Source organism: Amphiplicatus metriothermophilus (genome assembly GCF_900199215.1).
Taxonomy (GTDB): domain Bacteria; phylum Pseudomonadota; class Alphaproteobacteria; order Caulobacterales; family Parvularculaceae; genus Amphiplicatus; species Amphiplicatus metriothermophilus.
Window position 1 is genome coordinate 56,155 of record NZ_FZQA01000008.1, and the last position, 52,359, is coordinate 108,513.

The 52,359-nt window shown below is 65.8% G+C and carries 67 protein-coding genes (1 of these 67 only partly in view); 50 read left to right on the forward strand and 17 right to left on the reverse strand.

The window, feature by feature from the left end:
* Nucleotides 1-14: 14 nt before the first annotated feature.
* The 6 genes from CHB64_RS13435 (at nt 15) to CHB64_RS13460 (ending at nt 7,888) form a co-directional block, all read left to right on the forward strand.
* Nucleotides 15-1,454: a DnaA ATPase domain-containing protein gene (locus CHB64_RS13435; protein ID WP_089413139.1), complete on the forward strand. Its 1,440-nt coding sequence runs from the start codon at nt 15-17 to the stop codon at nt 1,452-1,454.
* Between the two features lie 298 nt (nt 1,455-1,752).
* Entirely contained in the window at nt 1,753-2,871 is a 1,119-nt protein-coding gene (dnaN, locus tag CHB64_RS13440) for a DNA polymerase III subunit beta (RefSeq protein WP_089413140.1), read from the forward strand.
* Between the two features lie 92 nt (nt 2,872-2,963).
* On the forward strand, nt 2,964-4,145 hold the full coding sequence (gene recF / locus CHB64_RS13445) for a DNA replication/repair protein RecF (RefSeq protein ID WP_200815392.1): 1,182 nt from the start codon (nt 2,964-2,966) through the stop codon (nt 4,143-4,145).
* Nucleotides 4,146-4,158: 13 nt separating this feature from the next.
* Nucleotides 4,159-6,567: a DNA topoisomerase (ATP-hydrolyzing) subunit B gene (gene gyrB / locus CHB64_RS13450; protein ID WP_089413141.1), complete on the forward strand. Its 2,409-nt coding sequence runs from the start codon at nt 4,159-4,161 to the stop codon at nt 6,565-6,567.
* Nucleotides 6,568-6,703: 136 nt separating this feature from the next.
* On the forward strand, nt 6,704-7,222 hold the full coding sequence (locus CHB64_RS13455; protein WP_089413142.1) for an MbcA/ParS/Xre antitoxin family protein: 519 nt from the start codon (nt 6,704-6,706) through the stop codon (nt 7,220-7,222).
* Between the two features lie 6 nt (nt 7,223-7,228).
* The gene (locus tag CHB64_RS13460; RefSeq protein WP_089413143.1) at nt 7,229-7,888 is read left to right on the forward strand and encodes an RES family NAD+ phosphorylase; all 660 of its coding nucleotides are present in this window, start codon (nt 7,229-7,231) and stop codon (nt 7,886-7,888) included.
* A 10-nt stretch (nt 7,889-7,898) separates the two neighbouring features.
* Here CHB64_RS13460 and upp read toward each other — a convergent pair whose 3' ends face one another.
* Nucleotides 7,899-8,528 (reverse strand): uracil phosphoribosyltransferase, encoded by a 630-nt coding sequence (upp, locus tag CHB64_RS13465; protein ID WP_089413144.1) that lies wholly within the window; start codon nt 8,526-8,528, stop codon nt 7,899-7,901.
* A gap of 180 nt (nt 8,529-8,708) precedes the next feature.
* On the opposite strand from upp, the gene CHB64_RS13470 reads away from it, so the two are divergent.
* Nucleotides 8,709-9,161, forward strand: a complete 453-nt coding sequence (locus CHB64_RS13470) for a nucleoside deaminase (protein ID WP_089413145.1) — start codon at nt 8,709-8,711, stop codon at nt 9,159-9,161.
* An 8-nt stretch (nt 9,162-9,169) separates the two neighbouring features.
* Here the strand turns inward: CHB64_RS13470 and CHB64_RS13475 are convergent, their stop codons facing one another.
* Both CHB64_RS13475 and CHB64_RS13480 read right to left on the reverse strand, forming a co-directional pair.
* Nucleotides 9,170-9,541: a response regulator gene (locus CHB64_RS13475; protein WP_089413146.1), complete on the reverse strand. Its 372-nt coding sequence runs from the start codon at nt 9,539-9,541 to the stop codon at nt 9,170-9,172.
* A 206-nt stretch (nt 9,542-9,747) separates the two neighbouring features.
* Entirely contained in the window at nt 9,748-10,686 is a 939-nt protein-coding gene (locus CHB64_RS13480) for an AEC family transporter (protein ID WP_089413147.1), read from the reverse strand.
* A gap of 183 nt (nt 10,687-10,869) precedes the next feature.
* Between CHB64_RS13480 and CHB64_RS13485 the strand changes: the two genes are divergently transcribed.
* The 10 genes from CHB64_RS13485 (at nt 10,870) to CHB64_RS13535 (ending at nt 16,541) form a co-directional block, all read left to right on the forward strand.
* Nucleotides 10,870-11,220 (forward strand): ArsR/SmtB family transcription factor, encoded by a 351-nt coding sequence (locus CHB64_RS13485; RefSeq protein ID WP_089413148.1) that lies wholly within the window; start codon nt 10,870-10,872, stop codon nt 11,218-11,220.
* A 54-nt stretch (nt 11,221-11,274) separates the two neighbouring features.
* Nucleotides 11,275-11,640 (forward strand): VOC family protein, encoded by a 366-nt coding sequence (locus tag CHB64_RS13490; RefSeq protein WP_089413149.1) that lies wholly within the window; start codon nt 11,275-11,277, stop codon nt 11,638-11,640.
* Between the two features lie 85 nt (nt 11,641-11,725).
* A complete protein-coding gene (locus CHB64_RS13495) occupies nt 11,726-12,157 on the forward strand; it encodes a VOC family protein (RefSeq protein WP_089413150.1) in 432 nt (143 codons plus the stop codon).
* Between the two features lie 45 nt (nt 12,158-12,202).
* Nucleotides 12,203-12,694, forward strand: coding sequence for an SRPBCC family protein (locus tag CHB64_RS13500; RefSeq protein WP_089413151.1), 492 nt, complete (start codon nt 12,203-12,205; stop codon nt 12,692-12,694).
* Nucleotides 12,695-12,708: 14 nt separating this feature from the next.
* Entirely contained in the window at nt 12,709-13,206 is a 498-nt protein-coding gene (locus CHB64_RS13505) for a VOC family protein (RefSeq protein WP_089413152.1), read from the forward strand.
* A gap of 31 nt (nt 13,207-13,237) precedes the next feature.
* Nucleotides 13,238-13,933, forward strand: coding sequence for a YceI family protein (locus CHB64_RS13510; RefSeq protein WP_089413249.1), 696 nt, complete (start codon nt 13,238-13,240; stop codon nt 13,931-13,933).
* A 32-nt stretch (nt 13,934-13,965) separates the two neighbouring features.
* Nucleotides 13,966-14,406, forward strand: coding sequence for an SRPBCC family protein (locus CHB64_RS13515; RefSeq protein WP_089413153.1), 441 nt, complete (start codon nt 13,966-13,968; stop codon nt 14,404-14,406).
* 48 nt (nt 14,407-14,454) lie between these two features.
* Nucleotides 14,455-14,940 carry a GyrI-like domain-containing protein gene (locus tag CHB64_RS13520; protein ID WP_089413154.1) on the forward strand — a complete coding sequence of 162 codons (486 nt, stop codon included), beginning with the start codon at nt 14,455-14,457 and terminating at the stop codon, nt 14,938-14,940.
* A 24-nt stretch (nt 14,941-14,964) separates the two neighbouring features.
* On the forward strand, nt 14,965-15,738 hold the full coding sequence (locus CHB64_RS13525; RefSeq protein WP_089413155.1) for a DUF899 domain-containing protein: 774 nt from the start codon (nt 14,965-14,967) through the stop codon (nt 15,736-15,738).
* Between the two features lie 449 nt (nt 15,739-16,187).
* On the forward strand, nt 16,188-16,541 hold the full coding sequence (locus tag CHB64_RS13535) for a DUF1428 domain-containing protein (RefSeq protein ID WP_089413157.1): 354 nt from the start codon (nt 16,188-16,190) through the stop codon (nt 16,539-16,541).
* A 227-nt stretch (nt 16,542-16,768) separates the two neighbouring features.
* Here the strand turns inward: CHB64_RS13535 and CHB64_RS13545 are convergent, their stop codons facing one another.
* The gene (locus CHB64_RS13545; RefSeq protein WP_089413159.1) at nt 16,769-17,263 is read right to left on the reverse strand and encodes a winged helix-turn-helix transcriptional regulator; all 495 of its coding nucleotides are present in this window, start codon (nt 17,261-17,263) and stop codon (nt 16,769-16,771) included.
* 107 nt (nt 17,264-17,370) lie between these two features.
* Here CHB64_RS13545 and CHB64_RS13550 point away from each other — a divergent pair, with 107 nt between their 5' ends.
* The 5 genes from CHB64_RS13550 (at nt 17,371) to CHB64_RS13565 (ending at nt 19,711) form a co-directional block, all read left to right on the forward strand.
* Nucleotides 17,371-17,916, forward strand: coding sequence for a dihydrofolate reductase family protein (locus CHB64_RS13550; protein ID WP_089413160.1), 546 nt, complete (start codon nt 17,371-17,373; stop codon nt 17,914-17,916).
* A 16-nt stretch (nt 17,917-17,932) separates the two neighbouring features.
* The gene (locus tag CHB64_RS15140) at nt 17,933-18,067 is read left to right on the forward strand and encodes a glutathione S-transferase N-terminal domain-containing protein (RefSeq protein WP_183233974.1); all 135 of its coding nucleotides are present in this window, start codon (nt 17,933-17,935) and stop codon (nt 18,065-18,067) included.
* A gap of 53 nt (nt 18,068-18,120) precedes the next feature.
* Complete coding sequence (locus tag CHB64_RS13555; protein ID WP_089413161.1) at nt 18,121-18,651, forward strand: dihydrofolate reductase family protein; 531 nt, start codon at nt 18,121-18,123, stop codon at nt 18,649-18,651.
* A gap of 136 nt (nt 18,652-18,787) precedes the next feature.
* Nucleotides 18,788-19,216, forward strand: a complete 429-nt coding sequence (locus CHB64_RS13560; protein ID WP_159462509.1) for a GFA family protein — start codon at nt 18,788-18,790, stop codon at nt 19,214-19,216.
* Nucleotides 19,217-19,291: 75 nt separating this feature from the next.
* Nucleotides 19,292-19,711: an MAPEG family protein gene (locus CHB64_RS13565; RefSeq protein WP_089413163.1), complete on the forward strand. Its 420-nt coding sequence runs from the start codon at nt 19,292-19,294 to the stop codon at nt 19,709-19,711.
* Here the strand turns inward: CHB64_RS13565 and CHB64_RS13570 are convergent.
* A complete protein-coding gene (locus CHB64_RS13570) occupies nt 19,689-20,012 on the reverse strand; it encodes an ArsR/SmtB family transcription factor (protein WP_089413164.1) in 324 nt (107 codons plus the stop codon). The two genes, CHB64_RS13565 and CHB64_RS13570, sit on opposite strands and share 23 nt — an antisense overlap.
* Nucleotides 20,013-20,143: 131 nt before the next feature.
* Here CHB64_RS13570 and CHB64_RS13575 point away from each other — a divergent pair, with 131 nt between their 5' ends.
* From CHB64_RS13575 to CHB64_RS13595, 5 genes are all read left to right on the forward strand, one after another.
* Entirely contained in the window at nt 20,144-21,241 is a 1,098-nt protein-coding gene (locus tag CHB64_RS13575) for an NADH:flavin oxidoreductase/NADH oxidase (protein ID WP_089413165.1), read from the forward strand.
* 332 nt (nt 21,242-21,573) lie between these two features.
* Nucleotides 21,574-21,762 carry a hypothetical protein gene (locus CHB64_RS15145; protein ID WP_143266026.1) on the forward strand — a complete coding sequence of 63 codons (189 nt, stop codon included), beginning with the start codon at nt 21,574-21,576 and terminating at the stop codon, nt 21,760-21,762.
* Nucleotides 21,763-22,009: 247 nt separating this feature from the next.
* Complete coding sequence (locus CHB64_RS13585) at nt 22,010-22,273, forward strand: 2OG-Fe(II) oxygenase family protein (protein ID WP_089413167.1); 264 nt, start codon at nt 22,010-22,012, stop codon at nt 22,271-22,273.
* A 46-nt stretch (nt 22,274-22,319) separates the two neighbouring features.
* On the forward strand, nt 22,320-22,673 hold the full coding sequence (locus tag CHB64_RS13590) for a DUF2794 domain-containing protein (protein WP_089413168.1): 354 nt from the start codon (nt 22,320-22,322) through the stop codon (nt 22,671-22,673).
* 64 nt (nt 22,674-22,737) lie between these two features.
* Entirely contained in the window at nt 22,738-23,202 is a 465-nt protein-coding gene (locus CHB64_RS13595) for a DUF4396 domain-containing protein (RefSeq protein ID WP_089413169.1), read from the forward strand.
* 33 nt (nt 23,203-23,235) lie between these two features.
* Here the strand turns inward: CHB64_RS13595 and CHB64_RS13600 are convergent, their stop codons facing one another.
* On the reverse strand, nt 23,236-23,538 hold the full coding sequence (locus CHB64_RS13600) for a hypothetical protein (protein ID WP_089413170.1): 303 nt from the start codon (nt 23,536-23,538) through the stop codon (nt 23,236-23,238).
* Between the two features lie 192 nt (nt 23,539-23,730).
* Here CHB64_RS13600 and CHB64_RS13605 point away from each other — a divergent pair, with 192 nt between their 5' ends.
* From CHB64_RS13605 to CHB64_RS13675, 14 genes are all read left to right on the forward strand, one after another.
* On the forward strand, nt 23,731-24,975 hold the full coding sequence (locus CHB64_RS13605) for a DUF2336 domain-containing protein (RefSeq protein WP_089413171.1): 1,245 nt from the start codon (nt 23,731-23,733) through the stop codon (nt 24,973-24,975).
* A 398-nt stretch (nt 24,976-25,373) separates the two neighbouring features.
* On the forward strand, nt 25,374-26,084 hold the full coding sequence (locus CHB64_RS13610; protein ID WP_089413250.1) for a ParA family protein: 711 nt from the start codon (nt 25,374-25,376) through the stop codon (nt 26,082-26,084).
* Complete coding sequence (locus CHB64_RS13615; protein WP_089413172.1) at nt 26,081-26,695, forward strand: hypothetical protein; 615 nt, start codon at nt 26,081-26,083, stop codon at nt 26,693-26,695. Before CHB64_RS13610 ends, CHB64_RS13615 begins: the two co-directional genes overlap by 4 nt.
* 439 nt (nt 26,696-27,134) lie before the next feature.
* Complete coding sequence (locus CHB64_RS13625; protein ID WP_089413174.1) at nt 27,135-27,644, forward strand: Na+/H+ antiporter subunit E; 510 nt, start codon at nt 27,135-27,137, stop codon at nt 27,642-27,644.
* Nucleotides 27,645-27,646: 2 nt separating this feature from the next.
* Complete coding sequence (locus CHB64_RS13630) at nt 27,647-27,973, forward strand: monovalent cation/H+ antiporter complex subunit F (RefSeq protein WP_089413175.1); 327 nt, start codon at nt 27,647-27,649, stop codon at nt 27,971-27,973.
* The gene (gene mnhG, locus CHB64_RS13635) at nt 27,970-28,317 is read left to right on the forward strand and encodes a monovalent cation/H(+) antiporter subunit G (RefSeq protein ID WP_089413176.1); all 348 of its coding nucleotides are present in this window, start codon (nt 27,970-27,972) and stop codon (nt 28,315-28,317) included. Before CHB64_RS13630 ends, mnhG begins: the two co-directional genes overlap by 4 nt.
* A complete protein-coding gene (locus CHB64_RS13640) occupies nt 28,314-28,913 on the forward strand; it encodes a DUF4040 domain-containing protein (protein ID WP_234993367.1) in 600 nt (199 codons plus the stop codon). Before mnhG ends, CHB64_RS13640 begins: the two co-directional genes overlap by 4 nt.
* Nucleotide 28,914: 1 nt before the next feature.
* Entirely contained in the window at nt 28,915-29,355 is a 441-nt protein-coding gene (locus tag CHB64_RS13645; RefSeq protein WP_089413177.1) for a Na(+)/H(+) antiporter subunit B, read from the forward strand.
* An 8-nt stretch (nt 29,356-29,363) separates the two neighbouring features.
* Nucleotides 29,364-30,071, forward strand: a complete 708-nt coding sequence (locus tag CHB64_RS13650; RefSeq protein WP_183233976.1) for a sodium:proton antiporter — start codon at nt 29,364-29,366, stop codon at nt 30,069-30,071.
* Entirely contained in the window at nt 30,068-31,570 is a 1,503-nt protein-coding gene (locus CHB64_RS13655) for a monovalent cation/H+ antiporter subunit D family protein (RefSeq protein ID WP_089413178.1), read from the forward strand. The genes CHB64_RS13650 and CHB64_RS13655 overlap by 4 nt, the downstream gene beginning before the upstream one ends.
* 1 nt (nt 31,571) lies before the next feature.
* Nucleotides 31,572-33,107 carry a proton-conducting transporter transmembrane domain-containing protein gene (locus CHB64_RS13660; protein ID WP_183233985.1) on the forward strand — a complete coding sequence of 512 codons (1,536 nt, stop codon included), beginning with the start codon at nt 31,572-31,574 and terminating at the stop codon, nt 33,105-33,107.
* Nucleotides 33,104-33,448, forward strand: coding sequence for a hypothetical protein (locus tag CHB64_RS13665; protein ID WP_183233987.1), 345 nt, complete (start codon nt 33,104-33,106; stop codon nt 33,446-33,448). The genes CHB64_RS13660 and CHB64_RS13665 overlap by 4 nt, the downstream gene beginning before the upstream one ends.
* Nucleotides 33,448-35,199, forward strand: coding sequence for a Na(+)/H(+) antiporter subunit D (locus CHB64_RS13670; protein ID WP_089413179.1), 1,752 nt, complete (start codon nt 33,448-33,450; stop codon nt 35,197-35,199). The genes CHB64_RS13665 and CHB64_RS13670 overlap by 1 nt, the downstream gene beginning before the upstream one ends.
* A 151-nt stretch (nt 35,200-35,350) precedes the next feature.
* On the forward strand, nt 35,351-35,827 hold the full coding sequence (locus CHB64_RS13675; protein WP_089413180.1) for a helix-turn-helix domain-containing protein: 477 nt from the start codon (nt 35,351-35,353) through the stop codon (nt 35,825-35,827).
* Here the strand turns inward: CHB64_RS13675 and CHB64_RS13680 are convergent.
* Genes CHB64_RS13680 through CHB64_RS13690 form a run of 3 tightly spaced genes read right to left on the reverse strand, consistent with a single transcriptional unit; the run spans nt 35,799 to nt 38,681 of the window.
* Complete coding sequence (locus tag CHB64_RS13680; RefSeq protein WP_089413181.1) at nt 35,799-36,215, reverse strand: SufE family protein; 417 nt, start codon at nt 36,213-36,215, stop codon at nt 35,799-35,801. The genes CHB64_RS13675 and CHB64_RS13680 overlap by 29 nt on opposite strands.
* A 50-nt stretch (nt 36,216-36,265) precedes the next feature.
* Nucleotides 36,266-36,445: a hypothetical protein gene (locus CHB64_RS13685; protein ID WP_089413182.1), complete on the reverse strand. Its 180-nt coding sequence runs from the start codon at nt 36,443-36,445 to the stop codon at nt 36,266-36,268.
* Nucleotides 36,446-36,485: 40 nt separating this feature from the next.
* Nucleotides 36,486-38,681 (reverse strand): TonB-dependent receptor domain-containing protein, encoded by a 2,196-nt coding sequence (locus CHB64_RS13690; RefSeq protein WP_159462510.1) that lies wholly within the window; start codon nt 38,679-38,681, stop codon nt 36,486-36,488.
* 177 nt (nt 38,682-38,858) lie between these two features.
* Between CHB64_RS13690 and CHB64_RS13695 the strand changes: the two genes are divergently transcribed.
* On the forward strand, nt 38,859-39,911 hold the full coding sequence (locus CHB64_RS13695; RefSeq protein ID WP_200815394.1) for a DUF6607 family protein: 1,053 nt from the start codon (nt 38,859-38,861) through the stop codon (nt 39,909-39,911).
* A 121-nt stretch (nt 39,912-40,032) separates the two neighbouring features.
* On the opposite strand, the gene CHB64_RS13700 is transcribed toward CHB64_RS13695, so the two are convergent.
* On the reverse strand, nt 40,033-40,992 hold the full coding sequence (locus CHB64_RS13700; RefSeq protein ID WP_143266028.1) for a hypothetical protein: 960 nt from the start codon (nt 40,990-40,992) through the stop codon (nt 40,033-40,035).
* A gap of 358 nt (nt 40,993-41,350) precedes the next feature.
* On the opposite strand from CHB64_RS13700, the gene CHB64_RS13705 reads away from it, so the two are divergent.
* Nucleotides 41,351-42,610 carry a sensor histidine kinase gene (locus CHB64_RS13705; protein WP_089413185.1) on the forward strand — a complete coding sequence of 420 codons (1,260 nt, stop codon included), beginning with the start codon at nt 41,351-41,353 and terminating at the stop codon, nt 42,608-42,610.
* Between the two features lie 92 nt (nt 42,611-42,702).
* On the forward strand, nt 42,703-43,041 hold the full coding sequence (locus CHB64_RS13710) for a DUF1491 family protein (RefSeq protein ID WP_089413186.1): 339 nt from the start codon (nt 42,703-42,705) through the stop codon (nt 43,039-43,041).
* A 102-nt stretch (nt 43,042-43,143) separates the two neighbouring features.
* On the opposite strand, the gene CHB64_RS13715 is transcribed toward CHB64_RS13710, so the two are convergent.
* The gene (locus CHB64_RS13715) at nt 43,144-43,533 is read right to left on the reverse strand and encodes an HU family DNA-binding protein (RefSeq protein ID WP_089413187.1); all 390 of its coding nucleotides are present in this window, start codon (nt 43,531-43,533) and stop codon (nt 43,144-43,146) included.
* A 591-nt stretch (nt 43,534-44,124) separates the two neighbouring features.
* Between CHB64_RS13715 and CHB64_RS13725 the strand changes: the two genes are divergently transcribed.
* The gene (locus tag CHB64_RS13725) at nt 44,125-44,625 is read left to right on the forward strand and encodes a hypothetical protein (protein WP_089413189.1); all 501 of its coding nucleotides are present in this window, start codon (nt 44,125-44,127) and stop codon (nt 44,623-44,625) included.
* A gap of 73 nt (nt 44,626-44,698) precedes the next feature.
* Here CHB64_RS13725 and CHB64_RS13730 read toward each other — a convergent pair whose 3' ends face one another.
* Entirely contained in the window at nt 44,699-45,838 is a 1,140-nt protein-coding gene (locus tag CHB64_RS13730) for a DUF2336 domain-containing protein (RefSeq protein WP_089413190.1), read from the reverse strand.
* Between the two features lie 134 nt (nt 45,839-45,972).
* On the opposite strand from CHB64_RS13730, the gene CHB64_RS13735 reads away from it, so the two are divergent.
* The 5 genes from CHB64_RS13735 (at nt 45,973) to CHB64_RS13755 (ending at nt 49,325) form a co-directional block, all read left to right on the forward strand.
* The gene (locus tag CHB64_RS13735; RefSeq protein WP_089413191.1) at nt 45,973-46,698 is read left to right on the forward strand and encodes an SH3 domain-containing protein; all 726 of its coding nucleotides are present in this window, start codon (nt 45,973-45,975) and stop codon (nt 46,696-46,698) included.
* A gap of 173 nt (nt 46,699-46,871) precedes the next feature.
* A complete protein-coding gene (locus CHB64_RS13740) occupies nt 46,872-47,180 on the forward strand; it encodes a BufA1 family periplasmic bufferin-type metallophore (protein WP_089413192.1) in 309 nt (102 codons plus the stop codon).
* Nucleotides 47,177-48,046 carry an MNIO family bufferin maturase gene (bufB, locus tag CHB64_RS13745; RefSeq protein ID WP_089413193.1) on the forward strand — a complete coding sequence of 290 codons (870 nt, stop codon included), beginning with the start codon at nt 47,177-47,179 and terminating at the stop codon, nt 48,044-48,046. Before CHB64_RS13740 ends, bufB begins: the two co-directional genes overlap by 4 nt.
* Nucleotides 48,036-48,815: an HvfC/BufC N-terminal domain-containing protein gene (locus CHB64_RS13750; RefSeq protein WP_089413194.1), complete on the forward strand. Its 780-nt coding sequence runs from the start codon at nt 48,036-48,038 to the stop codon at nt 48,813-48,815. The genes bufB and CHB64_RS13750 overlap by 11 nt, the downstream gene beginning before the upstream one ends.
* Nucleotides 48,816-48,830: 15 nt before the next feature.
* The gene (locus CHB64_RS13755; RefSeq protein ID WP_089413195.1) at nt 48,831-49,325 is read left to right on the forward strand and encodes a DoxX family protein; all 495 of its coding nucleotides are present in this window, start codon (nt 48,831-48,833) and stop codon (nt 49,323-49,325) included.
* On the opposite strand, the gene CHB64_RS13760 is transcribed toward CHB64_RS13755, so the two are convergent.
* The 5 genes from CHB64_RS13760 to CHB64_RS13780 all read right to left on the reverse strand — a co-directional run.
* Nucleotides 49,307-50,452: an iron-containing alcohol dehydrogenase gene (locus tag CHB64_RS13760; protein ID WP_089413196.1), complete on the reverse strand. Its 1,146-nt coding sequence runs from the start codon at nt 50,450-50,452 to the stop codon at nt 49,307-49,309. The two genes, CHB64_RS13755 and CHB64_RS13760, sit on opposite strands and share 19 nt — an antisense overlap.
* An 84-nt stretch (nt 50,453-50,536) precedes the next feature.
* Nucleotides 50,537-50,944, reverse strand: a complete 408-nt coding sequence (locus tag CHB64_RS13765; protein WP_143266029.1) for a hypothetical protein — start codon at nt 50,942-50,944, stop codon at nt 50,537-50,539.
* 24 nt (nt 50,945-50,968) lie between these two features.
* On the reverse strand, nt 50,969-51,451 hold the full coding sequence (locus tag CHB64_RS13770) for a DUF3429 domain-containing protein (protein ID WP_089413198.1): 483 nt from the start codon (nt 51,449-51,451) through the stop codon (nt 50,969-50,971).
* 37 nt (nt 51,452-51,488) lie between these two features.
* Entirely contained in the window at nt 51,489-52,277 is a 789-nt protein-coding gene (locus CHB64_RS13775; protein ID WP_159462511.1) for a TIGR02186 family protein, read from the reverse strand.
* Nucleotides 52,274-52,359, reverse strand: the 3' end of a protein-coding gene (locus CHB64_RS13780) for a sulfite exporter TauE/SafE family protein (protein WP_089413199.1). 826 nt of this gene lie beyond the right edge of the window; only the last 86 of its 912 coding nucleotides appear in the window; its start codon lies beyond the right edge, outside the window — the gene reads right to left on this strand; the stop codon is at nt 52,274-52,276. Before CHB64_RS13780 ends, CHB64_RS13775 begins: the two co-directional genes overlap by 4 nt.

Sequence of the window (52,359 nt, forward strand, 5' to 3'; positions counted from 1 at the left end):
TGGGCAGGATCACGATGAACGAGATGGGCGGCGGAGAAGAATTCTCGGCTTTCATGAAGCGATTGCAGTTGCGCGTGGGCGGCAATGCGTTTCAGGCTTGGATGTCGGATCTGCGGCTTGAATCGCGCACGCCGGACGCGGTGACTTTTTCCACGGCGTCGAAAGCGAAATGCGACGTTCTGGTGCAACGCTTCATTCAGCAACTTCAGGACGCCTGGCGGGACGCGGTCGCGCCCGTGCGCCGCATCGACGTCGTCACGCGCGAAATGCTTAGCGCCAGCGCGGCGCGCGTCGACGCGCTCGGCCCCGCGGCGGCGGCGGGCGGATCGGCTCGGGCCTACGCCTCGGCGCCGGCGGCCTCTCGCCGCGCATATTCGACGGCTCCGGCGACCAATGCGCGCCGCGGCGCGGCGGCGCTCGCCGAACTCGTCTCGCCGCTGGATGCGCGTTGCACTTTCGAACGCTTCGCCGTCGATCCGTCGAACGAACTCGCCTATGCGGCGGCGCGCCAGCTCGTGAATCCCAACGGCGTGCGCGAGATCGTCTATATTTACGGACCGAGCGGCGTCGGCAAAACGCACCTGCTGCATGCGATCGGCAACGAATGGGCCGCGACCCGCAATGCGGAAGGCTGCGCTTACCTGACCTACAGCAACCTGAAAAACGGCTGCGTCAACGCCATCTTCTCCAATGCGATGCTGGCGCTGCAACAGGCGCTGCTGGCGCAGGGGGTCGTGCTCATCGACGACGTGCATCTTCTGGCCAGCTCCGTCCGTACGCAGATGGAAATTCTCAACCTCGTCAACGCTTCCCTCGCCGCCGGGCGGCGTCTGGTGCTGGCGGGCGAGCTCGCGCCCGCCCGGCTCGTCGAGCGCGGCATCAGCCCGCGCCTCGCCGACAGGCTGAAAGGCGGGCTGTGCGTCGCCATGAGTCCGGGCGGCGAGGCGCTGCGGTTCGACGTTCTGAAGAAGCGGCTCGACGGCGCGCCCGAGAGATGCGCCATCAGCGACGAGGCGCTCGCCTTCATTGCGCGGCATTTCCCGCAAAGCATGCGCGAGGCGATCGGCGCGCTCAACCAGCTCCTGCTTGTCTTCGGCCGGCAAGAGGTCACGGTCGACGCGGCGATGGCGGCCGAGGCGCTGCGGGCGCATCTGCGAGACTGCCGGCGGGAATATACGCTTGACGACGCGGCGGAAGCGTCGGCGAAGGCTTTCGGGATCACGCTCGCCGATCTGAAGGGGCGCGCCCAGCACCAGAAATATGTGCGCGCGCGCCACGCCTTCGTCTTCGTCGGGCGGGAAGTGCTGAAAGAATCGTTTCCCCGGATCGCCGCCGTGCTCGGCCGCGACCATTCGACCGCAATGAACGGCTATCAGCGCGCTCTGGCGCTGATCGTGCGGGACAAGAAGTTTCAGGACGGGGTCGAAGCGGTCAAGGCCGCCCTCGGGGCCTGACGGCGCGTCGGGGCTGCGCCCGGCCCTGCGCCGCGCCGGCGCCAAAGGGCCCGACGCAGGCGCTAAGCCCGCGAATTTTCGGACGGTTTTTGCGCGTCCGGGAGCGCCGAATCGCTGGCGTCGGCGGCGCAGTTTCGGCTATATTCAGCGCTGATTTTCCCATGGCGATTCCCGGCGGCGCGGCGCGCGTCCTACGCCGGCGGATCGCCGAATTTTCACGCGGTCGTTTCGGCGGGCCGGCGCTCCCCAGGCGGGCGCCGTCAGCAGGAGCGCCGCCGACGGAAGAGAGCGGATTTCAATGAAGGTCACCATCGAGCGGTCGGCGCTGGTTCGCGCCTTGGGGCATGTGCAAAGCGTGGTCGAGCGGCGCAATACGATCCCGATCCTGTCGAACGTGCTATTGCAGGCCGACGGCGGGGCGCTGACGCTGACGGCGACCGACCTCGACATCGAGATCTCGGAATCGGCGCCGGCCGACGTCGCGGTCAAGGGCGCGGCGACGGCGTCGGCGGTGATGCTCCACGACATCGTGCGCAAGCTGCCGGAAGGCGCGCAGGTGCGCCTGACGCTCGTCGACGACGAGGCGCGGCTGCAGATCACGGCCGGCCGGTATGAGGGCTCGCTGGCGGTCCTGCCGGACGAGGACTTCCCGACGCTCGCCTCCGACGACATGGACGTGCGGTTTTCCATGCCGGCGGCGGACCTCGCCCGGCTGTTCGCCAAGGCGCGCTTCGCCATGTCGCAGGAGGAAACTCGCTATTATCTCAACGGCGTCTATCTCCATCCCTACGCGGATGGCGACGTGAAGCTGTTGCGCGCGGCGGCGACCGACGGCCATCGCCTGGCGCGCCTCGACGCGCCGCTGCCCGCCGGCGCGGAAAAAGCGCCCGGCGTCATCGTGCCGCGCAAGGCGGTGAGCGAGCTCGCCCGGCTTCTCGACGATGCGGAGGAAACGGTGGAAGTCGCAGTGTCGTCGTCGAAAATCCGGTTCGGCTTCGGCGCGGGCTATCTCACGTCGAAGCTCATCGACGGAACTTTCCCCGATTACGAGCGCGTCATTCCGAAAACCAATCCCAATGCCCTGCGCGTCGACAACAAGGATTTCGCCGCCGCCGTCGACCGGGTCTCGACCGTTTCGGCGGACCGCACGCGCTCGATCAAGCTCGCGCTCGCCGCGGATCGGCTGCGGCTCACGGTCAACAATCCGGAAGCCGGCAGCGCGCTGGAAGAGCTTTCCGTCGATTACGACGGCGAGCCGCTCGAGATCGGGTTCAACGCCCGCTATCTGCTCGACGTCGCCGCGCAGATCGACGGCGAGACGGCGACATTCCGGCTCGCGGATCCTTCCTCGCCTACCATCATCTGCGACGAGGAAGACGAACGGGCCCTTTACGTGCTGATGCCGTTGCGCGTGTAAAGACGCGCGGCGTCGCGCGGCCGGCCGCGCGCGCGAGCGAACTAGAGAGACCTGTTTTGTCCGAAGCGGCGAGGAAGACCGGAGAATTCGCATTGGCGACGCCAGCGCGCGCGGCGGGCCGCGCGCCCGTACGGTTCCGCCGGCTCGCCCTGATGGATTTCCGCTCTTACGCGCGCGCCGAGGTGGCCCTCGATGGCAGGCCCGTCGCCCTGTTCGGCCCGAACGGCGCGGGCAAGACCAATCTGCTCGAGGCGCTTTCCCTGCTTGGGCCGGGGCGCGGATTGCGCTCGGCGCGCCTCGACGAACTGCCGCGCGTCGGCGGCGCAGGCGGCTGGGCGGTTTCGGCCCGGCTCGACGTCGCGGGCGAGGAGCGTCGCCTGGGCGTGGGCGCGGCCGCCTCGGCGCCGGACCGGCGCATCTGCCGCATCGACGAGACGGCCGCGGCCGGCCCCGCCGCGCTTGCCGAGCATGTGCGGTTTCTCTGGCTGACGCCGGCGCAGGATCGTCTGTTCACGGACAGCCCCGGCGAGCGGCGCCGATTCCTCGACCGCATGGCGCTCGCCCGCAATCCGGCCCAGGCGCGCGCGGCCGCCGATTACGAACTCGCCATGCGCCAGCGCCAGCGCCTGCTCGACGAGCGCAGCCGCGACGAGGCGTGGCTCGCCGCGCTCGAGACGCGCATGGCCGAAGCCGGCGTCGCGCTCGCCGCCGCGCGTCGCGAAACGGCGAGCGCGCTGGCCGCGGCGGAGATCGCCGCCGGCGACGAAGACGCGGGCTTTCCCGCCGCCGACATTGCGCTCGAAGGCGAGCTCGAGGCTGCGCTCGACGCCGCGCCCGCCGCCGAGGTCGAAGAGGCGTTCGCCGAGCGGCTGCGCCGCAACCGCGCCGCCGACGCTGCGGCGGGGCGCGCGCTCATCGGGCCGCATCGCTCCGACCTTCTCGTGACGCACCGTCAGAAGGGAACGCCGGCGCGGGCGTGCTCCACGGGCGAGCAGAAGGCGCTCCTGATCGGGCTCGTGCTCGCGAATGCGCGCGCGCTCGCGCTGTCCGCGCGGTTTCGCGCGGGCGCGTCTGCGCCGCTCGTCCTGCTTCTCGACGAAATCGCCGCCCATCTCGACAAGGACCGCCGCGCCGCGCTTTTCGACATTCTCGACGGGCTCGACTTTCAGGTCTTCATGACGGGTACGGACAAGTCTCTTTTCGCCGCCTGGGGCGCGCGCGCTCAAGGCTTCGCCGTCGAGGACGGCGGACTCACAGAAACAACACTAACGTAAGCGAGTACGGACAATGGCGAACAACGCCGCGCCGAAAGACGAATACGGCGCAAGCTCCATCAAGGTGCTCAAAGGCCTCGACGCGGTGCGCAAGCGGCCGGGCATGTATATCGGCGACACCGACGACGGTTCGGGCCTGCACCACATGGTCTACGAAGTGGTCGACAACGCCGTCGATGAGGCGCTGGCCGGTTTCGCCTCCGTGGTTGAAGTGACTCTCAACGAGGACGGCTCCGTCACCGTGCGCGACGACGGGCGCGGCATACCGACCGACATCCATCCCAGCGAGGGCGTGTCGGCGGCCGAGGTCATCATGACCCAACTTCATGCGGGCGGGAAGTTCGATCAGAACTCCTACAAGGTCTCGGGCGGGCTGCACGGCGTCGGGGTCTCCGTGGTGAACGCGCTTTCCGAATGGCTCGATCTGCGCATCTGGCGCGGCGGCAAGGAGCACTTCATGCGCTTCCGCATGGGCGTTCCCGACGCGCCGCTCGCCGTCGTGGGGCCGGCGGATCGGACGGGCACGGAAGTTTCATTCCTGCCGTCGGACAAGATCTTCACGAACGTCCAGTTCGATTTCGCCACGCTTGAACATCGCCTGCGCGAGCTGGCCTTCCTCAATTCAGGAGTCACCATCACGCTGCGCGACGCGCGCCATGTGGAGGTGCGCGAGGAGGTGATGCACTACGAGGGTGGGCTTGAGGCGTTCATCCGCTTTCTCGACGCCTCCAAGACGCCGCTCGTCTCCCAGCCGATCGCCTTCCGTTCCGAGCGCGACGGCGTGACGGTCGACATCGCCATGTGGTGGAACGACGGCTATCACGAAAAGGTGCTTTGTTTCACCAACAACATTCCGCAGAAAGACGGCGGGACGCACCTCGCCGGCTTTCGCGCGGCCCTCACGCGGATCGTCAACAATTACGCCGAGGGCTCTGGCATCGCCAAGAAGGAGAAGGTGACGCTCACCGGCGACGACGCCCGCGAGGGACTGACCGCCATCGTCTCGGTAAAGGTTCCCGATCCGAAATTCAGCTCACAGACGAAAGACAAGCTCGTCTCCTCCGAGGTCCGCCCCGTGGTCGAGGGCGTCGTGGCGGACAAGCTGGGCGCCTGGTTCGAGGAGAATCCGTCCGAGGCGCGCCGTATCGTGCATAAAATCGTCGAGGCGGCGGCCGCCCGCGAGGCCGCCCGCAAGGCGCGCGAGCTCACGCGGCGCAAGTCTGCGCTCGACGTCGCCTCGCTGCCGGGCAAGCTCGCCGACTGTCAGGAGAAAGACCCGGCGAAAGCGGAGCTTTTCATCGTCGAAGGGGATTCGGCCGGCGGCTCGGCCAAGCAGGCGCGCAACCGCGAAAACCAGGCCGTGCTGCCCCTGCGCGGCAAGATTCTGAATGTCGAGCGCGCGCGCTTCGACAAGATGCTGTCGAGTCAGGAAATCGGCACGCTCATCACCGCCCTCGGGGCGGGCGTCGGGCGCGACGACTTCAATCCCGACAAGCTGCGCTATCACAAGATCATCATCATGACCGACGCCGACGTCGACGGCGCCCATATCCGCACGCTGCTGCTGACTTTCTTCTTTCGCCAGATGCCAGAGCTCATCCGCCGCGGGCATCTCTACATCGCCCAGCCGCCTCTCTATAAGATCAGTCGCGGCAAGTCGGAACAGTATCTGCTGAATGACAGGGCGCTCGAAGATTATCTTTATGCAGAGGGCATCGTCGACGCAGCCCTGGTGCTCGACGGCGGCGAGACGATCGTCGGCGCCGATCTCGCCGATATCGTCGCCAAGGCGCGCAAGGCGCTTGACGCCGTCAACGAATTCCCGGCGCGCTTCTCGCGCGACGTCATCATTCAGACCGCGCTCGCCGGCGCTCTTGCGGAGGCGCCGGCCGAGGGAGCCGAAACGATCGCGAATGACATCGCCGCGCGCCTCGACATGATCGCGGAGGAGTACGAGCGCGGCTGGAAAGGCGCGCCCGACGGGGAGGGCGGCTATGTCTTTGAGCGCGAATTGCGCGGCGTCGCCGAGCGCCATCACCTGCCGCGCGAGCTGCTCGTCTCGGCAGACGCTCGCCGCGCCCAGCAACAGATGGAGCCGCTCAGGGAGATCTTCGCCCGCCCGGCGAGCTGGACGCGCAAGGACCAGCGGGAGATTCTGACGGGCCCGGAAGGTCTTCTCAGAGCCGTCCGCGCGGCCGGCGAGAAAGGCATCTCCGTGCAGCGCTACAAGGGTCTCGGCGAGATGAATCCCGACCAGCTCTGGGAGACGACGCTCGACGAGCACGCGCGCGTTCTCCTGCAGGTGAAGATCAAGGAGGCCGACGAGGCCGACGACATCTTCACGCGCCTGATGGGCGACGTCGTCGAGCCGCGCCGGGAATTTATCCAGGAGAACGCGCTCTCGGCGGCGCTGGATGTCTGATCGCGGCGTCGGGAAAGGCGTCTTTAATATATCAAGGCCTTGACTCTCGCCGTGGGCGTCCTGGTCAGGATTTACAGTCCATATATAGACTTTCGCCTTGGCGCGGCCTATATTCCCTTCGAAAGGAGGGTCCTTCATGGCCCGGCCCAGGACGAGGACAGCGGCGGCCCCGCCCGCGCCGCTCGACCCAGCAGGGGCGGATGCGCAGACCCGCCGGCGGCTCAGCGGGCCGGCCTTCCGCACATTTCTCAACATCGCTGAGGAATGGGGACTCGACGAGGCCCAGCGCCTGCGCGTGCTGGGAATGCCGGGCCGGTCCACCTATTACGCCTGGCGGGAAAAAGCGGCGCGCGGCGCAGGCTTTTCGCTCGGTCTGGATGCGCTGTTGCGCCTTTCGGCGGTGTTCGGCGTCTACAAGGCGCTCGCGATCCTGTTTCCTGATCGTGCGACGGCGAAAAAATGGCTGTACGCGGAAAACGCCGGCCCGCTTTTCGGCGGGCAACGGCCGCTCGACCTGCTTGCGAACGGCACGCAGGAGGGAATCCTGTTGTTGCGCCGCTTCCTCGACGGCTGGCGCGGGGGAACGGGAAGCCCGTCGGCAGGCGGCGCGTTCGAGCTCTCGTCGCTCGACGAAGACGATATCGTGATCGTCTGAACGAAGATGGCGCGCATCGATCCTGTTGTCCGGCCTGTCAGACTCATTCCCACGCGCTACCCGCCCGTTCAGACCTTCGAACATGTTGCGTCTACGGACGATCTCGAAGCGGTGATGGCGCTCGAAGGCTGGACCAACGACCGGCTGGTGCGCGAAAGGCTGATGCGCCTGCCGCGCGAGCGCTGGGTGTATGGCCGTGCGAACGCCAGCGTCGTAATGGCGAGCTTCCTGCATGCTCCGCCAGGCGGAGGGCGGTTCACATCGGGCGATCTGCACGCTTGGTACTGCTCCTTCGACGAGCGCACGGCCATTGCGGAGGTCGCGAGCGGCCTGCGCCGGGAAGCCGTCAACGCCGGCTGGGCGGAAATGCGCGCGCATTTTCGCGCATACGCCGCGCGCCTTGAAGGCGATTATGAAGACCTGCGCGGCAAGGCGCGCGCGCGCGCCGACGTGCTCGACCCGGCGAATTGGACGGCGAGCCAGGCCTATGGCGAGAAAAGGCGCGCGCAAGGCGTCGCGGGCTTGATCTATCCCAGCGTGCGGCTCAAGGGCGGGACGAACGCCGTCGCGTTCGATCCGCGCAACGTTCTCGACGTGGCGGTCGCCTCGACTTTCGACATCATCGCGCCTGTGGCGGGCAAGGTCGTCGCGCGTCGTCTTTCATGAGCGGCGGCGATTACAACGTCCCGTAGGTCCGGTCGCCGGCGTCGCCGAGGCCGGGCAGGATATACCCTTTGTCGTTGAGCCCGCGGTCGAGCGCGGCGGCGATGACGGGAACGTCCGGATGGGTCTCGGCGAGGCGACGCGCGCCTTCCGGCGCGGCGAGGACGCAGACGAAGCTGATCCGCCGCGCGCCGGCCTGTTTGAGGCGCGACAGCGCCGCCGCCGCTGAATGGCCGGTGGCGAGCATCGGATCGGCGACAAGGACGGGGCGGCGGGCGATGTCATCGGGAATCCGGAAATAATACTCGATCGCCTCGAGCGTCTCATGGTCGCGGTAAAGGCCGATATGGCCGACAGAGGCGTCCGGAAGCATGTCGAGCATGCCGTCGATCAGCCCGTTGCCCGCGCGCAGGATCGACACGAAACAGGGAACTTCGGCGAGCGTCGGAAACCGTCCGCGCTCGAGCGGCGTTTCGATGTCGGTTTCGGCGAGAGGCAGCGGGCGCGTCGCTTCATAGAGCAAGAGCGCGCCCAGTTCGCGCATGGTCCGGCGAAACGTCGCAGGCGCCGCCGCCCGATCCCGCAGAAGCGCGACCTTGTGGCGGACCAGCGGATGATCGACGACCGTAAGAGAAGCTGACATGGCGTTCCGTGATAGTTAAGCGGGACGGGCCCGCTTCGCATGAGGCCGATTGCGCCGCAGGAATTGGCGCGGCATTCTCGGTCGCGCCGGCCCCGCGCGTCAAGAACGCAGGCTCTTCCGGACTCTGAGCGTTCCCGCGCGCCGGTCCCGTCCGCAGCAGCCGACAAGGGGAGATCTTCGATGCCGACTTGCGAAGAACTTGACAGGCGTTTCGCCGCGCTCGCCTTCGAGCAGGCGAAGAAAAGCTACGCTGAAGGAGGCCTGCCCATCGGAGCCGTGCTCGCGCGGGGGGAGAAAGTCCTCGCCTGCGGTCATAACCAGCGCGTCCAGCTCGGCGATCCGATCGCCCACGGCGAGATGGACGCGCTCAGAAAAGCGGGCCGCCAGCGGAGTTATCGCGCCACGACGCTCTACACGACGCTTTCGCCCTGCATGATGTGCGCCGGTGCGATCGTTCAGTTCAAGATCCCGCGCGTCGTCGTCAACGATACGAAGAATTTCGGCGGCAACGAACAGTTCCTGCGTGATAACGGCGTGGAAGTGATCGACCTTCCGCATCCGGAGTCGATCGCCCTGATGGCGCGATTCATCGCCGACAATCCGGCGCTGTGGAACGAAGACATCATGGAATGAGGCGCGCGTCAGGCGGCCGCCTGCGTCAGCTCCTCGATTTGACGGAAGAGAACCTTGTCGTTGACCGGCTTGGTGACATAGCCGTCGGCGCCGGCGCGCAGCCCCGCCTCGCGATCGGCCTCGCCGTCAAGCGCGGTGACCATCACGACCGGGATGCCGGACGTTTCCGGCGTATCCTTCAGGATCTTGCACGCCTGATAGCCGTCCATGCCCGGCATCATCACGTCGAGAAGGATTATGTCGGGGTGTTCTGTGCGCGCCGTTTCGATCGCGCGCGCGCCCGATTCGGCGCAGAGCACGCTGTAGTTCGCCGCCGAAAGCTTCGCTTTCAGCAGAAGAACGTTCACTTCAAGATCATCGACGACAAGCACCCGGGTCATGGGTCTGGCCCTCAGCAAACTGACGCGGCTCAAATTAACCCTAAGTGGTTGTCAAATCGTCAACCTGCGGATGACTTTTTATTTAGCCGATTTAACGGGCGTTCACGCGAGGCGGTGCAAAGCGCGCGTCGTCCGAAATCTTTCTTTCAGAAATTCGAACGCCGCGTAAACGCATGCGCGGCGGATTCTCCTCCCGGAACGGCCGCTCATGCGAACAGCACGAGCACGCTTGAAATCGTCAGCACGGACAGCGCCGTGGTGACCGCGATCGCGGCGACGGTCTGCGCCGTGTAGCGGCCGAATTGACTGGCCATCACATAGGCGCCGACGGCGGTGGGCGTGACGGCGAACAGCGCGAGAGAAGCGACATAACGCGGATCGACGACGCCGAGGGCGCGCGCCGCGGCGAAAACGGCGAGCGGCAGGAGGCCCATCTTGAAGACGGCGACGGCCGCGACATTCGCAGCCGCCTTCCTAAAGGAGGCGAGCGGATGAACCCCGAGAAAGAGGCCGAGCGAGAAAAGCGCCGTCGGCCCCGCCGCGCGTCCGAGAATGTCAAAGAACGACTGCGCCGGCCCCGGCAGGCTGAAGCCTGCGGTAGAGAAGACGAATCCGGCGAGTGCGGCGGCGACGATGGGCGTTTTCAGGGGGCGGAGCAAAAAGCTGCGAAAAGCCGCAAGGCCGCGCGCGCCCTGGCCGTCCTCCGGCGCGGTCATCAACGCGGCGCCGACCCCGATGACGAGAATGCCCTCGACCAGCATGAGGATCACGAAGGGCCGCGCCCAGCCCTCGATGGCGAGAGCGATGGGCAAACCGAGAAAAACGGCGTTGCCGACCGTCGAAGCGAAGGCGTGCGCGCCGGCCTCCGCTCTGGTCAGCGAGAACATCCGCTTGCCGACGACATAGGCGCCGGCCATGACGGCGAGCGCCGGTCCGCCATAAGCGATCGCTAGCAGGGCGTCCTCGCGCCGAAGGCCGCTCGCGCCGGCCATCAGCCCGAACAGCGCCGCTGGCATGGCGAAGCGGAAGACGAAACGGTTGAGCGCAGCCGCGTCGTCGGCGTCGGCGACTTTCAGCCGGCCGGCGAGCAGGCCGGCCGCGATCACGGCGAAAACGGGCAGGGCGATGGTCAGTACGGCCGGCATGGGATCAGGCGTCGGGAAAAGAACGGCGGCGGGCGGCTGGCGCTCTCTTGCGGGGGCGGAGGCGCGCGGTCAAGCGCGCGGCGCCAGCCGGCGCGATCGAAAAATTTCGCCGGCGGCGGTTGACTGCGGCTGTCTCCGGCGATATTTAACCAAAAAGTTATTTAACGAATTGGTTCATCGGTTATGCCGAACGACCGTCTTTCGACCACCTTCGCCGCCCTGGCCGACCCGACCCGGCGCGCCATCCTGGCGCGCCTGACGGCGGGCGAGGCGACAGTGTCGGAGCTCGCCGAGCCGTTCGAGATGTCGATGCCCGCGGTCTCGAAGCATCTGAAGGTGCTGGAGCGCGCCGGCCTCATCGAACGCGGCCGTCAGGCGCAATGGCGCCCATGCCGGCTGGAGACGGCCCCGCTCAGGGAAATCGACGACTGGCTCGAGCGCTACCGCCGCTTCTGGGAAGCGAGCTTCGACCGCCTCGACGCCTATCTCAAAAACCTCCAGCGGGAGGAAAATAGCTCTGTACGGAAGAAATGACAGGGCGGAAACGCAAGCCGCCGCCGCTCGCGCGGGCTGGAAAGGGAGAGCGCCATGTTTGAGAAAGCGGCTTTCACCATGCGCCCTGTCAAGGACGTCGTTCGCGCGCGCGCGTTTTATGAGAAGATTTTCGGACTTGCGCCAGGGTCGAGCGGCAATCAGCGCGACAACTGGCGGGCGGGATACGACCTTCCGGGCGGGGGATGCTTCGCCGTCACCAGTTTCATCGACGACGCGCCGGGCGCCGGCGGCGCCATCGCCTTCGAGGTCGAGGGTCTCGACCGGCCGATGGAGGATCTCAAGAACAGGAGCGTCGAGTTCAAATCCGACGTCATCCACAGTCCCGTGTGCAGAATGGCCGTGTGCGTGAATTCGGAAGGAAACTCCATTCTGCTGCATCAGCTCAAGATCAAGAAGTAGAGCGTATACGGATAAACAACGAATGACGGCGTCGCTGCGGGGCGGGCGCGCCGGATGAGACAGGTCCGTCCCGAAGGAGAATGACATGAAGCTCGCCGCCTATCTTTTTTTCGACGGAAACTGCGCCGAGGCGATGCGCTATTACGCGAAGCATCTCGGCGGGAAGCTGGAGATCATGACCTACGCCGACGCGCCTGAAGGAGCCGGCGAAGGCTGCCCGGATACGCCGTTGCCGCCGGAATGGCGCGGCAAGGTGATGCACGCATGCCTTACGATCGGGGATGAGCTCCTCATGGCCTCTGACGCGCCGCCGCCGCACTTCCTAAAGCCCCAAGGTTTCAGCGTCGCGATCACGCTTGACGATGAAGATCAGACCGAGCGCGTGTTCAACGCGCTCGCGGACGGCGGAACGACCACCATGCCGCTCGGCGAGACTTTCTGGGCGAAGCGTTTCGGCATGTGCGTCGATCGCTTCGGAATCGCCTGGATGGCGAGCTGCCAGAAAGAAGGCGCGTAAGGCTTTCGGATCACGCTCTGGGACTTTCAGAAAAGGAAACATGGAATGACAGCCGAAGCCTCATATCAAAGCGCGCGCGAGCTCGTGCTCGAACGCATCATCGACGCGCCGCGCGAAGCGTTGTTCCGGGCGTGGACTGAGGCGGACCTTCTAAAGCAATGGTTCGCGCCAAAGCCCTGGACCGTCGCGAAGGCGGAACTCGACGCGCGCCCTGGCGGCGCGAGCCTTATCGTGATGAAGAGCCCGGACGGCGGCGAGCATCCCTGCCGCGGCGTCTATCTCGAAATCGTCCCAAATGAGCGGATCGTTTTCACCGACGCTTATACCGAAAAATGGACGCCTGCGGAAAAACCTTTCTTCACCGGCATCGTCGCTTTCGAAGATATCGGCGGGAGCAAGACGAGATATGTCGCGCGCGCCCGCCACTGGACGGCGGAGGATTGCGAAGCGCATGAGAAAATGGGCTTTCACGAAGGCTGGGGCCAATGCGCCGACCAGCTCGCGGCGCTCGCCAAAACCATCGTAGCAACAAAGTGACGAAAGGAAACGCCATGCCGCTCGGGAAGCAGAAGATCGCGCCGTGCCTGTGGTTTGATACGCAGGCGGAAGACGCGGCGCGATTCTACGTCTCCGTCTTCGACAACTCGAAAATCTTGGCCGTCACACGTTACGGAGCGGAAGGCTTCGAAATTCACGGCAAGAAGGCCGGCGAGGTGATGACCGTGGAGTTTGAACTCGAAGGTCAGAAATTCGTGGCGCTCAACGGCGGGCCGCAATTCAAGTTCGACGAAGCGATCTCGTTCCAGATTTTCTGCGAAAGCCAGGAGGAGGTCGACGCCTTCTGGCGCAAGCTCTCCGACGGCGGCGAGGAAGGCCCCTGCGGTTGGTTGAAGGACAGGTTCGGCCTTTCCTGGCAGGTCGTGCCGGTCGTTCTGTTGAAGATGCTGTCCGATTCCGATGCGCAAAAGGTCGCCCGCGTGACCAAAGCGTTCATGCAAATGAAGAAATTCGACATCGCCGGGCTGGAGCGAGCGTTCGAAGGACGGTGAGCGTTCCGTGCAGGCCGACAAGGAGAGAATGATGACGCGATCGCCCTTTCTGTGTTTGGTCGGCCTGCTGGCCGCCTGCGCGGCTCTTGCGCCGGCCGCCGGCGAGGAGGCCGCGAGCGTTCCTGCGGCCTCGGCCGACCCGCTACCGGCCGGGACCTATCGTCTCGACAAATATCACGCGAGCCTGATCTTTCGCGTCGACCATCTCGGCTTCTCGTACTATGTCGGCCGGTTCTCCGACTTCGACGCAGTCTTGTCGCTCGATCCGGCCGAACCGTCCCGGGCGCGGCTCGACGCCGTCGTGCGAACCGACTCGCTCGGGCTCGAAAACCCGCCGGAAGGGTTTCGCGATACGTTGCTCGGGCCGGAATGGCTCGACGCCGCAGGGCATCCCGAGATGCGCTTCCAGTCGAAACGCGTGGTCGTCTCCGGTCCCGATACGGCGCGCATCGAAGGCGATTTTACGTTTCGGGGCGTCACGCGGCCTCTGACGCTCGAAGCGCGCTTCAACGGCGGTTATGCAGGCCACCCTTATGACCCCAACGCTCGCATCGGCTTTTCGGCGCGCGCGGTTCTGAAACGCTCCGAGTACGGCATGACTATCGGTCTTCCCGAGCCGCCGTTCAATATGGGCGTCGGCGATGCGGTCGAAGTGCTGATCGAAGCCGAGTTTACCGGACCGGCCTGGAAGGGCGCGCCTGCGCCGCAGCGGAATAACAATCGATAATAGTCGTCATTGGAAGTGCGGAAGGAGACGCCATGACCGTCGACAAGGACGCCCGCCCCAGCCTCACCCTTCAGCGCCGCTTCGATGCTCCCGTGCGGCTCGTCTACGCCGCTTGGACGCAGCCGGAGCATATGATGCGCTGGTGGGGGACGAAAGACGCCGTGACCTTGCGCGCAGAGGCGGACGTGCGCATCGGCGGGCGCTATCGGGTGGCGTTTCGCACGCCGGACGGCGAGACTCATGACGTCAGCGGAACTTATCTCGACGTCATCCCGGAGGAAAAGCTCGTCTTCACCTGGGCGTGGATCACCATGCCCGAGCGCGAATCGCAGGTCACGCTTTTGTTCCGCGCCGAGGGCGAAAGGACGCTGTTGACGCTTCATCACGAGAAGTTCTTCGACGAGGAAGTCCGCGACAATCACCGCATCGGCTGGGGCGAGGCCCTGGACAATCTCGAACGCCTGTTCGCGTAAACGCCGGTTTCGTCGGTATCGCCGCGAAACGACGGCATGGAGAGTTGAATGTTCGTACACGACGCCTCGACTCTGGCTCCTTCCTACGAACCCGGCCGATCCATGCGGTTCGTCGGCATAAAAAGGGCTTATTCCTTCGCCGGGCGCGACGCGATTCCGCGTCAATGGCGCGATTTCGCGTTCCATATCGGTGCCGTGCCGGGGCAGATCGGCGAAACCGTTTACGGGATCGCGCTGGATGCGGGGCGCGAAGACGGCTTCGATTATCTGACCGCGGTGGAGGTCGCCGCCGACGCGCGCCCGCCAGGGACGTTCGATTGCTTCGCCGCGGAGCCGGCCCGCTGCGCGGTTTTCCATCACGCGGGCAACGTCGCCTGGCTCGCCGACACATTGGACCGCATTCATCGCGACTGGGCGCCGCTCTTCGCCGGCCAGGGGCTGGAGGGCGTCTGGCTCATCGAGCGCTACGGCGCGCGCTTCGACCACAAAACGGGCGAGGGCGGCGTCGACATCCTGCTTCCCCTGAAATTCTGAATCGCTCCCTGAACGGAGGACCTCATGTCCGCTCATCCCGTCGTCTCCCGCGAAGAATGGCTCGAAGCGCGCCGCGTCCTGCTGGCGAAAGAAAAGGAATGGACCCGGCTTAAGGATCAGCTGCGCGCCGAGCGCATGCGCCTGCCGTGGGTCAAGGTCGAGAAAGAATATGTCTTCGACGGTCCGGAAGGCGAAGTCGCGCTCGCCGATCTCTTCGAAGGGCGCAGTCAGCTTTTCATCAAACATTTCATGATGGGTCCCGGTCAAGCCGGCCAGTGCGTCGGCTGCTCCTTCGAGGTCGATCACGCAGAGCCGATGCTTGTTCATCTCAGCAATCACGATGTCTCCTATGTGGTCGTCGCGCGCGCGCCGATCGAGGAAATCGAGGCCGTCCGCAAGCGAATGGGCTGGCGCGTGCGCTGGGTTTCGTCTTTTCGCAACACGTTCAACTACGACTTCAACGTCTCCTTCATGCCGGAGGAAATCGCAAAAAGCCGCGCCTTTTACAATTATCGCTATACGGATCGCGTGCTCGAAGACATGTCTGGAAACAGCGTCTTCTACAGGAGCGAGGCCGGCGAGATTTTTCATACCTATTCGACCTTCGGCCGCGGCGCGGAAGAGCTTTTAGGCGCGTATAACGTGCTCGATTTGACTCCAAAGGGCCGCAACGAGCCTGGCCCTTACAGGACGCTCGCCGACTGGGTGCGTCCGCGCGACAGGTACGGCGAGGGAGGCATGGTCGAGGCGAACGGGCGCTATCACGCGCCGGGCTGCGCCTGCGCGGTTCATCGATGAGACATGATCGGGCGAGAGGAGGCGGGTGATGTTGTGCTGCGCGCTGGGCGTTCTGATCGCCGCCAGCGCTGCGTTGTGGGCGCGCGCGAAGGGGCTCGCCCTTCTCGCGGCCGCGTTGGTTGCCTGCGCCGCGCTAGCGTTGGCGATGCTCGCGCATCATGCGTTCCGTCTGCAAACGGAAGAAAAAGCGCGTTTCGAGGCTTTCTTAATGAGCGCGTTGTGTCGCGGAAGCGGCCCCGCGCCATCGGAGGATGGACGATGAACGAAAAGTTGCGCCATAGCGGAGGAGCGCGCGGGGCTTCGACAAAATCCCGGTGGCTCTGGTCGGACTGTCCAGGGGCGGCGCCCGTCCGAGCCCGAAAGCCGGCTCAAAGCGGCTCGCGCCTGCGAGCGATTGCTAAGCGTTCATGATCCCGCTTAATCTTGCAAGCTTTGGAAAGGAAAGGCTCATGACATACGTAGACGGATTTATCCTGCCGGTGCCTGAGAAGAATCTCGACGCCTACAGGCAGATGGCCGAAACGGCCGGCAAGGTCTGGATGGACCACGGCGCGCTCGCTTATGTCGAGGCGGTCGCCGACGACGTGCCGGAAGGAAAAGTCACCGATTTCTATCGCGCCGTGAAGCGCGATGAAGGGGAGACGGTCGTCTTTTCCTATGTGGTCTACAGGTCGCGCGAGCACCGCGACGAGGTGATGAAGAAGGTGATGGAGGACCCGCGTCTGAAGATGGACCCCAAGTCCATGCCCTTCGATGGCATGCGGATGTTCTGGGGCGGGTTCAAGCCCATCGTCGAGATGTGAGGCTGATGACGCGCGACGCTGAAGTTTCGTCCGCTGGCGACCTGCCGAAGCTGGCGGCGCCGGCGCGTCGCGCCCTTGTTTCGGCGGGGCTGACGTCGCTTGATAAGCTTTCAAAAGCGAAGGGAAGGGATGTCGCGCGCCTGCACGGAATGGGCCCCAAGGCGATGGCTGCGCTCAAAACCGCGCTCGCGGCGCGCGGCCTTCGCTTTGCGAAAGAGTGAAGCCGGTCAGCGCTTCCTCGCAACGACTTCCTCGTAAGCTTTCTGAAGCCGCGCGAAGCCGGACGGCCCGCGCGGTTTCGGCGCGCCGAGATGGACGCTGCGCAATTCGTCCATCAGCCGCGCCCACAGCATCGGCCCGCCCCTTTCGAGAAGCTCCGCGCGGATCGCAAGCTCTTCCGTGACGGGCAGATATTTCCGCCCCCATGCGCCCATCTGGGCGAGGACCGGCAACAAGTCGATTCCTTTCTCCGTCAACGAATAGATCGCCTTCTGCTTGTGGCTCGGATCGCCCGCTTTGGCGATGATCCCCGCCGCCATGAGCGATTTCAGCCGGTCGGCGAGAATGTTCGAGGCGATCCCCTCCTCCGACTGCGTGAGGAGCTCGCGGAAACGCCGCCGCCCGCCGAACATCATGTCGCGGATGACGATCAGGCTCCATTTGTCGCCCAGCACCTCGAGCGTCAGGTTGATCGGGCAGCCTGATCGCCGCGTTTCGACCACATGCGCGTCCTTTCATAAACCGATTGCAATTTGAAATTGGTTCGGATAAAAGCGCAACTGATTGCAATATGCAATCAGTTGGATTCCGACCCCGGAAAGGACCGACCATGCGCCGGCTCGTCATGTGGAATATCGCGTCGCTCGACGGCTATCTCGAAGGTCCGGACCGGCACATCTCCTGGCGCGAGGAGATCTGGGAGCCGGAGCTCGAAGCCTGGTCGATCGAGCAGGGCGCTGATATCGGCGCCCTCTTGTTCGGGCGCGTCACTTATGAGCTGATGGCGGGCTACTGGCCTGACGCGCCGAAAAGCGAAGTGGCTGACTACATGAACGCGCTGCCGAAATACGTATTCTCACGGAAGCTGGAGAAGGCGGCGTGGAGCAACACGACCTTGCTCAAGGGCGCGCCGGCGGCGGAGGCCGCTAGGCTCAAGCAGGAGCCGGGAAAGGACCTGTTCGTGTTCGGCAGCGCCGATCTTTCGGCGCAGATCCTGCCGCTGTTCGACGAGATCCGCATCGGCGTCGCGCCGCTTCTGCTCGGCGGCGGAACGCCGCTGTTCAAGCCGGGCGCGGAAAAAACGAAGTTCGTTCTGCTCGAAGTGCGCACGCTTTCAACCGACGTTGCGCTCCTGCGTTACGCGCCTCGACCCTGACCCCTGGGAGAATCCGATGCCCCTTACGCTCTATTATCATCCGCTTTCACCATACTGCTGGAAGGCGCTGATCGCTTTTTATGAAGGCGATGTTCCTTTCACGCCGCGGGTCGTCGATCTTATGGACGAGACCGATGCGGCTGTTTTCTGATGTTGCGCCATGAGACGAGCGGTCTGACGAACCTTTGATGGAGATTTTGCAGCATGGCGAAGCTCGTCTTCGGAATGAACGTGTCTTTGGACGGCTATGTCGACCACGAAGAATTCGCGCCAGGTCCCGCGCTCTTTCGTCACTGGATAGAACACGTGCGCGGCCTGACCGGCAGCGTGTACGGCCGCCGCATGTACGAGATTATGCGTTATTGGGACGAAGACCGTGGCGAATGGAGTGCGGAGGAACGCGAGTTCGCGGCGGCGTGGCGGAGTCAGCCGAAATGGGTCGCATCGCGCACGTTGAAGTCGGCCGGCCCCAACGCCGCGCTCGTCGCGGATGACATCGAGGCGGTGATACGCAAATTGAAGGTTGAGCTCGCAGGCGAGATTGCAGTCGGCGGACCGGACCTGGCGCGAAGCCTGACCGATCTTGGCCTGATCGATGAGTATCGACTCTACTTCCACCCCGTCGTGCTTGGCCGCGGCAAGCCATTCTTCGCCAGCCCCAGGCCGCCGCTCCGCCTCGTGGCCAGCGATCCGATCGGCGAGGACGTGATCAGGTTGACCTACGTTCCTGCCTGATCGACCGCTCTGACGCGTCAGCCTGCCTTGGGGGGCGGCGCCGGAGATTCGAACCGAGTTGCTATCGCAGGCTAGGCGCCGTTGCTCGGGCTGCCCCCGTCGCGGTAAAGCGTCGCTTTTCACCAGGGAGAAGCCCGTGAGCGAAAAGGAACCCGGCGAGGGATCGACGCGGGTTGCGGCCTGTCCTTGCGGCGCGCTGCAGGTGACGGTTTCAGGCGCGCCCGTCCTCATTCACGCCTGCAGCTGCCTGGCCTGCCAGCGTCGGTCGGGATCGGCTTTTACCTATTCGGCGTTTTTTCCCGACGAGCAGGTGCTCGCCGTCGCCGGCGACAGCCGGGCCTGGCGGCGCACCGGCCATTCGGGCGGCCGTCACGAAAGCCATTTCTGTCCTGTTTGCGGCGTGGCGGTTTACGCCCGGCTCGACGCCGTTCCCGGCATGATCGCGGTGGCGGCGGGTTGTTTCGCCGAGCCTGATTTCATGCGCCCCTCCCGATTTTACTGGACCGAGACCCGCCATCGCTGGCTCGAACCGATCGTCGGAGTCGAGGATGCGTTGCGGCAATAGCCGCGCCGCGCGCTTGCGCTCGCCCGCCGACGCAAGGCAGGCTTCCCGCCTGAAACCATCAGGGAGGGGAGTTTCATGTACGCGCACGGCATGATCGCGCCGGTTCTGGCGCTCGTTCTCTGGTCGCTCGTCATATGGCTGTGGATGTACGCCACGCGCATCCCCGCGATGCAAAAGGCGAAGATCGCGCCGCAAACGGTCGCCGCGGCAGGTTCTCTGAAAGACAGGCTGCCGCTGAAGGTCGGTCAGATTGCGGATAATTACAATCATCTGATGGAGCAGCCGACGATCTTCTACGCGGCCGCGATCGCCGCGCATCTCGCCGGCGCGACGGATCCCGTCAATATTGGTCTCGCCTGGGCCTATGTGGCGCTGCGCGCGGTTCATTCGCTCGTGCAGTGCACGGTCAACATCGTCGTCGTGCGCTTTTCGATCTTCGTGCTGAGCACGTTGGCGCTCGGCGCTCTTGCGATCAGGACCGTTTTCGCCTTGTAGGCGCCGTCTCGCCGAGTACGGCGGCGAGCAGGCCTGGAAACAGCCTGTCTAGCTCCGCACGCCGCAGCTCGTTGATATGGCTCGGGCCTTCGGCGCGCGTGCGGACCACGCCCGCTTCGCGCAGCACCCGGAAATGATGCGACATGCTCGACTTCGGCCGTCCGCCGTCAAGTTCAGCGCATGTCGCCGGCCCGCCGTGCGCGAGCCGGCGCACCACGTCAAGCCGCATGGGATCGCTCAGCGCGTGAAGGACGCCCGTGAGCTCGATATCCTCTGGATCAGGATGTTTGAGTGGCCGCATGGCTTGACGTTTAGCACAGGCCGCCTATCTTTCGCTAGTTCGAAATTTATCGAACAATAGAAAATCTTACCGGATCATTAGCCGGTCGGCAGACGGTCCGCCGGCTGCGCCGCAGTCCCAGGAGAGGCTTCATGACGACGTTGTTCGATTCGTTCAGGCTGAAGGATGTCGCGCTCAGGAACCGCATCGTTGTCTCGCCTATGTGCCAGTATTCGGCCGAAGAAGGCGTCATCAACGAGTGGCATTACGCGCATCTGGCCGGGCTCGCCCGCGGCGGGTCGGGCCTCGTGATCGCCGAGGCGACGGCGGTTTCGCCGGAAGGGCGAATCACGCCCGGCTGCGCGGGGATATGGTCCGACGCTCAGGCCGAGGCGTTCGCGCCAGCCGTGCGCGCCATCAAGGCCGCCGGCGCTGTTCCCGGCCTTCAGGTCGCTCATGCGGGCCGCAAAGCGAGCGCCAACCGCCCGTGGGAAGGCGACGACCATATTCCCGAAGGCGACCCGCGCGGCTGGACGCCGATCGCGCCCTCGCCTGTCGCGCAGGGCGGCGGGCTTCATCGAATTCCGCGCGAGATGACGATAGACGATATCCGCCGCGTGCAGAGCGATTTCGCCGCCGCCGCCCGGCGCGCTCTCGAGGCAGGGTTCGAATGGCTGGAGTTGCATTTCGCGCACGGCTATCTCGCGCAGAGCTTTTTCTCCGTTCACGCCAATCGTCGAACCGACGAGTATGGAGGAAGTTTCGAAAACCGCATTCGCTTTCTCGTCGACACCTTCGCTGCGGTGCGCGAAGTCTGGCCGGAGAATCTTCCGCTTACGGCGCGGTTCGGCGTCATCGAGTTCGACGGGCGCGACGAGGAAACGCTCGCCGAGTCGATCGAGCTTATTCGACGGCTGAAGGAGCTCGGCCTTGATCTCATCGACGTCAGCATGGGCTTCACCGCACCTGAGGCGCGCATTCCCTGGGGGGCGGCGATGCTTGCGCCGATCGCCGCGCGCGTGCGCCGCGAGGCCGACCTCCCGACTGCGATATCATGGTTCATCAGCGATCCGGCGCAGGCCGACGCCCTAGTGCGAGACGGCGCGGTCGATCTCGTGATGCTGGGCCGGGCGCTGCTGGAGAACCCTCACTGGCCTTATGTGGCCGCGCGGGTCTTGCACAAAGAACGGCCCGCCTGGACCCTGCCGGCGCCGTATGCGCACTGGCTCGACCGCTACAGGGCGGCTTGAGCCGGACGCGCGCCGGCGCGCGAATAGCGCCGCCCTCGGGCGAGAGGGCGGCGCGTTTCGACGGGGGATAAGGGGACAATCCTCCGTAGGGGAGAGAAGTCGGACAGAACGCCTTGGGCCGTGGTTCCCGGGGGCTGGGGGCGATGAAAAACCGGAAGTCCGGTCCCGCCGCGTCTGTCCGACGCTGTCAATCTGACCGTCGATTGCGGCGCCAGCCGGGTTCAATTGCGGCCATTTCCGGGCGCGATTGCGTCGGCCCGGCGCCGACGGGATTTCTGAAGCGCAGGCGATGCGCTAGCGTGTCCTGGTCTTCGACTGCTAGGCCGAACGTCATGACTGCGCGCGACGTTCAGGCGCTGTGTGAGAAGGCTCTCGTCCATCACCGCGCCTTGCGCCATGGCGAGGGTCGGCCGTTGCTCGCGGAAGCGTCGCGGCGCGGTCATCCTGAAGCCGCCTATGGTTACGCCGTATGTCTCGCCCGCGGACTCGGCGGGCCTGTCGACAAGGCGGCGGCGGGCTGAAGCAGGATCCGGTGCGCCGCGCTCTCAGCGCCACCCTGGATTTCGATGAACAGGCTCTCGTATTGCACGCCGTCGAGCGGCGTATGGCGCATCTTGCAGGACTCGGCTGGGCGCGCGCGGAGCGCCTGAACGTCATCGTCTATCGCCCCGGCGAGGAATACAGGCCGCATGCGGATTTTTCAGTCCGAAAACGAATGCGCCCACCGCTCGCGAACTCGCTGCGGCCGGCCAGCGGGCGGCGCTCTGTTTGGCGCTCATCCATGACCGTTTCGAAGGCGGGGCGACGCGCTTCACGCGCGCCGGCGCGCGCTGGCGAGGCCGTCTCGGTGACGCGCTCGTGTTCCGGAACGTATTGGCCGACGGGCGTCCCGATCCGGCTGGCTGGCATGCGGGCGAGCCCGTGACGCGGGGCTGGAAAGGGATCGCGAGCCTGTGGCTGCGCGCCCGGCCCTTCGCCGGGTATGTCCAGCCGGATGGCCCGGCCTCGCCCGGCGCGGCGGAAACGTTATGAAGCAGGGGGTTGAAGCCGGCGGCGCGAAGCGGGAATATCAGGTTCGATGCTTGCGCAGGGAGAGTCCGAAAACGTCTCGCAGCGCGCGCCCCAGCGCGGGGGGGCGACGGTGTTCTCGCGCGCCGAGCTGTCGAAAATTTTCTCCATTTACGGCCAGTTCGTCGCCGCGGGCGAATGGCGCGACTACGCCATCGACCATCTCAGAGACGCCGCGGTCTTCAGCGTCTTCCGCCGCGCCTCGGAGATGCCGCTTTACCGGATCGAGAAACGCCCGAAACTCGCCGCCCGCCAGGGGGCATGGGTGGTGGTTTCGATGAGCGGCGCGATCCTCAAGCGCGGCCACGATCTCGCACAGGTGCTTCGCGTCTTCGACCGGAAGCGTTTGCGGCTTGCCGATTAGCCGCATTGAAACGCCTGTCCCGCGCGATTATGTGCGACGAGTCACGGCAAGGAATGAGACTTTCATGCGCGACGCCTGCGAGCGCGATCATGCCCGCCAAGCCGGGGGTGGCCAAGCGGTCACGGCCGCGCAAGCGACCCTGCACTGTCTTACGGGATGCGTGATCGGCGAGACGGCCGGTCTCGCCATCGGCGTGACCGTTGGGCTCGGCGTCTGGTCGACGATCGCGCTGGCCACGGGGCTTGCTTACGTCTCGGGCTTCGCCCTGGGCGTATTGCCGGTGATGCGGCGGGAGAAGACCGGGTTTCTTCAGGCCCTGCGGCTCATCTGGATCGGCGAGGCCGTTTCCATCGGCGTGATGGAGATCGCCATGAACGCCGTGGACTACGCCGTCGGGGGCATGCAGGCGGGTTCGGTTTTTGCGCCAGCCTTCTGGTATGGGCTTCTGGCGGCCGTTCCGGCGGGATTCCTCGCCGCCTGGCCGGTCAACTGGCTGCTGCTGCGCCGCGGCCTAAAGAAATGTCATTGACCGCGCAGGGCCGCCTGGGCGCAGGCCGGCCGGTCAATATTCGTTCTGCTGACCGAGGATCCGGCCGCCGTCGTCGCTGTTCGAGGCGCGCCCGCCGCACTGGAGATAACCCTGCCGCCATCCGGCGCGATAGGCGCGATCATTGTCGAAGAGATAAGCGTCGCGCGCGCGCTTAGTGGAAAAGCTCTTGTCTTCCTCGGTCGCCGTCACGCAGCCGTCGCCATAGCCGACCTGCCAGGTCGGCTCCTGGGAAAGGCGAAGCGCCTCCTGCGACGCGCAACCGGCGCCGAGAGCGGCGAATAAAACGACAAGGGCGGAAAGGCGCAACACCGTCACGGGCGATCTCTCCTGAGGGCGAAACAGGCGCGATGACGCCGGCGACCTTAGCAAAGGCCTTGCGGCAGGTCTCGGAAAAAGCCCGTCGTCGGCGCAATCCCCCGTTAACGGTGTCGCGGTTACAACGCTCTTAAAGGCGGTCGCGCGTCCAGTCCGCGCGCCCGAGACAGGCGGAACGCTGCGCGAGGTCGAATGGCGGGCACCGAGATATCGCCGCTCCACGGTGCGGGCATGGATGAATTCGAGCCGAGCGTCGCGCCGGAGGAGGCGGCCGCGGCGGCCTCGGGGCCGGAACGTTCGGCGAAAGCCGATATCGATCACGAAGCCGCCTCCGCGCGGGCGCTATTGGCGCGCAAGCTGGGCGACATCGTGGTGCTGCCGGCCGCGCGGGTTTCGGGCAACGAGCGCGCGCTCGCCGCCGACATTCTGATGCAGATCGTCGACAAGGTCGAAGAGGCGCTGCGCGTCGAGATCGCGCGCCGCCTTGCGCGCGTTCCGGAAACCCCGCCGGCCTTGATCCGGATGCTGCTCCTCGACGAACCGGCCGTGGCGCGTGAAATCCTGCAAGGCGCAGAGAATCTGCCGCAGGCGCTGCTGATCGAGGCGGCCCGATGCGGCCAGACGGCGCACCGGGAAATGATCGCCCGGCGCCATGACCTCACCACCGCGGTGGCGGACGTTCTCGTCGAGTTTCACGAACCGGAAATCACCAGGCTGCTTTTGCGGCGCGAGGAATTCATGCTGTCGCCAGGGGCGATCGACATTCTCGTCGCCCGCTCCGTCGCCGACCAGGAGCTCCAGACCCTGCTGTTGCGCCGTCGCGAGCTTGAACCCGCGCATGGTTTTCTCATGTTCTGGTGGGTGGACGCCGAGCGGCGTCGGCGGATCCTGTCGCGGTTCACGCTCGATCGTTCGATGGTTCAGGACGCGGTGCGCGATCTCTACCCGCGCGTGTTCCGTTCAGAAAATCCCGATCCCTTCGTGAAAGAGATCCTGATCATGCTCGAACGCCGGCACCGGCCGCGCGGGGTGGACGGCGAGACGGTTTCCATGGACATCGTGAAGAACACGCTCGCCGCCGCCCGACGCTATCCCGCGCAGGAAATGGTCCACGCGGTCTCGATGGTGGCGGGCGTTTCGCGCGAGCTGGCGGGCCGCATTCTGCGCGATCCGGGCGGCGAGCCTTACGCCGTCATGTGCAAGGCGCTAGGCGTGTCGCGCGATTCCTTTTTCGGCTTTCTGCAGGGCGACGATCCGGCGATCGAAGGCGCCATCACGCCGGCGCGCGCCGAAGAACTGATGGCGGTGTTCGATTCGATGGCGCGGGACTTCGCCCGCGCGATCCTTCGCTACTGGGACTGGGAAGGCAATCCCCGCATCGCGCGCATCACCCGTCTTTTGGGGCTTGAGCTGACGGACGAGGCCGCCTTCGTCTGAGGCGGCGCCTTACATCTTTATACGGATCGAATCAGGCGCCCCCGCTGCATCCTGTCGGCGCGGCATGCGCCGCCTATGGCGACGCGGCCTCTCATCCCGGTTCGGGCAAGCGCCTTAAACGCGCTTTAAGACGTACGCCCTATGATGATCATCGCGTCGGCGGCTTCCTTGCGTATTTAGGCGGCTTCCGGCGCGTTTCTTTTCATGCCGCTTCTTTCGCTCTTTCCGGGCCGGCGGGTCGGGCGATCGATCGCTCGCATTTTAGAAAAAATGCCGCGGCCGTTCTGTCGGGAATTTAAGAGAATTCGCCCAAAGCTTGCCGGCGGGGGCGCGAAGCCTCGGGCAGACAGGCCGAGGGGACGCCCGAAGACTTGTTCGGAGGACGCATGTTGGCGTCGATGCGTGTCATCGTATTCGCTTCGCAGAAGGGCGGATCGGGCAAGACCACCCTGTCCGGCCATATCGCCGTCGAAGCGCAAAGACAAGGGGCGGGGCCGGTCGCGCTGATCGACACCGACCCGCAAGGCTCTCTCGCCAAGTGGTGGAACGTGCGTCAGGATCCGGCGCCGGCTTTCATCCAGTCGGTGTTCTCGAACCTGTTTCAGGATCTCGACCGCGCGCGCGACGAGGGCTTCAAGCTCGTGGTCGTCGACACGCCGCCGGCGGTCACGCGCGCGATTTCGGAGGTCGTCTCCTTCGCCGACCTCGTCGTCGCGCCGACGCGGCCGAGCCCGCACGACATGCGGGCGGTCGGGCCGACCGTCGACATCGTCGAGGCGCGCGGCAAGCAGCTCGTCTTCGTCGTAAACGCCGCCACGCCGCGCGCGCGCATCACGCAGGAAGCCGCGATCGCGCTGTCCCAGCACGGCACCGTCGCGCCGGTGGTGATCCATCACCGCGTCGACTTCGCCGCCTCCATGATCGACGGCCGCACGGTGATGGAGATCGACCCTGTATGCCGCTCGGCGCAAGAGATCAGCGCGCTCTGGCGGTATCTGCATGAGCGTCTGATGCGCGCCGAAGGCGCTTATCGCCAGCCGGCCGATCCGGTGCTCGCCGCCATCAACGGCGGCCAGCCGCGTGTGTTCGGGAGGCGCGCGGCGCAATGACCTACGAATCCAACTCCCGCCGGAAAGGTCTTCCGGACTATGACGATTTCCAGTCCAGGCAGTCGGACGCCGGCAAGGACAAGGAAGGCAAGTTCGCGTCGCTGACCGCGGCGCTGCTCGCCCGCAAGGGCGAGGCCGAGCCGGCGCTCGAGCCGTTCGCCCACGCGCGCGTCGCCGCTTCGACGGCGCGGCAGATGGCGCCTGGCGAGACGCACGCGCTCGACCGCAAGGCCGCGCCTGTCGACCGGCCCGCCGCCCGCGCGCCGGCCGGCCATGCCCACCCCGCGCCGTTCGCGACCGCTGACGCGCGCAGCGAGGAGCCGAAGCGCTTCGCCGAGAACTGCCCGCGCGAGAGGATCGCGAAGAGCCCGAAACGGGCGGCGGTGACGTTCAGAATGTCCGTACATGATTTTCTGCGGCTCAAGCTCGCCTCCGCCGAGCTCGAACGGTCGAGCCAGGACATCATCATCGACGCCATCGAGGCCTACCTCAACGAGCAGGGCGTCGAGCGCCTCGACGACTGCAAATGCCTGCGCGAGGCCGGCGACATCTGCGCCAGCCGCAGCGAGGCGCGCGTGGCTTCAAGGGGCGACGAGCCGGCCGCGGAATAGGCCGGCGGGCTGGGCGGGGAGGAAGGGGCCCCGCGTTGAGAAAGCCGCTTCGACGCGCGCGATGCGTTATGGCGTCCTGCGGTTCTGTTCGAGAACGTCGCGAAAGCGGACCGCGCCTTGCCGATAACGTTCGCGGCCCGTTCCTGCATTTGCGCGCCGCGTCATGCGGAAAATCAGGCGGCGATGGCGCTCCAGCGGGCATGCGGCCCGCAGGTGCGGCACCGCGGCGCGCGAAATCGAGTCGCATTTCGTTGATTTCCGCGAAAAATCTGCGAGATTGCGCGGCGTCTTCAGCCGCCCGGCCCCGATTCGCGGCCGGCCCTGAGGCGTTCGACGTCTCCGAAGGCGGCAATCTCGATAGGATGGGCCGGCGTTGAACGGCCCGCACGTTGTCAGGCGCTGTCCTGCGAAAGGACGGCCGGGAACGGAACAGGGGCCGATGGGGCGCGTATTCATTCTGGGCCTGACGCTGGCGGCGATCTGGCTGCTGCTGTCCGGCTATTTCGACAAGCCGCTCCTTTTGGGTTTCGGCGTCGCATCGGTCGCGACGAGCCTGTATCTCGCCCGTCGCGCGGGCGTGGTCGACGAGGAAGGCGCGCCGTTCGGGCTGTTCCCGCGCATCCTGGGCTATTGGGCGTGGCTCGGCGGAGAGATCGCGAAAGCGAATCTGGCGGTGGCGCGCCGCGCTCTCGCGCTTGAGCCGAAGCTTTCTCCCCGCCTGATCCGCGTGCCCATGACGCAGCGCACCAACGCCGGACGGGCGACATTCGCCAACTCCATTACGCTCACCCCGGGCACAGTGTCGGTGGACCTGGAGCCCGACCGGATTCTCGTGCATGCGCTCGCCGACGAATTCGCCGACGAAGCCGGCATCGCCGCCATTGGCGCGCGCGTGGCGCAGGCGGAAGGCGCGGGGAGGCGCGCCGTCGTCGCGGAGGGCGCGCAATGACCATGTTCGCCGTCGCCGCCGCGGCTATCATCGCCGCCATGACTCTGGCCATCGTGCGCGCCGTCGCCGGCCCCACGCTGTATGATCGGGTGCTTGCGGGCAACTCCTTCGGCACCAAGACGGTGCTGCTCATCGGCGTCATGGGCTATTTGACGGGCCGGCCGGACTTCCTCGACATTGCGCTCCTCTATGCGCTGCTCAACTTCGCGGCGACGATCGCGATTTTGAAGTTCTTCCGCTACCGGACGCTGTCCGTCGCCATGACCGGCGCAGAGGCCGACAGGCCGCGCTTCGAGGAAGCCCCGGAAGAGGAGCGCGCGGCGCGATGACGGACGGTTTTCTCGATCTGGCGCTGGTCCGCGATCTGGCGTCCTGGGCCCTTTTTATCGTCGGCTCGGCGGGGGTGGCGATCGGCGCGGTGGGGATCGTGCGATTTCCCGATTTCTATACGCGCCTCCATGCGGCGGGCGTGACCGACACGGCCGGCGCCGAGCTCATCATTCTCGCCATGATGCTCCAGGCGCCGAACTGGCTTGTCGTCGCCAAGCTCGCTTTCATCGGCTTCTTTCTGTTCTTCACGAGTCCGGTGGCGACCCACGCCATTGCTCATGCGGCCTGGGTGAGCGGGCTGAAGCCCTTGCTCGGCCCTGAACTCAAGCGGGAGAGCGAATGATGTCGCCGCAGGAAGCGCCGGGGCTGACCGCGAATCTTCTGATCGATCTGTCGCTGCTGACCTTGCTGGTGTTCGTCGCCCTTGCGATGCTCCGCTCGCGGCACCTGTTTGCGGTGGTGATGCTGTCCGGCGTCTATTCGCTCCTTTCCGCGTCGTTTTTCGTTTCGCTCGATGCGGTGGACGTCGCCTTCACCGAGGCCGCCGTCGGCGCCGGGATTTCGACCGTGCTGATGCTCGCCGGGATGCTTCTTACGGCGCGGCGCGAGAAGCCTGCGCGGCCGCGCCGCGCGCCTGTGGCGCTTCTGGCGGTGGCGGCGGTCGGGACGGCTCTCATCTATGCCAGCCTCGACATGCCGGCTTTCGGCGATCCCGATTCGCCGGCCAACGCCGGGGTGGGGCGCGATTATCTCGAGCGTACGCCCAAGGAGATCGCCGTGCCCAATGTCGTGACCGCCGTTCTGGCCAGCTATCGGGGCTTCGATACGCTGGGCGAGGTGATGGTGATCTTCACCGCCGGCGTCGCGGTGATCCTGTTGCTCGGAGCGGGAAGCGCGCGCGGCGGCCGCGCCGTCACGGACGCTGAGGAGGACGCCTGAAATGCCGCATCTGATCCTCCGCGTCACCACGAAAATGTTCTTCGCGCCGATCCTGCTGTTCGCGCTTTATGTGCAGTTTCACGGCGACTATGGGCCCGGCGGCGGCTTTCAGGCGGGCGTCATCTTCGCCGTCGCGTTCATTCTTCACGCGCTCTGCTTCGGTCTCGAGGAAACGAAGAAAGCGCTGCCGCAACGCGCTCTCACGATCGCGATGGCGCTCGGCGTCATGTTCTACGCCGGAACCGGTCTTGCGACGATGCTGCTTGGCGGCAATTTCCTCGGCTATGACGCGCTGGCGCCGCATTCGACCCATCACGAGGGCCAGCATTACGGCATCCTGCTCGTCGAATTCGGGGTAGGGCTGGCGGTCGCCTCGACCATGCTCACGGTCTTCTATCACTTCGCCGGGCGCGAGCCGGAAATCGACCCTGAGGATTGGTGAGCCGCGTCATGATCGATCTCGCCTTCATCGCCGAACGATACAACTACTGGATCTTCATCGTGCTGATGATGATCGGAGTTTATATCGTCATCAGCCGCGGCAACCTCGTGAAGAAGATCGTCGGGCTGAACATCTTTCAGACCTCGGTGTTCATTTATTACATCTCCATCGGCAAGGTCGCCGGCGGCACGGCGCCGATTCTGCCCGCCGCCTATGAGAGCGGCCATGAAGGGAAGGGCGCGCGCGCATCCGCCGCGCATGGGGAAAGCGCGCCCGCGCCCGGCGCGGCCTCCGGCGAAAGTCTTCACGCCGCGCCTCAGTCCGCGCCTGAGGCGCTTCCCGCCAACGATCTGGCCTCAGCCGTCGCGCAAACGCCTCAGGGCGCGGGGCCGTCCGGCGAGGCCGGCCTGCACGCGGCGCCGGGCGAGGCCGCCAATCCGCTTCTCGCGCCGCCCGACGGCGCCGGCGATGCGGCTTCCGCCCTGGGCGAGGCGGCGCACAAGGCTGCGGAAATCGTCTATTCGAATCCGCTGCCGCATGTTCTCATTCTCACCGCGATCGTCGTCGGCGTGGCGACGACGGCCGTCGGGCTCGCGCTCGCGGTGCGCATTCGCGAAGCCTACGGCACTATCGAGGAGGACGAGCTCGAAGCCGCCGACGACATTGCGGAGTTCGGCGCCGCGTTCGGCGAAAAGGCCGAGGGAGCGCGCGCATGAATCTGATGGCGCAGCTCCCCGTTCTGCCCGTTGTCATTCCTTTCGTCGCGGGCGCGCTGGCGCTTCTGCTGCCGAAGGGCAGGGCGCCCTGGGCGTGGGCGACATTCGTCAGTTGGCTGAGCTTTCTCGCAAGCGCGCTGTTGCTGCGGGAGGTGGCGGCGACGGGCCCGGTCTCCTATCATCTCGGCGACTGGCCGCCGCCGTGGGGCATCGAATATCGCATCGATCTGGCAAACGCGATCGTGCTGGCGCTGGTCTCCGGGATCGCCGCGGCGGTCGCGCCGTTCGCCTACGAAAGCGTGCGCGCCGAGATCGACGAACGCCAGTCTCCCTATTTCTACGCCGCGTTCTTGATCTGCGTCAGCGGCCTTTTGGGCGTGACGGCGACGGGAGACGCCTTCAACATCTTCGTCTTCCTGGAGATCTCATCGCTGTCGACTTACGCGCTCGTCGCCATGGGCGGACGCCAGGACCGGCGCGCGCTTACGGCGGCCTTCACCTATCTCGTGATGGGCACGCTGGGCGCGACTTTCTTCGTGATCGGCGTGGGGCTTCTTTACCATGCGACGGGCACGCTCAATCTCGCCGACCTTCATTTGAAGCTAGCCGGCCAGCACAATCGGGTGGTGGAGGCCGGCTTCGCGTTCATTCTCGTCGGGATCGGGCTCAAGCTCGCCATGTTTCCGATGCATTTGTGGCTGCCCAACGCCTACGCCTACGCGCCGTCGGCGGTCTCGGCTTTCCTCGCCGCGACCGCGACGAAAGTGGCCGTCTATGTGCTCGTGCGCTTCTTCTATTCGGTTTTCGGGCTCGACTTCGCATTTCTCGGCGATGCGCTGACCTACGTCCTCTTGCCGCTCGGCGTCGCCGGCATGTTCGTGGCGTCGCTGATCGCCGTCTTTCAGCACGACGTGAAGCGGATGCTCGCCTATTCTTCGGTCGGCCAGATCGGCTACATGCTTTTGGGGCTGTCCTTCGGCACGCGCGAGGGACTGGCGGCCGCGCTCATCCATCTCGTCAATCACGGCCTGATGAAGGGCGCGCTGTTTCTCGCCGTCGCCTGCGTCGTGTATCGCCTTGGCGATCACCGCTGCGCCGCTTTCTCAGGACTCGCGCGGCGGATGCCCGTGACGACTTGGGCGTTCGTATTGTCAGGCCTGTCGCTGATCGGCGTTCCGGGCACGGTCGGCTTCGTCTCGAAGTGGTATCTTCTGGAGGCGAGCTTCGCAGCCGGCCACGCCTGGGCGGCCTTCATGATCGTCGCCTCCTCGCTGATCGCCGTGCTCTATGTGGGCCGCGTCGTCGAACTCATGCTGCTGCGCGAGCCGCCGGAGCAGGGCCCGCTTTCCGAACCCGTCAAGGAAGCGCCGTTGTCGATGCTGATTCCCATGTGGGCGCTGGTCGCCGCAAACCTCTATTTCGGTCTTCGCACGGAGTTCACGGCCGGTTTCGCCGAACAGGCGGCGGCGGCGTTGATGACCGTTTCGGGAGGACGCTGACATGATCTCTCCCGAGCTCGCGCTGCCGCTGTCGCTGGCCTTTCCGCTCGTCGGCTTCGTCGCGATCTGGCTGCTGGACAAGCGGCCGAACTGGCGCGAAGCCGCGACGCTTGCCACGGCCGTCGTTCTGCTCGCGCTGGCGATCGTCGTGTTTCAGGCTGTCGGCGCCGGGGCGCGCCCCGCATACGTCCTGTTCGAGGTCGTCAGCGGACTGCCGATCGCCTTCGAGGCCGAACCCCTGGGCGCGATGTTCGGCCTCGTCGCGTCCGGCCTCTGGCTCGTCAACTCGCTTTACTCCATCGGCTATATGCGCGGGCATGGCGAGAAGCACCAGACGCGCTTCTATATGTGCTTCGCGATCGCCATCGCCGCGGCGATGGGCGTGGCCTATGCTGCAAATCTGTTCACGCTCTTCATCTTCTACGAAGTCCTGACGCTTTCGACCTATCCCCTCGTCACGCACAAGGGCGACGCCAAGGCCCGCCACGGGGGGCGCGTCTATCTCGGCGTCCTGATGGCCACGTCCATCGGCCTGCTGCTGCCGGCGATCGCGTGGACTTACGCGATCGCCGGCTCGACCGATTTCGCCCCAGGAGGACTGTTGAGCGCGCACGCCGAAGCGGCGCGGCCCGTGCTCGGCCTGTTGCTCGCGCTGTACGCCTTCGGCGTGGGCAAGGCCGCGCTGATGCCGGTTCATCCCTGGCTGCCCAACGCCATGGTGGCGCCGACGCCGGTGTCGGCCTTTCTGCACGCCGTGGCGGTGGTCAAGGCCGGCGTCTTCTCCATTCTCAAGATCGTGGTTTACGTCTTCGGCGTGGATTTCCTGCATGAGACGGGCGCGAGCGCGCCGTTCGTGTGGATAGCCGGCGGGTCGATCCTGCTCGCCTCGGCCATCGCGATGCACAAAGACAATCTGAAGGCGCGCCTCGCCTATTCGACGGTCTCGCAGCTTTCCTACGTGACTCTGGGCGCGATGCTCGCGGTTTCGGCGGGCGTGATGGGCGGGGCGCTGCAGATCGCCGCCCACGCGCTCGGCAAGATGACGCTCTTCATGTGCGCCGGCGCGATCATGGTGGCCGCGCACAAGGAGAAGGTTTCCGAATTGCGCGGCCTCGGGCGAACCATGCCGATCACGTTCGTCTGCTTTTTCATCGGCGCGGTGTCGATCGTGGGCGTGCCGCCGCTCGCCGGCTCCTGGCCGAAATTCTTTCTGATGCTGGGCGCGGCGGATGCGGGGCAGATCGCGATGATCGGCGTGCTGATGCTGTCGTCGCTCCTGAACGTGGTCTATCTGCTCTCCATTCCCGCGGTGGCGTTTCTGAAACCCGCGAAGGGCGCGGACGCGCCCCTTGAGAAGGAATGGTACGCAGGCCCGCTCTATGACGGCAGGAACGCCCTGCCGCGCGATCCTGTCAAGGAGGCGCCGCCGTTCTGTCTGATTCCCATTATTCTTACGGCGACGGGCGCGATTGTTCTGTTTTTCTTCTCAGGCGCTCTTTACGACTATCTTCTTCCGCTTACGGAGACTGGGCGATGAACGATCCGCGATCGGAGGAGGCGCTGCAGCGCGGCGCCGCCGAGGAAAAGAAATATTGGCTCGACGATCCCCGCAATGTCGACAAGATCTGGTACGGCCTGATCGGCATATGCGCGCTGCTGCTCGTCGCCGATTTTGTTGTCGAGAAGCATCCCTATTTCGAACTGGAGAACGCGCCAAACTTTTACGGCTTTTACGGATTCGTCGCCTGTTTTCTGCTCGTCGTCGCGGCCGCGCAGCTGCGCAAGGTGCTGATGCGCGACGAAGATTACTATCAGCGCCTGGATGCGGAATATGAAGCGCGCGCCGAAAACGAACGCGACGAGGGGAGCGCGCATTGATGGGCGAGTTCTCACCGGCGCTGATCGTTCTCCTGGGCGGCCTTCTGGCGCCGCTGGTTCGCGGCGGGCTCTTGCGCAATGTCTTCATGCTGGCGCTGCCGGCTTTGGCGGGCGCGCAGCTTTTCGCGTTCGGGCTCGGGGAATACGGAAACTATGAGCTGTTCGGCCATACGCTCACGCTGACGCGCATTGACGGACTCAGCCGGATGTTCGCGACGGTCTTTCTGATCGCAATCGCGCTCAACGTCGTTTACGCTTGGCATGTTCGCGACCGGCTGCAGCAAAGCGCCGCCCTGATTTATCCGGGCTCGGCGCTGGGCGCGGTGCTCGCCGGCGATCTGGTGACGCTCTTCGTCTTCTGGGAGCTTGCCGCGATCACGTCGGTGTTTCTCATCTGGGCGAGCCGAAACCGGCGCGCCTTCTACGCCGGGATGCGCTATCTCGTCTGGCAGATCGCCTCCGGCGTGCTCCTGTTGGCGGGCGTGGTCTTTTACTATCGCGCGACCGGTTCGCTCGAATTCGGACATTTTCTGGACAGCGGGCTTTCGCTGACCCACCCGGCTCTTCTGTGCATTTTTCTCGCTTTCGGGATCAAGAGCGCCTTTCCGCTGCTTCACAACTGGGTGCAGGACTCTTACCCGGAATCTACCGTCACCGGCACAATTGTGCTTTCCATCTTCACTACGAAGATGGCCGTCGCCTCCCTCGCGCGCGGCTTTGCGGGCGTCGAGGCGCTCGTTTATATCGGGGCGGCGATGACGGCGTTTCCGATCTTCTTCGCCGTCATCGAAAACGATCTGCGGCGGGTTCTGACCTACTCGCTCAACAACCAGGTCGGCTTCATGGTGGTCGGCGTCGGAGTCGGCACGCCGCTCGCGCTGAACGGGGCGGCTTCCTACGCCTTCTGCAACATCCTGTTCGAGGGCCTTTTGTTCATGGCGATGGGCGCCGTGCTCTATCGCACGGGCACGATTAAGGGCTCGGAGCTTGGCGGGCTTTACAAGACCATGCCGTGGACGACCTTTTTCTGCCTGATCGGCGCGGCCTCTATCTCTGCCTTCCCGCTTTTCTCCGGCTTCGTGACCAAGGGGCTCATCATCAGCGGCGCTGCGAAAGAGCATTATTTCTGGGTGTGGCTGACGCTGCTCTTCGCCGCCGCGGGTGTGTTCCATCATTCAGGGATCAAGATTCCCTATTTCGCCTTTTTCGCCCATGACAGCGGCAAGCGCCCCAAAGAGGCGCCGCTGCATATGCTGATTGCAATGGGCGTTTCGGCGGCCCTGTGCGTAGGCATCGGCGTGGCGCAGCTTTTCACCGGGCCGGCCGGCGATCCGCTTTACGCGCTGATGCCTTTCGAAGTGAAGATTGAGGACGCGCATTCGCCCTATATCGCCTACACTGCGCCGCACATTCTCGTGCAGCTTCAGATTCTGTTTTTCTCCGGCCTCGCCTTCGCGGTGCTGCAAAAGACCGGCCTTTATCCGCCTGAGCTGAAGTCGACCAATCTCGATTCCGACTGGTTCTATCGCGTTCCCGGCCGGGCGCTGCTGTCGTGGACGGCGGGGGCGACGCGCGCGCTATGGCGGCTTTCCTGGCGGCTTTTCACGGGTCGGGTGGAGCGCGCGATGGAGCGGATCTACGCCGTACACGGACCGGAAGGACGCCTGGCGCGAACCTGGCCGGTGGGCTCGATGGCGCTATGGACGGCGGTCGTGCTCGGCGCGGCGCTCGCTCTCGCATTCATCGCATGAGCGCGCCGCGTTTCGCCTTTGGATTGCATTAATCTTAAACGCTCACTGCTGATCAACAAAAAGGTGGAAACTTATCCCCGGCCTCCGCGCGCCCCGTACAGTCGGGCACGGCCGATCGGTTCCGTCCGGAACGTGTTGCGTGGAGCCCAAAATGAAACAGACTTTCCGTCCGCAGGAGGGCGGCGCCTCCGAGCTCAGCCGGTTGATCGCCCGCGACGCGATGGAGATCGCCGCCGTCGCCTGCAGCGTGCGCCTCGACGATCTTCTCGCCCGCTGCCGCAATCGCGCCAATGTCTCCTTCGCCCGTCAGATCGCCATGTATCTCTGCCACGTGGTCGGGCAAATGCCGATGGGCGAGATCTCCCATGCCTTCGAGCGCGACCGCACCACGGTGAGCTACGCCTGCCATACGATCGAGGATCGCCGCGACAGCCCCATTTTCGACCGGCAGCTTGAGCTTCTGGAAGCCGAAATGCGCCGGCGGATCGCGGTCATCTATGCGCGCTGCGACACGCCGGGCTGTTTCAGTCCGCAGCGCCGGCGGCTCGCCCGCCGCGGCCGCGCCCGTCGCCGCCGGCAGGAAGGCGCGCCCGAGGCGGCTATCGTTTTTCCGCTGCGATCTCGTTGATGCGCTTGATCATGGAGACGAGGCCGTTCGAGCGCTGGGGCGTCAGATGGCCTTCAAGGTCGAGTGGCGCGAGCGCGGCGCGCGCGTCCACGGCGAGGATCTCCTCGGGCGTCTTGCCCGCATAAAGCGCGAACAGCACCGCAATAAGGCCCTTGACGATATGGGCGTCGGAATCGCCGTCGAAGGCGAGCGTCTTACGACCGTTTTCGGCCTCCTCGCGGGCGCGAAACCACACCTGGCTGGCGCAGCCCCTGACCTTGTGCGCCTCGTCGCGGAACTCTTCCGGATAAGGGGGCAGGGCGCGGCCGAGGTCGATCAGGTACTTGTACCGGTCGTCCCAGTCGTCGAGAAATTTAAAGTCGGCGACGATGTCATCGAAACGGGGCATGTCCTTCACATATGCGCAGGAAGGAGCCGGAGCAATGCCTTCGCTTCGGGTCAGGCGCCGCCTTCGAGCTCCCGTATCGCTCTGACGAGCCAGCGACGATGTTTCTCTAGTTTTTCGACGAGATCCGGCTCGCCAGGCGACGCCATAACTTGGTCAAGCCACACCGACAGCGCCTGCTCCTGCGATATCAGCCACAGGATGATCGAACGCCTTTCGTTGTAGCAGGTCATGAAGGCGATCCTTTCGCTCGGTCGCGCCCGCCTCAGAAGGTCAGAACCCTTGCCGCCAGCGCGCCGCGATCTTGACGTTGCGTCCCGGCTGGCTGACGCCGGCGGCGATCACCTCATAGTCCGCATCCGTCACGTTATCGACGCCGAGATCGACGCGAAGCCCGCGCAAGGCGCCGCGCGAAGGCTCCCAGACGAGATAGACGTCGCCCGTGGCGTAGTCGTCCCGGAACAGGCTTGGATCATTCGCTTTTTCGAAGTCGCCGGCGATGGTCACCCGCGCGCCGAGCCGCATGTCGAGCGGGCGGAGCTTCACTCCGCCGTCGATGAAAAAGCGATCGGGCGAGAGAACGCCGACGAAGTCGCCCGTATCGACGTTTTCGCCGTCGATCGTCGCATAATTGGCGCGCGCGTAGACCCATTCTGAATCGTATTGGGCTTCAAGCTCGACGCCGGAAAGCTTCGCATTCGTCACGTTCACATTGCGGCTGAAATTGCCGAACGCCTCGCCGGAGCCGCAGGGCGGGAAGGGCGCGCCGAAGCAGCCGGCAGGGATGCTTACTTCAAGGTCGATGAGATTGGTCACGTCTGATTCGTAATAGGACGCCTTTGCCGTGAAAGAGTCGCCGCGCGATAGAATGTCGTTGAAATCGACGCCCGCGCCGACTTCCCATGTCTCGGATTCCTCAGCGACGAGATCCGGGTTGGCGATGAAGAAGTTTGTTACGAATGTCGGCGGAAAAGGCGGGATCGCCGACATGTCCGGGATCTGGAAATGGACGCCGTCGGCATAGATTTCGTTAAAGGAGGGCGCGCGGAACGCTTCCGCCCAGTTGCCGAAAAGAATGAGCTGCGGGAGCGGCTTGTAGGAGACGCCGATCTTGGGAGAGACGGCAGAATCCTCCGTATTCTGCTGGTCGGGCGCTTCGTTCTCGAAGCGGTCCCAGCGGACGCCGGGAATAAGCGTCAGCACGCCCGGCGCGCCGAGCGGTCGCTCCAGCGCGAGTTCGCCTTGTGCGAAAGCGCCGTAAAACCGGCTCTTCGCATTCGGAACGCCGCCGCGGGTCCCGTCGGGGCTCGTGTTGTCGCGGCCGGTCTGTTCATCGACGTAAAACTCGCCGCCATAGGTCAGGGTCAGCGTCGCGCGCCGGCCGAAATCGAAACGCGACCGATTATCGAGGGCGACGCCGGTCGTCTCCACAATCCGCGAGACGACGCGCGTCGATTCCCGTTCGTCTTCCGTCACGTCGTTCCGCGTATGATACGCGGTCAGATTGAGGTCGATCAGCGCAGAGCCGGGGGCGAAGTTGACGACGCCCTGAACGGTGTCGCTCTCGATCTCTCGGTCGACCAGCTCGTTGCCGGGGCCGGCGATATTCTCGCCCTGCGGGTTGTTGGGATCGACCGAATCGCCGCGATAGCGGATCCATGAGGCCGAGACCGTCCAGGCGTCGGCCGGGCGCGCGGTCGCTTTCAGAAGCGAGGAGGCGACTTGATCGTCCGCAGGCAGATCGAGTCCGCTGCCGAGCGCGATGTCGCCGGATTTCCGATAGGTGAAACCGCCCACCATGTCGAGCCGTCCGTCGGCCGATCGCCAGGCGCCGGAGGTCGAAAGGCGCCATTCGTCGTTCACGGACTGAAATCCGGCCCCGGCTTTCACGCCGGCCGCCTGGCCTTCTTCGAGAAAGTCCTCCGCCGTCACGGTTCGAAGCGCGACGACCCCGCCCAGCGCGCCGGAGCCGTAAAGGGCCGAGGCCGGTCCGCGCACCACTTCGACGGCTTTCAACAGGTCGGGGTCGACGAAAAACCGTCCGTCGTGTCCGGACAGAAAACTCTGCCGCGCGCCGTCGAACAGGACGAGCACGCCTTCCCCTTCGAGCCCGCGAATAGTCGGCGTCTCCCCCGCGCGGCGCGGCCCGCCGTCGAAGCGCGCGCCGGGAATCGCCTGAAAAACGTCCGATACGGTCGAAGGATTGAGATCGTCGATGACGTCGCGTTCGATGACGCTCGCCTGGCCGGGATAGTCGAAAGCCGGCATCGGATTGCGCGTGGCGTAGACGGTGATGACGTCAAGCTGCGCGAGCCGAATTTCCGGCGGAGCGGATTGGCTCTCCGACGCTGATTCTTCCGTCTCGGCGATTCCCGCGGCTCCCAGGGCCGCGCTATCCGGCGTCGTTTGCGCCGCCGCCCCGAGAGAGATCGCGGCCGTCGCGACGCCGCCTAGAAATACGCTTCTCATAATGCCCCGCCTTGTTGAGAATGGCTCGCAATTGCGTCTCTCTAACCGGGGAAAAACAAGATTGCAAGTCAGAATCGTTCTCAATATAACGCGATCGCGGCTTCGGCCACGGGTGCGATCGCAGCGCGCTTCGCGGCCCGGCGCGCAGGACGGCTGACGGCGGAAGGAATAACGGGGATGACCATGCGCAGGAAAACTCTGGCGGCTGGCGCGGCGGCGCTTGTATGCGGGCTCACGGCGGCAGGTTGCGCGGGAACGGGCGCGGACCGCGCAGGCTTTTCGCATCCGACGGAAGCCGCCGGCGCTTTCGCCGAGACGCGCCGCGCGAAGTTCGAACTGGACCGGCGCGCGATTCTGGCGATGGCCGGCGACTATCGCGTTGCTTTCAGCTTCACCGAGACGGTTCCCTTCATCGAGGGCTATGATCCGAAGCCGCCCTACAAAACCAGCGGCGACGAGATCGTGCGCGTGATCGAGGACAGGGGCGATTTCATCAGCCTCCAGCATATTCTCGTCGTCGGCGGCGAGGAAAAGATTCCGGTCAAGCACTGGCGTCAGGACTGGATTTACGAACCTGAAGAAGTGATCGAGTTCGTCGGCGGTGCCGCCTGGCGCGTGCGCGCGCTGTCGCCGGCCGAACGCAAGGGAAAATGGGCGCAGATCGTCTATCAGGTCGACGACGCGCCGCGCTACGGCGCGGTCGCCGAGTGGCGGCACGAAAACGGCGTGTCCGAATGGACCTCGCCGCCGAGCCTGCGGCCGCTGCCGCGCCGCGACGCGACCAAGCGGGACGATTACGACGCCATCCTCGCCGTCAACCGCCACGCCATCGCGCCCTGGGGGTGGGTCCACGAGCAGGATAACTCCAAGCTGGCCCTGCGCGGGAAAGATCGCATCCTGGTTCGGGAGATCGGGGTAAACACTTATACGCACGCTGACGATATTGCTGCTGAGGTCGCCGAAGACTATTGGGCCGCCACCAAAGGCTTTTGGGCTGGCGTTCGCGCGGAATGGGCGCGCATCGCCGCGCAGAGCAAGCTCTTCGGGCTGACGATACAGGGAGAGCCCGAAGCGCTCTACGACCCCGTTCTCGCGCTCGCCGGGGCGGCGGCCGACGGCGCCATGACCGAGGCCGAGGCGCTCGCCGAGGCGCGCGCCGTCATCGCGCGATATGCGACGACCGCGCCCGGCGCGCTCGAAGAGCGCCTCGCCGCAGCGCGCGCGGAGTGACCGCCAAACCGCAAGAAGAGCCTTTGCAAAACGACGAAGAAACCGCCCTCCGAAGATCCGGGGGCGGTTTCCTGGCGCTTCTCGCTCGGACGAAGCAGAAGAAAACGCCGGCGGCGCGCGTCTAGCTTGCGTTCGCGTCGACCCCGGCGACCCAGCCGATGCACCCGGCGACGTCGTTGAGAGCATGCTCGCCGAGGCAGAAAGCCTCTTCGTAAGGCGCGCGCGTCGCCGCAATGCACTGGCGCAGCGTCAGCGACGCCATCGACAGGCAACGCTCGGCGCGGTCGTTCTTGGCGTAAACGTCGACCAGCTTTTCGTTGACCTCGCCGACGGCGTAGCGTGCGGCGAGATTGAGCACGCGGTCGAGAATCACCTGCGCGTTGGGCTCGTCATTGCCTCTGGCGCGGCCATGGGCGCCCCAGTCAGGGGCCCAGGCTTCGTCGACGCTGGCGAGCATCGGCGCGACGACCCCGCTCTTGGCGGCGGCCTGAAACGCGGGAACCGGCGTCGCAGGCCGCGAGCGGGCGTAGGCGGCCGCTTCGCTCAGCCGCTGCTGGCTCGAAGCGATGCGGCTCTTGCCCCAGCTCGTGCGTTGCATGGCGTATGCCTGTTCCTTGAACGCTTCGCCAAGCGCGGCGAAGCGGGTCGCGTCCTGAGCCGTCACCGCGAGCACCCGGTTCATCGCCTCTCTCGCGCCCGGAAGTTTGCGCGGATAGCTCGGGTCGGCCGCAAGTTTGGCCAGAAAGGCGTCGCGTCCGGCGAGTCCGGTCTTGCGGTCTTTCTTGGCCTTCATTTCCTTTTCCAGCGCTTCGGCGAACTCAGGCGTGTCGGCGGCCACCAGCGCGGCGTAGGCGACCCAGCCGCTCGAAAGGGCCATCGAGTCGTGCGAAGACAAGCGCAAATGCGCTTCGCGGGTGGTCTTGGCGCTGTCGAAAGGCGTAGCCTCGATGACCGCCACGTCGCTGCGGAACCGCACATACTCCGCCGCCCGGCGCTCCAGCGCGCTCTGGCGCGGCTGGGCGAGCGTGTCGGCGGCCACGGTGGTCGATGCAGCAGCCCCCAGCACCACGGCGGCCGCCAAAAACGGCCGCCTCGATCGCCGAAGGATGGCGCAAGAAAGGCGTCGGCCGCCGCGCGACGAGGCCGAAGCGGCCGGCGAATCGTTACGCAACATAGAATCCCTCTCCCGTTGCAGGCGCCCCTGATGCAGGCGGCCTCCACGTCTAACGCGCCCCTGCCTAAAAACAGTTTGGCCATACTAGCGGCATTCGAGACAAATTCGAGGCGTTCGCGCCGGCGGTCAGCGTCAATTTTCGGCAAGTTTGCGCAGCGGCCCGCTTCTCGCCGGCGACAAGGCCGGTCATGTTCAGTGTTTGTTAACGATGGGGCGGCCAAAGTAAGCCAGACGTTAACCTTGGTCGCCAGGACGTTAACCGCTCATGCTGACGCGCGCCTTCGCAGTTCTGAAGAAACGCCTGGGCCTGTTGGCCCGCGCAGGCGGCGAAGCGGTCTGGGACGGCGGGCCGGGCGCCTGCGTGGCGCTGGTGGATCGGGCGGGCCGGCTTCGCGATCTTTCCGACGGCGCCGCGCCTGTTCTGGGCGCGCCGCGCGCCCGGCTTATCGGGCGCGATTTCACGAGTCTGTTCCGCAGCGAAGATCGGCCGGCCGTCGAGCGCGCGCTTTCGCTTGGCGGCGCGGCCGGACGGATCGTTTGCGCCCTTGCGGAGCCTGCGCCGGAAGGAGCCCCGCGCCGGGTGGAGGTCGCGACGAGCCTGCGCGCCGACGGCTCGCGCGCCGCGCTCATTCTGGACCGCAACGAAGAGATCGAGGAAGCCGCCGCCTTGCGGGCCGAGGCCGAAGCCGCTCGCCGGGAAGCGAAAGAGCGCGCCGACCTGCTCGCCGATCTCAGCCATGAGATGCGCACGCCCCTCAATGCGGTCATCGGCTTCGCCGAGGCGATGAACGAGGAGACCTACGGTCCTCTCGGCCATGCGAAATACGCCGAATACGCCCGGCATATCCGCGCGTCCGGCGGGCATCTGCTCGATCTGGTCTCGTCGATCCTCGACCTCGCGAAAATCGAGGCGGATCGGTTCTCGCTCAAGCGCGAGCGGACCGACGTGGGCGCGCTGGTCGAAGAATGCGCCGGCATGGTCCGTCTGGCGGCCGAGCGCGCCGGTCTCGCGCTGGACGTCGAGATCGAAGAAGAGCTTCCCGAAAGCTTCCTTGATCCGCGCGCCGTCCGGCAGATTCTTCTCAACCTTCTGTCCAATGCGGTGAAGTTCACGAGCGACGGCGGCGTCACGCTGAAAGCGCTGCGCGAGGGCGACGAGATCGTCCTGGTCGTGCGCGACACCGGCGTCGGCATGAGCAAGGCCGAGCTCGCCAAGCTCGGCGCGCGTTTCACGGCCGCCCATGGCGACGGCGTGCGCGGCGCGAAAGGCGCCGGCCTCGGTCTCGCGCTCGCTTTCGCGCTGGCCGAGCTGCATGGCGGATCGATGAAGCTCGACAGCGCGCCGGGCGAAGGCGTGACGGCGAGGGTGCGCCTGCCGATCGCCGCGCCCGCCGCGCCAGCTCGCGTGCGGCGGCTATCGTCGGGGCGCGGCGAAGAAGCTGACGCTCATGCGCGAAAGCCCGCGATCTTGACCCAGCTTGAGCGAATCGAAGCCTATCGTCGCGAGCGCGCCAGCGCCGCCTGACGTAGGCGCATTTATTCTCTGCGTCTTGGGAAGTCTGCACCCGTCTGCGCGCCGCTTTGACAGGGCGCGGCGATCTCGCACATGCTCCCGCCATGCCGACGTCGTCGCGCCTGAAGACCGAAATCCGCGTGGCCGCGCATCTGCGCCGGGCGCAGGCGGCCGGCGCTTTTGCGCATATCGCGCGCAAAGGCGATCCGGATGCGGGCGCGATCGCCGTCAAGGTGTTCATGGGCCGTCTGGAAACGGGGCCTGTCGCGCGGCTTTTCATTCAGAGCCGCAACGAAATGGGAGAGACCATCTGGCGGGAGCCTTTCGATGGTCCGGTTCCGGAGGAAAGGGCGGACGATTGGCTCGCGCGCGAGCGCCGCATCGATCCCGATCTGTGGATCGTCGAGGTGGAGGATCGCCAGGGCCGCAGCTTCGTGGAGTAGCCTGCAATGACAAACGCCGCGCTGACTGGCGCGGCGTTCGCTCGGGATCCCGCCTGTCGCGCCGCCGGCGCCGCGCAGACAGCGGCGCGCGGCGTGCGCTCGTTAAATGGATTCCTTAAGATCTTTCGCTGGGCGGAAGGCGATCTTCTTGCTCGCCTTGATCTTGATCGGTTCGCCGGTTGCGGGGTTGCGGCCCATGCGCGCCGGGCGGTGACGGACCTGAAGGATGCCGAGACCCGCGATGCGGATCTTCGATCCTTTCTTCAGATATTTGCCGATCAGCGAGACGAAGTCGCCCAGCGCGCCTTCGGCCTGCTTTTTCGGCAGATCGTGAGAGGCGGCGATCTCCGCCGCCAGATGCTTGAGCGTGAGGACGGCGGGCGTCCCCTTGGCGGCGGTCTTTTTCGCGGCCGCTTTCTTCGCGGGCGCTTTTTTGGCCGTCGTCTTCTTCGCGGCGGTCTTCTTCGCCGTAGTCTTCTTTTTCGCTGCCATTGGATGTCCTCTAATGATGCGGGCGAATCCCGAGCGCGCACAGAATCACGCGATTCGCCGTTTAACAAGCGTTTTTAGAGGCTCCAAGCCCTGTCCGCGTCCTTTGAATGTCCGCGTTTTCGGGCCGGACGAGGGGGCGGAAACTCCCTACCCACGGGGGTTTTCGCCCTTCGCGCGCCGCCGATCTGTATTCACGCTCCCGCCTTCTGTATTTGTTTCCATACGCCTTATGATGAAGAAATGCCGATTTTTTCGATATTTTCCGTGCCATCAAAGGTGTTCGATTAATATATCGCACACGGATTATCTTTTGAAATCCCCAAAAGAAATCTCGCCCCGCCGGGCCGGCGCGGCGAATGCTCGCCGAGCGGCAAGGCCCGTTCCGGGCGGCGAAAAAATTTTCGCCCGGCGTCCGGCGAAAGCGCGCGCCGGCCTTTTCGCCCGCCAGGGCGCGAATCGGCCGCCTCTCGCGCGCCGGGCGCAGGGCGTTGAAATATGGCGGCGCGGCGGCCGACCTCGACCCATCTCCGCCAAATTCGCTTCTAGAATGAGCCTGTCGAAAGCCGGCTGGGGCGAGCCAGGGAGGTTTCGATGAGCAGACTCTTTCGACTGACCGCGCCCCTCGCGGCTGGTCTCGCCGTGCTGGGCCTGACGGCCGCCGCCGCAGGGCATCGCGACGGGCGGCCGCCATATTGCGCGATCGACCACGACCATCGCGCGCATCATCACGACTATTACGACTATCACCCTCACGACCGATATTATCGCGCAGAGCCTTACAGCGCCGGCGCGAGCGTGACGGCGCGCATCGGCGGGCCCGATTACGACGGCCGCTATTACGAGGGACGGAGCGACTATCGCCGGGCCCATCCTCATCGCGGCTCAAAGGTCGTGAAGCGGCGGGTTTTCGACACACGCTATCGCGCGCGGATCGTGCTTGTAGAAGAGCTGTTCTACGGCCGACGCGGCCGCGATCTCGTCTGCACGGTCTCGGTGCATGGTCCTGACGCGCGCTACGTGCCGTGGGGCCGCGTGCGCAGCATCGCGGCGCGCAATTGCTCGCGCCGCGCCGAGGTCCGTTATTACGCATGAGCTGTCGGGATCGGGGAAAGCAGATTGAGGAACAGGATCGGCGCCCATCATTCCCGATCCCCGATCCCTTCGCTTATCCCGCCAGCCGAGGAGCGACGGCGGCGATGGAGGTCTTCTTTTTGCGTTCGAGGTCCGCCAATGGCGTATGGCGCGCGCGCCAGAAGCGCATCACGCGTTCGGCCGCTTCCTGCGGGATCTTCATATAGATTTCGAGCATTTGCGCGCCGGATTTCTGTTCTTCCGGCGTCTTTCGCAGGCCGACGATCAGCTTGGCGAAAGTGGCGCGCTCGATTCCGGCCGCGCGGCAGGCGACGGCGAGGGATTCCCATGACCGGTCCTGCAGGATCGTCTGCGCGGCGCGGATGTCCACGCCGACGCAATAGGCGAAGGCGAGCATGAACTCCGCCGGCCGGCGCGCGTCGAGCATCTGCCGCAGAAGGCGTTCGTTGAGAGAGCGCGTGCCGATTCGCGACCGTATGAACTGGCGGGCCGTTTCGAGCGGGTCGGGGCTCGTTTCGGCGGACGGCGCGAGGAGTCGGCTGCGGCAGGCGTCGATCGCCGCGTCGATCAGCGCGGGATCGAGCATGTCGGCCTTGCGCAGGATCTCGCGCTTCAACGGCGAGGCGACGGCGAAGTAAAGCCGCGTCATCAGAAGCGGCGACAGATCAGGCCGCGCCGTCAGCGGCGCCTGCAATTCGGGAATCGCGCGCGCCTGCGCGACGAGGGCGGCGAGGGACGCATCGTTAAGTCTGGCGCCCCGGTTGCGCGCAAGATAGACCAGCCCGGCCTTCTCGCCGCGCGCGACGATCGCCGCGGCGAGGCGCGCGCTGACTGCGCGCCGGCAGGCGAGGGCGGCGACATGCGCCGGGCCGCCGTGTTGCGCGATGGCGATCAGGTCCTCTTCCGTGAGCGCGGCGCTGCGGCGCAGAACGGGCTCGGCGATCTCGATAGCCTCGTCGGCGGCGAGGCGCCTGACGAGCGCGCGCGGCGCGCCGTCAGCGGCTGCGAATCGTTCGGCGAGAAGCCGGCGCGTTTCAGGCGTCGCGCGCGCCGCCAAAGCGCAAAGCGTTTCGTCGAATGCGGCCGCATCGCATTTTCCGGGGGCGGCGAGGCGAAGATCGGTCAGCGCGCAAGCGAGTCGGTCCAACCCTGCGCGCCGGTCGCGCCGGGCTTCCTCGATCAGCGCCAGAAGGCGCGCTGCGCCGCCGGACATGCCATTCCCCCAAACAGTAGAAGCGCTCGTCTCGCGCGACGCGCGTAAAGAATTCGTGGCGGAAAAAATTCAAATCCGCCGCAACCGGTGGCGCCGCCGGCTCGCACCGATTAAAAGGGCCCGAAGGAGCGCTTATGAAGAACCCGGCGAAGTTGACTCTCCTCAGGATTGCGGCCGCCTTCGGTATGATGTCGGCGGCGGCCTGCGAGACGGGCTCGATTTACGGCTCCGGCGGCGGAGGGGTGAATTTCGCTGTCGGATCGACGCTCGCGGCCTCTCTTTCCGGACGCGATGTCGAGGCGCTCTATCCCGCCTTCGTCAGCGCGATGGAGGCTGGGCGCGCCGGCGCGCCCGTCGCCTGGCGCGGGCCGAACGCTTCCGGCGAAGTGACGCCGGGGCGCTATCTCGTGGGCAATTTGCGCAGCGACCCGCAGGCGACGCTGCCTCTCGGCGCGCCGATCAGCCTTGCTGATCCGATGGAGATCGAGCTCGGCCTGCATGCGCTCACCGCCAACTCTAATGTGCGCGCCGGCCCGTCGCTGGAGGCCAGGGTGTTGGAACAGCTTCCTGCCGGAACCGGCGTGGACGCGGTGGGCAAGGTCGCCGGCAAGCCGTGGATGCTGGTCGCGCTCGACGGGCAGATCCGCGGCTACATCCATGAAAGCCTGATGATAAAGGCGCCGGGGGCGGAGCTCATGCTCGCCGGCGGGCCGATGCGCCGGCCTCATCCGTGCCGCGCGTTCGAGCAGACTCTTTCAGTCGGCGGACGAACCGATCGCTGGTCGGGCGTGGCCTGCGAGCGCGGCGCGGGCTGGCGCGTGGAGCCGGCGCCCGAAAATGCGCCGACGCGGCTGTTTTAAAACGCTTTTTAAGCCCGTCGGCGATCTTTCACTTCATCGTGATTGCGCTTGATTTACCAATTCGCGCCTGACGCGATTAGGCTCCTTCGTACGGGATCGGGCAGCGGGAATGGGATTTCTCATCAGCGCTCGTTTCCGTGCAACATCGTCATGAAACGAGGGAGCGTCTGCTCATGAAGAAAAGTTCATTCGCCGGAAAATCTGTTCTTGCGGGCGCGCTGAGCGCGGCCGCGGCTCTCGCCGTCGTCGCCGGCGCGCATGCTGGCGAGAAGAAAGGCATGGAAAAGTGCTACGGCGTCGCGCTCGCGGGCGAGAATGACTGCGCCGCCGGACCAGGCACGTCGTGCGAAGGCACCTCGACGATCGATTATCAGGGCAACGCCTGGAAGCTGGTGCCGGCGGGAACCTGCGAGTCGATCTCCCTGCCGGGCGGACGCTCGGGCAGCCTCGATCCGCTTGATCGCGACCTGCCGGACGCGTGAGCCGTTTTTCCCAAAACCCGATCCCTGCGCTTGGCGCAGGGATCGGCCTGAAGCCGCATCATTACCGCGCCGCGCTCGACGGCGCGGACGGGCTCGATTTCTTCGAAGTCCATGCGGAGAATTTCATGGGCGACGGCGGCCCGCCCCATCGCTGGCTGGCCGCGATCCGGGAAACGCGCGCCTTATCCGTACACGGCGTATACCTGTCTATCGGCGGACGGAACGATCTCGACAAGGATCACCTTGCGCGATTGAGACGCGTCGTCGACCGTTACGATCCGGCGATCGTCTCCGAGCATCTCGCCTGGAGCGCGGACGGCGGCGTGTTTTTCAACGATCTGATCGCGCCCCCGCTGACCAGCGCGGCGCTGGCGCGAACCTGCGATCATGTGGACGAGGTCCAAGAAGCGCTGGGCCGCCGGATTCTGATCGAAAATCCGTCCTCCTACCTTGCGCCGGCGACGGTCGAAATTCCCGAGACGGATTTTCTGAATGAACTCGCACGGAGAACTGGTTGCGGGATCCTGCTCGATGTGAACAACGTTTATGTGAGCGCGTTCAATATCGGCTTCGACGCGGAATGTTATATCGATGCGATCGACGCCGGCGCGGTGGGCGAAATTCATGTCGCCGGCCATGCGGTCGATCGCTTCGACGACGTCGTGATCCGCGTCGACGATCACGGCTCGCCGCCGCCGCCGCCGGTGCTGGCGCTGCTGGAGCGCTTCGCGCGCCGCGCGGGGCTGCGCCCGGTCCTGTTCGAATGGGACACCCGTCCTCCAGCGCTCGACGCCCTGGCGCAAGAGGCGCTCGCCGCGAAAGAGATTATGCGCGCGGCCGGAGAAGGAGCCGTTCATGCCTCCTGATCCGCTAACGGACGATATGTGGTACGACGCGCTGGGCGCGGCCATTCTGGCGAAGGCGTCGCCGCAAGCGTTTCCCATGGCGGTCGGCGACGAAAAGCGCGTCGAAGCGGGCGTGCTCGTTTATCGCAATAATGTGCGTGCGGCTTATTCGCGCGCGCTGGCCGACGCGTTTCCGGCGGTGAAGAGTCTGGTGGGGGAGGAATTCTTCGCCTATCTCGCCCGCGCTTATTTCGACCATGCGCCGCCGCGCGCGCGGCTCGTCGCGCGGTACGGCGACGGGCTGCCGGCCTTTCTGGAGGCGTTCGAGCCGGTCGCGCATCTCCCCTATCTGCCTGACGTCGCGCGCCTGGAGATCGCCTGGCTTAAGGCTTATCATGCGGCGGAAGCGACAAGCCTCGCGCCGGCCGACATCGCGGCCGCGGCAGGGGAGAACCCGGATGCGGCGCGGGCGCGACTACACCCGTCTGCGCAACTTCTCGAATCGGCCTGGCCGGCCGCGACCATCTGGCGGCGCGCGCGCAGGGAGCAAAAAGGCGCGCTGAAGCTCGACGCGACGCCCGAGCGCGTCCTCGTCATCCGCCCCGAGAGCGCAGTAGACGTGCGTCTTCTGTCGCCCGGCGCGCATGCCGCGCTCGGGGCGCTCGCCGCCGGAGCGACGTTTTCAGACGCCGTCGAAGCCGCGCTCGGCGCGGACGCGGCGGCTGCGCCGGAGGCTGTCTTCAGCGAGATCATGGCCGCCGGCGCGATTACGAAAGTTTTCCTTACATAGGAATAGGAGGCGGGCATGCTGAAGAGGCTCTATGCGTCGTTCGCGCGCATGTGCGGGAAGGTTCCTTATTCGCTGACGGCGTTCGTCTGCAGGGTCGCTGCGGCCGTGCCGTTCTGGCGCTCGGGACAGTCGAAGCTCGAAGGCGGCGACATTCTCGGCGTCAAATACGAGCTGTTCTCGCTGAAAGCGTCCAAGATTTATCTGTTCTCGGACGTCTACGGCTTTCCCGAAGCGATCGCGCCCTTCGTCGCGCAACTGACGGCGCTTGGCGAGAATCTTCTGCCGCCGATGCTTGTTTGCGGGATTCTCACCCGTTTCGGCGCTCTCGGCCTGCTTGTGATGACGGCGGTCATACAGTTCTATGTCTTTCCCGAAGAGTTGTTAAAACCCAACGGCAACTGGTCGCTGCACCTGCTCTGGGCCGCGCCGCTGCTCGTGGTGCTTACGCATGGACCCGGGAAGTTCTCCGTGGACGCGCTCATAGGCGGGCGTCAAAGGACTTCCGCGTAAAGGCGAAGGGCGTCGTCATAGGTCAGCTCGCGCGGGTTGTTCTGCAACAGTCGCGTGATCTTCATGACGTCTTCGGCCATGCGCGGCAGGTCGTTATGGGAGATCCCGACCTGCGACAGGCGCTGCTCGACGCCGGTGGAGGCGCAGATCTGCGCGATCTTCGCGATGAAGGCGTCGGCGCGCTCGACGAAGCCGCCGGTCGCCTCTGCGCCGATGACGTCGCCAAGCTCGGCGTAGAGCGGCGCGGCGGCTTCGAGATTGAAGCGCAGGACCGGCGCCAGCATCAATGCGTTCGAAAGCCCGTGCGGCACGTGAAACAGCGCGCCGATGGGATAGGCCATGGCGTGCACCGCCGCGACCGGCGCGTTGGCGAAAGCCTGCCCGGCCAGCATGGCGCCGCGCAGCATCGCCTCGCGCGCGGCGAGATCGTCCGGCGCCTCGCAGGCGCGCACGATGTTGTTCGCCAGCAGCGATAGCGCCTCGCGCGCCAGCATGTCGGAGATTGGATTTTTCTTGAGCTTCGTCGTGTAGGCCTCGATCGCGTGCACCATCGCGTCGATTCCGGTGGCCGCCGTCGCCGCGCGGGGCAGGCCGAGGGTGAGGGCGGCGTCGAGCACGGCGACGTCGGCGAAAAGCTGGTCGGCGACGACGCCCATCTTCTGGTCGTCCTCGGTGGTGATGACGGCGATGTCGGTGACCTCCGAGCCGGTGCCGGCGGTGGTGGGCGCCAGCGCGAGCGGCGCGCGCGCGCCCCTGACCGCGCCGACGCCGTATATCTCTTCGAGATGCTGGTCTGAATTCATCAGCACGGCGACGATCTTGGCCGTGTCCATGGACGAGCCGCCGCCGAGTCCGATGACGCCGTCGGCGCCGGCCGCGCGCGCGGCTTCGATCGCGCGGCGCACGATGGGCGCAGGCGGGTCGGCGGCGACCTCGCTGAACACGGTCGGCGTCAGGCCGGCGGCCTTGAGACTGTCGAGCGCCGGCGCGACGAGACCAGAGTCGAGCAGGAACCGGTCCGTAACGAGGAACGGGCGCGTCATCCGCCCGGCGACGATCTCGCCAATACGCGCCGCCGCGCCCGTCTCGAAGACGATATGCGGAACGGTTTTGAAGACGAATCCCATGACGCCCTCCTGATCCGCCGGATCGGCATGATATGCGCCCGGCGAGCGGACGACAAACGCGCGGCGCAGCCGCGAACGGCGGCGTCAGTAATAGCCCAGCAGGAGCAGCCGGCTCATGATGAGGGCGAGAAGAATGACGGCCCAATAGACGAGCCGCGTCTTCCACGCGGCGCGCGCGCCGCCGCCCAGCCACAGATAGATCAGCACGCCGATGATGATGAGATAGCGCCACGCCGCGCCGAGAGCGAGGTGAAACGCCCCGCCCGGCCAGAGCGCGATCCAGACGGCGAGGGCGGCGATGAGATAGCGGATCGCGCCGCGGCGCCCGCCCGCGTCGGCGCCGGCGAGGAAGGCCGCGCCGACGCCCCCATAGGCGAGCGCCATCTGATGCATGTCGAGCGCGAAGCTCAAAGGCAGCGCCCAGGGCGCGAGCCAAAGCGCGATCGCGGCGAGCGCGAGCGGGGCGAGCGCGACGAGGCTGAAGCGCGTCATGTCCTCATCATCGCGGCCCATCATTCAGCTCATGAGATGCTGGGCGAAGGCGAGGCCGAAAGACGCCTCCATCAGGATCGTGAGCGGCGCGCGCACGCCGAGATACCAGTCCGGCGCGCCGGAGCCTTTGCGCGTGGCGCGCAGGTCGTCGATCAGCAGGATGGGCAACGCGATGAGAATGAGCAGAAAGCGCGCGCCCGGATCCGCGAGGAAAAACACCGGCAGGGCGAGGACCAGCGGGATCGCGCCGCCCACGAGATGGACGAAACGCGGCCCTTCGGGGCGCATCACCGCCACGCCCCAGCGCACGCCGCCGAAAAAGGCGATCAGGAGCCCGCCATAGATCAACATGAAGCGCTGCGCGCCGGGACCGAGGTCGTCCGGGCGCAATAGAACCAGCAATGCGGCGACGATCAGCGGCAAAGCGCCGGCGTAGGCGAGCACGGCGGCCGCCTGCGGCAGGCCCTGACGGGCGGGGGCGCCGGCTTTTTCGGCGAGATTCGCCATAAGGCCCTCCCTCCGGCCTTACAGTAGCGCACAATTCCTATTTGCGAAACGCCGCGGCCGCCAGCCAGCCTGCGCCGAGCGACATGGCGACGCAGAACAGTCCGTAAGCGATCGGGCGCTGATGGGCGAGGTCGTAGATCCGCCGCTCGATTCCGACCTTGTCGACCGAGAGCGCGGCGCTGTCCTGCGCGATCGCCTCGCCGTCGCGGATCAGATAGACGCGCGCCTCGTATTCGCCGATCGGGGTCGTGGGGGGCAGGTCGATGGCGATCGAGAACAACGGCCCCTTATGAAAGGCGACCGCGCCGGCGATCTCGCGAAAGCGTCCGGTCTCGCGGCCTGCTTCGAGGAAGGCCTCCGTCAGGGCTTGCGCGCCGTGACGGGCCAGGACTTCGCGCGCGCGTCCGTCGCTCGCGTCAAGCCGCGCCGCGATGTCGAGATGGGCCGCGCCGATCTCCAGCGCGCGCCGCAGATCCGGCGGGGCGAAGTCTTCGACGGGCTGCGTCGCGGCGACGATATAAAAGCCTGGCGCGCCCTCGACGCGTATGCCGGGCCCCCTCGTCCAGATGAGCCCGCGCCGCTCCATGGGGCGTATGCGGAAATCCGCGTCCGGGCCGCGCAGCACGGCGACGATGTCGTAAGGCGACGCTTCGTTCGCCGGCGCGGCGAGGCCTTCGACGGCGCCGAATAGTACGATGCGCGCGCCCGCGAAGCCGGCGTCGACCTCGACGACGCTGTCGGTGAGGGCCACGGCGATGTCGTTCGCGCAGGCCGCGTCCGCCGCGAGCAGCGTCAGCAGCGCGCAAATGAGGCCGCCTGTTCTCACAACGCCTCCACGACATAAGGGGCCGGCGGCGGCAAAACGAGGCCGAAAGCCAGCCGGACGCAGACGGCGAGCACGATGAGGG

Coding starts and splice junctions, on each gene's coding strand:
- CHB64_RS13435 (WP_089413139.1), top strand. CDS start 15: ATGAACGAGATGGGCGGCGGAGAAGAATTCTCGGCTTTCATGAAGCGA.
- dnaN (WP_089413140.1), top strand. CDS start 1,753: ATGAAGGTCACCATCGAGCGGTCGGCGCTGGTTCGCGCCTTGGGGCAT.
- gyrB (WP_089413141.1), top strand. CDS start 4,159: ATGGCGAACAACGCCGCGCCGAAAGACGAATACGGCGCAAGCTCCATC.
- CHB64_RS13455 (WP_089413142.1), top strand. CDS start 6,704: ATGGCCCGGCCCAGGACGAGGACAGCGGCGGCCCCGCCCGCGCCGCTC.
- CHB64_RS13460 (WP_089413143.1), top strand. CDS start 7,229: ATGGCGCGCATCGATCCTGTTGTCCGGCCTGTCAGACTCATTCCCACG.
- upp (WP_089413144.1), bottom strand. CDS start 8,528: ATGTCAGCTTCTCTTACGGTCGTCGATCATCCGCTGGTCCGCCACAAG.
- CHB64_RS13470 (WP_089413145.1), top strand. CDS start 8,709: ATGCCGACTTGCGAAGAACTTGACAGGCGTTTCGCCGCGCTCGCCTTC.
- CHB64_RS13475 (WP_089413146.1), bottom strand. CDS start 9,541: ATGACCCGGGTGCTTGTCGTCGATGATCTTGAAGTGAACGTTCTTCTG.
- CHB64_RS13480 (WP_089413147.1), bottom strand. CDS start 10,686: ATGCCGGCCGTACTGACCATCGCCCTGCCCGTTTTCGCCGTGATCGCG.
- CHB64_RS13485 (WP_089413148.1), top strand. CDS start 10,870: ATGCCGAACGACCGTCTTTCGACCACCTTCGCCGCCCTGGCCGACCCG.
- CHB64_RS13490 (WP_089413149.1), top strand. CDS start 11,275: ATGTTTGAGAAAGCGGCTTTCACCATGCGCCCTGTCAAGGACGTCGTT.
- CHB64_RS13495 (WP_089413150.1), top strand. CDS start 11,726: ATGAAGCTCGCCGCCTATCTTTTTTTCGACGGAAACTGCGCCGAGGCG.
- CHB64_RS13500 (WP_089413151.1), top strand. CDS start 12,203: ATGACAGCCGAAGCCTCATATCAAAGCGCGCGCGAGCTCGTGCTCGAA.
- CHB64_RS13505 (WP_089413152.1), top strand. CDS start 12,709: ATGCCGCTCGGGAAGCAGAAGATCGCGCCGTGCCTGTGGTTTGATACG.
- CHB64_RS13510 (WP_089413249.1), top strand. CDS start 13,238: ATGACGCGATCGCCCTTTCTGTGTTTGGTCGGCCTGCTGGCCGCCTGC.
- CHB64_RS13515 (WP_089413153.1), top strand. CDS start 13,966: ATGACCGTCGACAAGGACGCCCGCCCCAGCCTCACCCTTCAGCGCCGC.
- CHB64_RS13520 (WP_089413154.1), top strand. CDS start 14,455: ATGTTCGTACACGACGCCTCGACTCTGGCTCCTTCCTACGAACCCGGC.
- CHB64_RS13525 (WP_089413155.1), top strand. CDS start 14,965: ATGTCCGCTCATCCCGTCGTCTCCCGCGAAGAATGGCTCGAAGCGCGC.
- CHB64_RS13535 (WP_089413157.1), top strand. CDS start 16,188: ATGACATACGTAGACGGATTTATCCTGCCGGTGCCTGAGAAGAATCTC.
- CHB64_RS13550 (WP_089413160.1), top strand. CDS start 17,371: ATGCGCCGGCTCGTCATGTGGAATATCGCGTCGCTCGACGGCTATCTC.
- CHB64_RS15140 (WP_183233974.1), top strand. CDS start 17,933: ATGCCCCTTACGCTCTATTATCATCCGCTTTCACCATACTGCTGGAAG.
- CHB64_RS13555 (WP_089413161.1), top strand. CDS start 18,121: ATGGCGAAGCTCGTCTTCGGAATGAACGTGTCTTTGGACGGCTATGTC.
- CHB64_RS13565 (WP_089413163.1), top strand. CDS start 19,292: ATGTACGCGCACGGCATGATCGCGCCGGTTCTGGCGCTCGTTCTCTGG.
- CHB64_RS13570 (WP_089413164.1), bottom strand. CDS start 20,012: ATGCGGCCACTCAAACATCCTGATCCAGAGGATATCGAGCTCACGGGC.
- CHB64_RS13575 (WP_089413165.1), top strand. CDS start 20,144: ATGACGACGTTGTTCGATTCGTTCAGGCTGAAGGATGTCGCGCTCAGG.
- CHB64_RS15145 (WP_143266026.1), top strand. CDS start 21,574: ATGACTGCGCGCGACGTTCAGGCGCTGTGTGAGAAGGCTCTCGTCCAT.
- CHB64_RS13590 (WP_089413168.1), top strand. CDS start 22,320: ATGCTTGCGCAGGGAGAGTCCGAAAACGTCTCGCAGCGCGCGCCCCAG.
- CHB64_RS13595 (WP_089413169.1), top strand. CDS start 22,738: ATGCGCGACGCCTGCGAGCGCGATCATGCCCGCCAAGCCGGGGGTGGC.
- CHB64_RS13605 (WP_089413171.1), top strand. CDS start 23,731: ATGGCGGGCACCGAGATATCGCCGCTCCACGGTGCGGGCATGGATGAA.
- CHB64_RS13610 (WP_089413250.1), top strand. CDS start 25,374: ATGCGTGTCATCGTATTCGCTTCGCAGAAGGGCGGATCGGGCAAGACC.
- CHB64_RS13615 (WP_089413172.1), top strand. CDS start 26,081: ATGACCTACGAATCCAACTCCCGCCGGAAAGGTCTTCCGGACTATGAC.
- CHB64_RS13625 (WP_089413174.1), top strand. CDS start 27,135: ATGGGGCGCGTATTCATTCTGGGCCTGACGCTGGCGGCGATCTGGCTG.
- CHB64_RS13630 (WP_089413175.1), top strand. CDS start 27,647: ATGTTCGCCGTCGCCGCCGCGGCTATCATCGCCGCCATGACTCTGGCC.
- mnhG (WP_089413176.1), top strand. CDS start 27,970: ATGACGGACGGTTTTCTCGATCTGGCGCTGGTCCGCGATCTGGCGTCC.
- CHB64_RS13640 (WP_234993367.1), top strand. CDS start 28,314: ATGATGTCGCCGCAGGAAGCGCCGGGGCTGACCGCGAATCTTCTGATC.
- CHB64_RS13645 (WP_089413177.1), top strand. CDS start 28,915: ATGCCGCATCTGATCCTCCGCGTCACCACGAAAATGTTCTTCGCGCCG.
- CHB64_RS13650 (WP_183233976.1), top strand. CDS start 29,364: ATGATCGATCTCGCCTTCATCGCCGAACGATACAACTACTGGATCTTC.
- CHB64_RS13655 (WP_089413178.1), top strand. CDS start 30,068: ATGAATCTGATGGCGCAGCTCCCCGTTCTGCCCGTTGTCATTCCTTTC.
- CHB64_RS13660 (WP_183233985.1), top strand. CDS start 31,572: ATGATCTCTCCCGAGCTCGCGCTGCCGCTGTCGCTGGCCTTTCCGCTC.
- CHB64_RS13665 (WP_183233987.1), top strand. CDS start 33,104: ATGAACGATCCGCGATCGGAGGAGGCGCTGCAGCGCGGCGCCGCCGAG.
- CHB64_RS13670 (WP_089413179.1), top strand. CDS start 33,448: ATGGGCGAGTTCTCACCGGCGCTGATCGTTCTCCTGGGCGGCCTTCTG.
- CHB64_RS13675 (WP_089413180.1), top strand. CDS start 35,351: ATGAAACAGACTTTCCGTCCGCAGGAGGGCGGCGCCTCCGAGCTCAGC.
- CHB64_RS13680 (WP_089413181.1), bottom strand. CDS start 36,215: ATGCCCCGTTTCGATGACATCGTCGCCGACTTTAAATTTCTCGACGAC.
- CHB64_RS13685 (WP_089413182.1), bottom strand. CDS start 36,445: ATGACCTGCTACAACGAAAGGCGTTCGATCATCCTGTGGCTGATATCG.
- CHB64_RS13690 (WP_159462510.1), bottom strand. CDS start 38,681: ATGAGAAGCGTATTTCTAGGCGGCGTCGCGACGGCCGCGATCTCTCTC.
- CHB64_RS13695 (WP_200815394.1), top strand. CDS start 38,859: ATGACCATGCGCAGGAAAACTCTGGCGGCTGGCGCGGCGGCGCTTGTA.
- CHB64_RS13705 (WP_089413185.1), top strand. CDS start 41,351: ATGCTGACGCGCGCCTTCGCAGTTCTGAAGAAACGCCTGGGCCTGTTG.
- CHB64_RS13710 (WP_089413186.1), top strand. CDS start 42,703: ATGCCGACGTCGTCGCGCCTGAAGACCGAAATCCGCGTGGCCGCGCAT.
- CHB64_RS13715 (WP_089413187.1), bottom strand. CDS start 43,533: ATGGCAGCGAAAAAGAAGACTACGGCGAAGAAGACCGCCGCGAAGAAG.
- CHB64_RS13725 (WP_089413189.1), top strand. CDS start 44,125: ATGAGCAGACTCTTTCGACTGACCGCGCCCCTCGCGGCTGGTCTCGCC.
- CHB64_RS13730 (WP_089413190.1), bottom strand. CDS start 45,838: ATGTCCGGCGGCGCAGCGCGCCTTCTGGCGCTGATCGAGGAAGCCCGG.
- CHB64_RS13735 (WP_089413191.1), top strand. CDS start 45,973: ATGAAGAACCCGGCGAAGTTGACTCTCCTCAGGATTGCGGCCGCCTTC.
- CHB64_RS13740 (WP_089413192.1), top strand. CDS start 46,872: ATGAAGAAAAGTTCATTCGCCGGAAAATCTGTTCTTGCGGGCGCGCTG.
- CHB64_RS13750 (WP_089413194.1), top strand. CDS start 48,036: ATGCCTCCTGATCCGCTAACGGACGATATGTGGTACGACGCGCTGGGC.
- CHB64_RS13755 (WP_089413195.1), top strand. CDS start 48,831: ATGCTGAAGAGGCTCTATGCGTCGTTCGCGCGCATGTGCGGGAAGGTT.
- CHB64_RS13760 (WP_089413196.1), bottom strand. CDS start 50,452: ATGGGATTCGTCTTCAAAACCGTTCCGCATATCGTCTTCGAGACGGGC.
- CHB64_RS13765 (WP_143266029.1), bottom strand. CDS start 50,944: ATGACGCGCTTCAGCCTCGTCGCGCTCGCCCCGCTCGCGCTCGCCGCG.
- CHB64_RS13770 (WP_089413198.1), bottom strand. CDS start 51,451: ATGGCGAATCTCGCCGAAAAAGCCGGCGCCCCCGCCCGTCAGGGCCTG.